This is a genomic window from Winogradskyella sp. (assembly GCF_028289625.1).
In the GTDB taxonomy this organism is placed as follows: domain Bacteria; phylum Bacteroidota; class Bacteroidia; order Flavobacteriales; family Flavobacteriaceae; genus Winogradskyella.
This window is the reverse complement of sequence record NZ_JANQOM010000036.1, coordinates 1-52121: the sequence shown is the minus strand read 5'-3', so window position 1 is coordinate 52121 and position 52121 is coordinate 1. Positions and strand designations below refer to the sequence as shown.

Here is a 52121-nt window from a genome sequence, read left to right as displayed (position 1 = left end):
GCATCGGTGACAAGCTTTCTAGGTTTACCGTAAATACCTTTCCAATTCAAATTATGTCCAAGACAAGATGCAACCGAATGACAATCAGAAACATATTTACTTATTTCTTCGTCACTTAATTCCAGTATACTAGCTGTTATAATTTGTACCATAGCATTATCTTTCCAAAATCCTGGTAAGTTTTGAGTAGTACGAACTATTACTTTAACTTCATTTCCTTGAATTAGAAGCTGATTAACTAAATACCTTCCTGTCGCACCGCTTGCACCCACTACTAAGACTTTCATTTCTTGTTTATGTATTTCTTTTAATTATCTTAACGATGCGGTTAATTATAATTTCGGATAAGTTCCATTCATATCCATTAAAATCAGTTGTATTAATGAATTGAACAACAACCGTGTCTATATCCTTATGGTATTCTGCAAGGCTCTGATAACCAATAACTAAACCTCCATGGTCGTAGACGTAAGGATAGATTTGCTGTTCTCCTTCATCAAATACAGAACCATCATTTAAGGCGCGCAAAAATATTCCGACATCTTCTGCTGTTGCTAACATTCCGTACTCATTAGCTTTAAAATCTTCATCATATCCAACATAATATCCACTCATTACATCATCTAAATCAACTTCGTTAAGCGAAAAAAAAGTATTTTTCAGCTCAAGTGGTATCAATATTTTCTCTTTGATATACTCATGGTGGTTATATCCTAATACATTATCCATAATCCTGCGAAGCAACAAATAATTCGTGTTTGAATATTCATATCCTTTATCAGGTTTAAAACTAGCTGGTAAATCGAGGGCAAATTCAAGAGCATCTTTACCATTTTCCTGTTCGTTTTCCCAAAAAGCAGGATTATCTGTAAAATTGGGGATTCCAGACCGATGTTGAACCATCATCTTCAAGGTGATTCTTTCTGCATTTTCTATTCTCCCTTCAAGTTCTGGAAAGTAATCGGCAAGCGTTTCGTCTAAAGATAAACGCTTTTCTTTGACCATTTTGGTGATGGAAACAGCTGTATATAACTTACTAATGCTGGCAATTTTGAATAATGATTTTGAATCAGCTTGTATTTTATTTTCGCGATCTTTCCAACCACCTGTATAAAACGCTGGTGGTTTTCCTTCTTCGTCAACATAAACAATCATGCCATCAAATCCATAACCAATGGCTTCATCTACCTGTTCTTGAACATTATCCGGTAGCGGTAAAATCCAAGCTTTTACCAAAATCCAAGGCACGAAAAACATGGATATTGCTGTTCCAACGAACAACAAAATTCGTACAATCCACTTGGCTTTTTTGTTTTTTATCATTTTCTTTTTAGTCTACGATTGTTATGTCTATTTCTTCTATAATGACATGCCCTAGTTCTGTTAATTGATTATACTGGTTAATCATCGTATCGAATTGCCACGCTGCCAAACTAATAACATTTCTATAAGCTGGTTTGGCCGTATATTCAATAAATGCTTTGTCATATTCGGACTGAGGGGTGGCTTTTGTGGCTAATGAATCTAATGACATAAATGCAGAAGCCAAGATTAGTGACCTGTCGAATTGCGTATCGAGGTAATTCTCTTGGTGAACCGTATATTGATTATAACTCCTTTCATTTTCAGCAATGATATCGACTAAACCGTGATATTTAGCCAAAAGTGAATCGAGTTTGGTGTTGTTTATCTTACCATAATATTCAGAATTTTTCAAAGACTCATAACCATCTGAATTTGGTTTGAAATAGAAATCGACAAAAGCAGAACCACTTATCTTGAACAAAAAAAGATTGTCATTTTCGGTCTTATTTAAGATGCTATGACGTGCTTTTTTACAGAGGTCTGCAATTTGTTTTCTTCCTTTTGATAATTCTTCTAATTGTTCTATATCTTCTACCGTATGCGATTTAATTTTAATCAAATATTCATTCAAAGCATTTTTATCTTTTATGGACTGATTCCAATTATTTATTTGTAATGCAATCAAAATTCCGATGACTACCAGTATGATTTCTCCAAATGCATATTTGAGGTATTGAATTTTTTTATTATCCAAAATTAGTTGATGCCTTATTCTTCTAAAGAACTTCATAGTGTGGTTCTAAATTACTTATTGCGTGTTAGTCTATGGTTTGCTGCGTTATCACTAATATAGCAAATAGGAGTGAACCCCATGTTTAGAAGCAGAAGAAATTCTGATTAGGACACGAGCGTAGTAAACTGGCGTTAGCAATTTCCGTAAGGATTTTCAGAAGTCAGTCCACAGTGACTAGTATTGACCTTGTCAAAAGAAATCGAAGGGTAGGTGAGAACGGCGCCATTACTTATAGCTATTGTCGACAGTAGTCTTTAATTTAATCGCTTGTTAAATATTTTTTGTTCTTTGTTTATTTTAAACCCGATTCTTTCATAAAATTTATGACTTTTCGTTCTTGCCACATTACATCTGACTCTAACTTTTTCGCAATTTTTCAATTCAGTCCATCCAATTACCTTATCCACTAATTTTTTCCCAATTCCGTTTTTTCGAAAATTATCATTGACAACTAAACCTCCTATCTCTACACAAAAGTCCGATTCTACTCGCATTGAATAAAACCCATGAATCCAACCAACTACTTTTCCGCTTTCGGTTGCAACGTAAATACAATTTTCTCGATGCTCTAAAATCCTTTTCAATCGATTTTGAATATCTGTATGTAGTGTCTTATAGCCTAATTGATTGGAAAGCTCTGTTATTGATTCTGAATCGCTTATTTCTGCATTCCTGATTTTAATTTCCACTTCGTCTTTTTTCAAATTACCGCCAACGGTTTTGTATAAAATTCAGTTACAACTAAGTTAGCAATTATTTTCGGTTTTAAAGGTGGATTCAGACCAGGTCCTTAGGCTTGATCGAAGGGTAGTTGAATCCGCTACATGGGCGAAGCTAACAGGCAGTAGCAACTATAGCCATTGCTAGCGGTAGTTATCTATATATTTTACCACTAATGAATCCGTTTTTTTAATCAAACCATTATCAAAAAGTGTATTTCGATTCATAAAAATTGCGATGGTAAGCGGTTTATTCAAATATCTTTTGGTCCAAGTATTAGTTCCAAACCAACCTCCAGTATGCGAAGCAGCAGTATCGGTTACACCCCAGCCCATTGCATAGTACCTTGTATCAGATTGAGTTGTATTAATTTTAGAACTTGGTTTAAAGATAATTTCATGGGTTTCTTTAGAGAAGATGGAATTGTTCCTTAGGGCAAGGTCATATTCGAAATAATCATTTACACTGGTGTAAACACCACCGGCTCCTAAAAGCCCATTTAAAAAATGACCGTCCACTTTATTCCAATTATCTAAACTATCTTTTTCATAACAAAATGCTCTTTCTTCAATATTAATTGGCTTTGCTAAGTTGAAAAAATTTGTTTTTTCCATCCCTGCTTTTTTAAACACATTCTCCTTAGCAAATTCAGCAAAATCTTTCCCACTTATCTTTTCTACTAGGCTTGGGATGAATTCATATATACCATTGTTGTATTGATATTTCTCCCCAGGGTTTATGAGTGTTCTATTCTTACTTGAATACCAATTTAAAACATCTTTGTTCTCTGCAATTTTTGTTGAATCCCATTCTGTAAAAAATGCTTCCTCGGCATCAGCTTTTCCAGAAGTATGATTTATTAACTGCTCAATTGTGGTACCATCCTTAAATGTTTCGAATGGAAATATTGTATAAACCGAATCATTTAAAGATATTTTGCCCTCATCAACAAGTTTAAGAATAGTTAAAGCAGTAAATTGTTTGCTCACGGAACCCATTCTCAAATTTGTACTTTTTGTAATTGGTTTTTTTCCTTCTAAATCTCTTAAACCATAACCTTTTCCAATCATCATTTGCCCATCATAAGCTACAAGTATGGCTGCTCCCGGTTCATTTTCCCCAATATGAGAATTGAAAAGTGAATCAATACTTATTCGCAATTGTTCTAATTCAATAGCACTATTTTCATTTTTTTTGTCAGAAGGTGACTTACATGAAACAAAAATGATTAAGAGTAGTATTAATGCGTTTTTCATATAGTTTGGTTTTAATTATTGCTTACAGCTTCGGCTATGAGTAGTTGCATTGAAAATTCTAGCGGAATTTTCGGCCGTTGAAATCAAGCCGTTTAAAGTTAAACTAATTTTGGGGTTTGCCATAGCAAGGCAATAAAATATAACGGTTGTTGTGGTTAGTGTTTTTCGTTCGGTAATGTTTTTTTATTTTAATTCTATTTCCGCTATTTTTATATTTCCATAATAAAGAGTGGCATTTTCTGTACTTTTTAGCATTGGAAAATACAAGTTTACATTTCTCTTTCTTAAAGCTTTAGGCTCAAAATATGATTCGTGGCATTCCTTATCAGGATTTTTAAAGCTTATTTTGTATTTGTCATATGCCTCATAGCATATCGGCATGGTTAAATTATTAATTCCCTCAAATTCATAATCCAAAAACGTGTCTTTTATATCTGGTTTATATCTTTTTTCCAAAGATTTGTATTTGGGTTTATTCTTAATTAATTTGATAAAATGCCATTTATCTGTTAAATTAGTATAGGCTACATCAATTGGCCGTAACCTTATACTGTCTTGGTAATCTACAAGTGAAAATTTGTTAGCGTCAAAAGGTCTTTTCTTATTATCAAGCATCTCAACTCTAATTTTTATATTGTATTGAACGACTTCTTTTGATTTTGTTCTAACATTAGTTACCATCCCTATAGATTGACTCGCTTTTTTAGCTTTTACATACTCAATAGTCAAATTGTCCTCTTGAATTTTAACTTGAGAATAAAATATTTGCATGAATAGAAAAATCAGTATTGTAAGTCTTGTGTTCATAATAATTTATTTAATAGGGATTTCGTTCGTTTATCTTATTTATCAAAAGTTTAAGGTTGTAAATTCAGTTCTGTTCATTTCGCCACATTAACCTGTTCGTGTATGGTGAGTATCCCAAAGGTATGCACAATAGCCTTATTACCATACGTTTTATTCTTTTATTAATTCCTTAAGCATTTTTTGAGAGGTTTTACTCAATAAGTTTGGTGTCTTAGGTCCACTTTGATTAGTTATAATAGATATTCCCAAATTATATTTTGGATAAATGAATAACCAATTTTGAGTACCACTTGTTCCTCCGTGATGATTGTATGAAGTTCCATATTTGTCTTTCCAAACTCGCCAGAAATAAGCTATTTTTAATGGATAACGCACCTCATAAAGTGCTTTGTGAGATTCTGAAACTATTGTATTTTTCTCATCGAGTTGTAATTCAATATAGCGCATTACATCTGTAATTGTCATTTTAATTCCACCAGCAGTTCCCCAAAGCGGGTTTACATTATTAGGCGCAGGTGTTGTACTATTCATCCAATATCCTTGAACTAGATTTTTAGTTTGCATTGAATCCAACTTAATCCCCATGGTTGACAAATTGTATTTATCAGCTATATTTTCTTGTAATAACTCATCAATACTTTTTTGATAAACTGTTTCTAAAATATATCCGATTAATTCTGCACCAGCATTGGAATACAAATAATTGACACCAGGTTCTGTTGTTATGGATACACCCTTTAAATCATTCAAGAATTTTTCTTTATCGTATGATTTTTCTAGTTTAAAATATTCGTCTGGTACTTCTTTAGTTAGTTTTTCATATAATCCGTTCATTTCTGAAGGAAGAAATGTTGGTAATCCGCTTGTGTGAGTAATTAAGTTCCTTACTGTTATTGCTTTGCTGTTATATTCTAAGTTTGAATAGTCTCCTTCTAAATAAATTCTAATGTCATCTTCTAGTTTAATTTTTTGTTCTAAAACTGCTTTCGCAACAAGATAACCAGTAATGGTTTTTGATACAGAACCAACTTCATAAACAGTCTTATTATTAGGTGGGTTGCCCTTTCCTTTTATTATTTCCCCAAAGTGTCCTGTGTAAACTTGACCGTCTTTATAGATTCCTATTGAAACAGAATTTATGTTCTTACTCTTTAAGAATTTCTGCCCGTTTTTTTGGATAATTCTTGAAATAATATCGTCTGAATTATTCTCCTGAGAAAATGATGTTCCAAATGAAACAATTAAAAAAAGAGAGATAAGGCGTAAAGAGTATTTCATATTATTTTTCGGATATTTAGTTCAATAATTAAACCATACTTTGCTTAATACTTAATTCGTTTGTCAAGTGTTTTACAACGGTTTTGGCTATGGTTTACTTCGTCATTTCGAGACCTTCAGTCTCTCGTGTCGTTACGGAATGGTACGCGAGTATCATTCCGCTGTAACCATAAATTTAGTAAAAAGGTTCGAAATTCCGACTGCGAACAACGAAGCCTTGGCGTAGGTTTGGAATTTCAGCCGCAATGAGCTATAGCCGTTGTTGCAAAAAGTACTTTTGTTTTAGTTACAGTTATTGTTGAAATATCCTTCAATATCATTATTTATAGCATTTACTGAAAAAAAGACATTGCCACCAATATTGTTACTCAAGATTAAGTCTTTAATTGCACAATAGTCATTTGTGTAAAGTGTACTTTGTCCCATATACAAGTCATTGCTTATATAGTTTAGATTCTCTAAGCCGTTCAAAGTTGTTAAGTTCATATTATCGCCAATATCAAGATTTTCTAAAGTAGTTATATTTTGAAATATTGACAGATTAGGCAAGTTTGTACTATAAATTCTAAGGTTTGCGCCGATAGATTGTAGATTACTAAAACCTGAAATAGAACTAAATGAAGTTCCATTATTACCATACAAGTCAAAACTACCACCAATCGAATTTAAATCATTAAAGCTATCCATATTTTCAATTCGACCACTTATATTTAAATCAGTCTCAATTGAATTAATATTGTTAAGAATATCAAGGTTAATTAAATTAACATTATAAAGTATATTTACTTTTGACACATTTCCTATAATATTATTTAAGCCAGTTAAGCTTTGAAATAATCCATTTTCAACAATAGAAACTTCACCTCCTACATTTGTTAGATTATCTAATTCTTCGATTGAATTTAAACCATAATTATTAGCAATAATTAAGCTTCCATTAATAGACTGCAATTCCGTCAAAGTATTTAAATTCACAATTGGGTCATCTGAACTATTAGTCTGAATCAATAAGTTATTTATACTTTCATAATCATCTAAATCGAAATTGTTTACCTCCGTTTGATTTCGGAATATAACATCTCCGTTGATAATTGGGTTGTCTTCCTGACTATTATTGCCAGATTCATTACTGCATGAAAAACTAAATATTAAAACTGTTAAGATGTAAATTGTTTTTTTCATATGGATTGTGTTTGTATTGTTTGCAACGGTCTCGTATAACCGCTAGTTACGGGTTTATTTCTTTAATATTTGGCTGGCACAGGTCGTAGCAATTCCGAGTGGATTCTAGCTTGCCCTGAGCTTGTCGAAGGGTAGTCGAATCCGCCGACACGAGCGGAGCGAACTGGCGGCAGCAAATTGCGGTTATACATTGTTGTAATGCGTTTTTATTTTTCATTAAATTCTTTTATCTCTCCAGTAAACATATTCATTCCGAAATGATAGTCAATTTCAGGAAAACAACTTGGTACAGCAATACTACCAGGACTTACAATAGTTTTTGGAATCCAAAATAGAGAGTTTGTTTTCTCATCGTATTCTATGGCAACGATTAGTTTGTCATTTGATACTTTTCTTTTTACGAGAATTGAGTTAACTGAATCTATTGGGATTATTTTTTTATTAACTGCATAATTTTCAAAATTCGGATACTGAAAATCTTTTATGATTTTTCCATTTTTATCCATTACTAAATTCACAGCCAACTTTTTAATTCCGATTTCAGGAATTTCGATATTAAATGCTGTAGTATAAACAGGATATGTGTATGTACTATCACAAACTTCTGGCTTTTCCCAATAATCAAATAGCAAACTGTCAATTTTAGAATTTTTGTTTGATGACTTTATTGGTTTGTCCGAATCTATATATCCAAAATCGAATTTTAGTTTTTTGAAATAGGGTTCTCCAATTCTTTTTCGGTAATAATTTTCAATAGAGTCTTTTATATTTTGTGGAAACACATTAAAATCATTCGTCTCAATAAAATAGCAACTTTCTATATGTTCATATGTTCCAGTTTTAACAACAGCAAGTTTTGGATATTCTTCAATTGAATAATTCTTACAGGAAATGAGAATAAGAAGAAATATTATTATTTTAATCAGATTTCTCATTTTTTGGTCAAATGTTTTACAACGATTTTGGCTATGGTTTACTTCGTCATTTCGAGACCTTCAGTCTCTCGTGTCGTTACGGAATGGTACGCTAGTATCATTCCGCTGTAACCATAAATTTAGTAAAAAGGCTCGAAATTCCGACTGCGAACAACGAAGCCTTGGCGTAGGTTTGGAATTTCAGCCGCAATGAACTATAGCTTGTGCTGTAAGCTGACTTTATTTCCGGTATCATTTAATTTAATCTTTTATTATAGTCAACCAAACTCTTTGTTACTAAACTGTCAATAATATTTTCAGGAATTTCGTGCTCTATTTTTTCACTACGTTTACTGGAAAACCAATACCTATATTTTTGATTACCCATATACAACAGAGAGTCTCTATAAAATAATGCTGAAACCAGTTCATATTCCACTTTAGAAATATTATCACCTATGTCTTGATATGTAGATGTTCCCCAAACACCACTAATATCAAGATTTTTCTCTATTGTGTATTCTATATTAAATGAAAGTAATAAATGATATTTTTTGCTCGTATAACTTTTTGGCAAGAGTTTTTTATCCAATAAGTTTTTTCGCTTTAGGCTCTTACAGCTTGTGTTCCATTCATCATTTAGACCTTGATAATATTGTATGTTTTTCCATCTACTATTTAGAGATTTCTCGAGTGATTTTTTTATAGTAGTTAAATCAAAAATAATATCTCCATCTGTATTGGTAACACTAAGAGTATCCTTATTTCTTTTTTTACAAATTCTGATTTCGTTTAATTGAATTGAGTCAATTTTTTGATATTGCTTTTTGTGATAAGTCAAATTTCGTCCTTTTTCCGAATATGAATTGTTGTACAACTCATAGTGTTGAAAAAGAAAACTTTTACAACCAAATAATAGCAGAACTACGAATAGGCATAATAATATTTTTATCTGATTAGACTTCATTAGTAGATTTTTAGGTAGGGTTTTGTTCAGCTTGCGTACAACGTTCTCGGCTATGAGTAGTTGCGTGGGTTAGCGATTAACTTTGCAAGTACGCACCGAGTTGGAAATTCCGCAGGAATTTCCAAAGTAGGCGAGTAGAAGCAATTACTTATAGCCATTGTTAGCCTTTCGTTTTTTTATTCAGTTTTAGATTCCGCTTTTAATTCAGTCAGTTTTTTATATCTCATAAAGCCTAATATTCCTAAAATCGCTAAAAGTATCGCTGTAGTATTTAAATCCAGCTGAAAGTCAGTCGAATTCACACTACCATCGGATTCAGAGCGCAGAATAAGTCCATATCGGAAATTTTCGAAAATCAATTCAGTTCCAAACATTTGAATTCCGTAGAAGATTATTGTTCCAATGTATCCATAAACATTGTTTTTGAACAGTAGAATTAAAAGTCCAATTGAAATAATCGTTCCGCCAATTATGTAGATATTATTATTCAGTCCCATATCGTACACAAAAAAGCAGAAAATCATAAAGAGAATATTTATGATGCTAATAATTGTAATTGCAATTCCGTAAATGTTTTTTTTCATTGAGTTCAGTTTGGTTAAATGAAGGCTAACGGTTAGGCTATGAGTAGTTGCGTGGCTTAGCACTTAACTTTGCAAGTACGCACCAAACTGAAAATCCGTGAGGATTTTCAGAAGTAGGCGAGAACAAGCAATTACTTATAGCCATTGTTGTACAACGTTTTTATTTATTTTTTAATATCTGTTCAACATATTTTCTGTGATTGTCAAATCCGTTATTTTCGGGATTTTCCAAGTCAATCATTCCATCAATTCCAGAGTCGTAAATCTGCCAATTATACTTTTTCGATAATTCAATCAAGGCATAAACTGCATTTTCTCAGTATAGTGAAAGCATAAAATTGCTTGAATGCTCGTTGTCGGCAAAAAAGTCAATTGTAAAATCAGTTCCGATTATTTCTCTGTGATTTCCGTCCTTTTTTAATTGGTCAAATGATTTTTCTAATATTCCGCTAAAATCAGTTGGTTCGAGTTGGTTTTCGTCCAGTTCAGCAACCGATTCTATTTTCTGTTTTGAATTAAAAAGTACAACATCCCAACTCATTCCTGTGCTTTTTTTAATAATTGTTCCAAACCAGCATTTTCCTTTTCCAACGCTTCAATCTCATCTCCGAGAATTCGATTATCATCTCTTAATTTACTATTCGTAATTCCTTGATAAATATTCCAAATCAGAGACAATCCAGCGATTCCAACACCAACCCATTTTACATAATCCATTTTTGGGTTTAAAGACTTTTTGTAAGCAAACCAATCTTTATGGTTATTCGCAATTTCAAGTCCAATTTCTGAAAATTTAATTGCGTGGTCAGTATGTTTTTCAAATCCAATTTTTAGTGGATAGTAACTTTCTCCAAAGCTCTTTTCACAAAATTCGCTTTGTCCGTAAGTCAAAATTGGTAGAATTGCTAATAATAAAAATGTTGTTCTTTTCATTCGTTGATTTGGTTTTAATGTTGCCTAACGGTTTTGTGTATGGCTCGTTGCGTATAAATTAGCGATTATTTTCGGTTTAAGCACAAGCCAGATTTTTAAATTTTACTATTTATCTTTTTTGTTGGAAATCGTCAAATTTAAAAATTTGGCGACTTTCCAAATACGCTATAACTTCGGCTAAGCGACTGAATAGCAATGAGCTATACGCGTTGTTAGGCACAGTTATTTTTCCATTTTTATTTTTCGAACAAATAAGTTTATGTAATTCACAAACATATCTTCTTGGTCATCTTGTTCTTCACTAATTCCTGAAATCAAATAATCATTCTCGCTTTTTTTGATAGAATGTAAAACGTAATAATGATTAGTGTATTTGTTGTTAAACTTAAAATATCTTTTATCTAAATTGTCCACGCTCCAATTAATTCCGTTGTTCAAACCCAAATTTAAAATCAAAGGTTTTCCATATGAATTTCCGACTATCAACAAATTGTGAGAACTTAAAAATTCAAAATCATTAATGTCGTATGAAGTAATATACTTTTTATCGAATTCTTCTTTTGTTGGTGGTGTGGTAGCCCAATATAGTATGGCTTTTTCGTAATCATAATTTCTCGGTAGTTCAAATTCTGAAACATTTGATAAGGATAAGTTTTCTTCAATTTTCCCAAAACCTATTTTGTCTTTAAGACTATTTAGATGACCTAAAGCAAATAAGGAATTATCGAATGGTTTTAATCTCTTTATTTTGAAGTAAAACCAGCTATCAGCTCGTTTCTTACCATTAAGATTTGAAGAATAAATAAACGAATTTGATTTAGTATAATGGTGAGCAAGAATATAGATTTTTTCATTAAAGACAACTATTTGTTTAGGTGGCAAAAATGAAAACTCATAATCTACTTTTTGTTTGAATTTAGTTTTCCAAAGAACACCTCCATTTTTATCTATACCAAGCTGACAAATAAATTTTGAATGAAAAAAATGACCAGCGACATATAAGTTTTCGTTGTCCGATGTAATGGCATCAAAGGTCAAATATTTTTTGCTGAATATATCTGAATAGTCTTTATTCCAAATTATTTGTCCGTTAGTGTCAAATTTGGTTATTTCAGTTCCGCAACTCAAAATAATATCATTGTTTGAGTCTATTATTACTCTTTGTTGAGCGCAAGTCTCAATTTCTTTTTTCCAGATTATTGTTCCGCTATTTTTAAATCTTGCTAAACTTCCATTTTGGGATAAAACAACAAAATCTCCATTCGAGAATTTGGCTGTTTCTATTGGTGGGAATTTGGAAGCATAGTTTGAGGAATTATGAGTGTAGCTGTCAATATCCAAATTCCAAGATTCTGAAATTTGACCTTGAACACAAAAAGTCAATAGTAGAATCAATATGTTCAGGGTGATTTTCATAATTGTGCCTAACGTCTCCGGCTATGAGTAGTTGCGTGGTTTAGCACTTAACTTTGCAAGTACACACCAAGCTGAAAATTCCCGCGGGAATTTTCAGAATAAGCCTGTAATAGCAATTGTTTATAGCCATTGTTGTGAGTAGTTTTTTAATAGTCAACAAAATCATTGTCGTTGACATAAAATTCAAATTCAGTTAATTCGGTGCTGTTAGTTGCTGGCATATCAAAAATCACATGTTGTGCTTGTCCTTCGGATGTCGTTCTTGTTAATTCAACTTGCCAACTCGAATTTTTGTCAACATAATACAAGCGAACGTTCTCAACTCCTGTTTCAGTCAAATTATTTGTCGCTCGGTAATATGGTTCTCGAATTCTGATTGGTAAAAATTGAACGTCAGAATCAAGTGTAATTTTAAGACTTACAGGAAATACAAAAAGTACCTCGTAATTTATTTCTGTGTCTTCTCCTAAATTTTCTAATTCAGTATGATATTCTTGATTTAATAATCCAAAGAAATTTCCATCATTGGTGGCGTAAGTATCAAAGTCAAAATCGACCTCTAATTGATATCTGTCGCCTTGTCCGCTTGTAGTAAAAACAAAATCAAAAAAACCAGATGAATCTGTAGTTGTCGAATCAACATATTGAATGAAGTCAATATTCGGTGCTGAACCAAATCCAGGTACTAGATTGTATTCGCCTATTCTCAACTTATGGTTTGTTAAGGATAAGCCATTTTGGCTATCATACATTCGCCCGAAAACTCTTGTTTCTATTCCGCTTGGTTCAAATGTATCTTCACAAGAAGTTGGCAATAACATCAAAAATAGTATTAATGAGTACTCAAATTTTATTTTCATAGTATGCTTTTTCTCAATAGATGTCAATTGTTCTGAACAGTTGCGTTAAATTACCCACAACGGTAAAGTGTATGATTTCGTTGCGTGTTTCAGCACTAAAGTTAGCAAATAATCACATATAGAAAATTCCGCTGGAATTTTCGTAAGTAGGTTTTAACTAGCAATGAATTATACACATTGTTCTACGCAGTTTTTATTCGGTCAATTTCATTTGCTTTAATTACAATCGTATTTATTTTTAATCGTTCGTATGTTTTTTCCGCTTTGTATTTACATCTGTCGTCATTCGTTACAAAATAGTCGCAATGTGCTCCGTAAAACGTATGTAAAGAATCATCGAACATATTATTAAAATTCCCATCAGATTTATATCCTTTTAGGTCGTATTTATAAAACGTTTCTATCAGTTTTGAATAATTGTCGTTTTCGCTTGTTTTAGATTTTGGTCCATATAAATCCGAAATCTCAAAAATGTCTAAATGTTTGGGTAAATCCTTGAAGTTTTGTTTTACAGCTTTGAGCATTTCCTTGTTATTCTTTAGCTTATTCATACTTCGCATTAAATTTGCTTTAAATGACTTGTAAAGGCTATAGTCCGATTTCAGGCGACTTTGAAAGTTGAAAATATCTTCCATTAATGCATACATATTGTTTTCGGTTTTCGATTTTGGATACATTATTCCAAACATTGGGTCTTGTCGATAACCTAATTTCCATTCTTTTGGTAGTGGAATCATTTTGTAAAGCAATAATGGATTTGGAATTCCTAAATCCGAATCGAAAAGTTCGCCAAATGAATTGGGTTCAAATTCCCATTCAGAGTTCTTCTCATTAAAAAACTCTCTAATTTCTCGGAAATGCCAAACTGCATTTTTATTTCCCCAATATTGACAAATACAAAGATTTTTTGTCAGCCGTTCAATATTGTCTAAATGTCCATCTATATAGTTAGGGTTTTTCTGAAATCCACGAAATAAGTCATTCAGATGTGCATTTGAATAAGGAACAACTATTTGACCTGATAAAACTAAATTCTCCCATTTCGTATATAAATCCCGTTCATTTTCTTTGAGAGTTTCTTTCTTCTCAATTCGGTCGAAAATGTTCAAGTCAAAATATATGTTCATTGGTTAGGTCAAATTGCGTAGAACGGTCTCGGCTATGATTTCGTTGCGTTGAAAATTCCAGCGGAATTTTCGACCGTAGAAATCCAGCCGTTTAAAGTTAAACTAATTTTTGGGATAGGCGAGTAGTAGCAATGAATTATAGCCATTGTTGTGGTGCGTATTTATTTTTTCCGATATGCAGTCATTTCCATTGGTGCAGTCGGAATAGCATACATTGTTATTAATTCAGGCGTAACCTCTTTAATCGGAATTGAACTTCTCCTTTTTCCATCAAAATATGACACAATAAAGAAAGTTGAGTCTATTTGTTGAATCATTTTTTTCTCGCCCTCTTTTCGTTTCATTCGTTTGAGTGTTTCTTTGTCCCAAAGTTCTTTATTAAATTCAAATTCCGTCTCTCGTCCGTTTTCGGTCAGAACGAATGTCATTTTTTCAATATCTTCTTTTTTCAGCTTTGTGATTGTCGGTTCAAGCCGATAGAAGTCACACTCAAAAATGGCGTCTTTGTCATTAGATTTTCCATTTACAAACCATTTCAGATTATTTTTATTAATGACTTTGTATGTCGAAGTTTTCTCTTTTTTTAAGTTCAACAAATCACCATTGTCCATTATTAAAGTGGATGCTTTTTCTTTAAGTGAAAAATCCGTGTAAATATGAACACTATCGTTTTCAATTTCGAGCAGTTGAAATCCAGGATAACCTTTTTTTCCATTTCCAGGGTCAATGTCTTTCAATAACCATTTTCCATTTAAATTTTGTCCAGAAACTGAATTAAAAGTCATTGTCATTAATATTAGAAATACTGTTTGCTTCATATGCACTACAACGGTCTCGGCTATAAGTAGTTGCGTGGGTTAGCACTAAACTTTGCAAGTACGCACCAAGTTGAAAATTCCTTCGAAATTTCCAAAGTAGGCGAGAACAAGCAATTACTTATAGCCATTGTTGTGTGCAGTTTTTTTTAATAATTTTCCATATCAATTGCCTCTAAATCAACATCAGGAAAATTGAAGTTTTTAATTAATTCGCTCTTAGTAAAGATTTTACTTTTTGGGTCTAGAACTTTGCAAAGTAGTTCGTCTATCTCCTTTAATTCTTTTAAATCGATATCATTTAAAAGTTTTTGAGTTTTATTTATTGAATATCTAAAAATCAACGAACCTGCTTCTAAAACTCCACTGTTGAATTTAAGAATATTTCTCATTTCTTCTGAAAACCTCATAAAATTTTGAATTAACATTTCAAACCACCTGACGCTTTTTGCTCTTTCTATTTCAGATTGATATCTTTCTTTTTCATATTTATCATTAAGGGCATATTTTTCAATATCTTTTATAATAGGCTCAAAATCAGACAATGTTCTTCTTTCAAGAAATTTCCTGTTCTGAAAATCCTGTAGTAAGTCTGTTCCTATGTCAAATGCTTGAATTAAAGATTCCAATTCTTTTAGACGATATAGTCTTGGTTCGTTATATTTTAAGCTTTTATGATTCCAATTTCTATAATCTGGAACCATAGCTTTGAATTCATAGTATTTGTCGAGGAAATTTTTAACAGTATATTCTGTTTGTTTGATGATGTTGTCTCCTATATAAACACCAAACAATTTGTCATATTCGTGCCACCAAGAAACTACTAACTTTCGTTCAGGGTAGAAATAATAATGAGTTCCATTGCTTTTTTCAATAGCTTGAGGTTTGCCAAATTTTCGCACTATTCTTCTTGGACTGGTCAATTTTAAGTCCGTTAGAAATTCACCACGAAGAAGAAATTCAACAATTACAGACTTTCTCTCACTGTCAGCTCTATAACTTGCTTCAGAGTTAGATGAAATCCACAAAGAGCCATATTGAAATCCGTTTTCTTTGTCTGTTGGTATTTCTTCGACTGAATCGCCTAGTTTTAATCCAAAAAGGCAAAGATTTTCAGGGCTTAAATCTTTATCCAGTACTATCTTTTTATCGTTCGATATTTCCATTTAGTTAAGAGGGTCGAAATTGCACACAACGGTCAAGGCTATGAGTAGTTGCGTGAGTTAGCACTTAACTTGGCAAGTACACACCAAGCAGAAAATCCGCGAGGATTTTCATAAGTAGGCGAGAACAAGCAATTACTTATAGCCATTGTTAGCGGTAGTATTTTTATAATTTAATTAATTTGTCTCTTGATTCATCATAAATCAGAGTTTGTTGTTTTGGTTGCCAACCTTCTTCATCTGAATGATAGGTAAAGTAAATAGAATACTTGTATCCTCCAAGATGTTCTAATCTATATGGGCGATAATTTAATTCAGCATTTTCAATAGTCCATTTTTTAGATATTACTTCTGGTCTTCTCCCATAAGTTTTTTTTAATGTAAGAAAGTCAGAGACTGAAGTGAAAATAAAAATACAATTCCCAACACGTTTAAAATCATATATTTTATCAAATTCTTTTACGGTAGTTTCCTTACCATAAACATCTCGTTCAAAAACTATGTATTTGTCATTATGCCAATAGTATGTATATCCAAATTTGAATTCCGCATCAGGTCTTTCTATTTTAGAGGACATTACTGTACTCACAATACTACTCCTATTGTCACGAATTTTATTTTTTATTTTTGAAACATCTATCGTTTTGATTCTCCATTGACAATAGTTTTTATTGTAATCAATATAATCTTGATTGGATTTAATTTCAGATAGGTTTTGTATTGCATATTCTGAAAGTTTTAATGTAGTTTCAGCGTCAAACTTATTTGCAACTTGTCTGATTACGATTGTATTGTTATCAAAAATCGGTTTTTGATTAGTTGCTCCGTTCCAAGTATATTTTATTGCTCCTTTATCGAATGAAATAAAATAATCTGGCTCACAATCTCCAGTATAATGATGATTGAAATCGAGAAAAATTTGTTTTTTATAACCTAATTCAGATGCTAATTTCTCCACTAATTGTCCATATATAAATGCCTTATTAATTTCTTCATATTGAAATCCTGTTTTAATTCTTACTTTGACATTCCCATAATCTTTAATCATCCAAAAATCTTGATGAGCAAAAGCGCTTTTTGCATAAAAAGTTATTATTAGAAGTAATATTAATTTTTTCATTATTTGGATATTGAATTTTTACGAAACTAAATTAAGTTCCTTTTAAAGAAAATGCATATTGAGTGAAATGGTCATTTGAATTAGTAAGGTTGTTTTTGTATTACCGCTAACGTGTTTGTGTATGTTTCAGTTGCGTGGTTTAAGCACTAAAATAGCAAATAATTACTGAATGGAAAATCCGCGAGGATTTTCCAAAGTAGGCAAGAAGCTAGCAATTGAATATACACGTTGTTGGCATTAGTTAATAAACTTATGTCTCATAATCAACAGCACTTATAATTCCTTCTTCTACTAACTTTAAAATAGGATAAATACCGATTTGTCCTAATTCTATATAAGGAATATCAATTTGTGTCATTAGGATAGGTTTTAATAAAGAGACATATGAAACATCTTCTTCGTTAATATTTCTCGCAGGTAAACTAGAGCATATAAGTCCACATAAAAAACCTCTTTCATTAAAAACTGGACCACCACTCATACCACCATCATATCTTGAATTTGTCATAAAGCAAGGGAAGTTTAATCTGGAACTATCTCTTTTCTCAGGATATACTTCAATTATTTCACCAACTGATGTTGAAGCTTCATATGTTAGATTATTAAGACTCTTCTCTTTTATATATTTAGAATTCCCATAACCAAAAGCAGAAACTCTTTCACCTACTTTAACGGTCTTAAAATCAAGTGTTATTTTTTTCCATTTATAATCCAAAGCTAATTGGGATGCTGGTGTAAGCCTAAGAAAATAAATGTCTGTACTTGCACAAGGCCACATTCTTGTAATAGACCAAATAGATTTGTCTTTTTCGCCACCTAATGTCTGGAATGCAGTTAATGAAAATGTGCCTTTTATTTCGCCTGTTTTATTTTTTAAGGTTTTTTTGTCTTTGTTGTCATACTTGTTAAAAAAATCTTCAATTATGTGTTTTGCAGTTATAGCTAGGTAAGGTGCAATTATTACAGCAGAACCTGAAGAATAATAAAATCCATTTTTCTCACTGACTAGAGCTAATGTCAATTCCGTAATAACATCTGATTGTTTGGTTTTTTTAAATGATGATTTTTTTGAGAATTTTTTTCGATAATAACTATTTTTTCTTCGAAATAATTCAATTGAAGAATATTTCTTTTTAGAACGATGAACACCAAAAGACTTTGAAAACCTTTTTCCTTTTTTAGTTTTCTTGTCACCTTTTCCCATTTTCGAATAATTAATGCCAACGGTCTCGTATAACTGTCAGTTACATGTTAAATTAGCGATTATTTTCGAGTTAAAAACAGGCGTTAGCAATTCCGAGTGGATTTGCCAACGGTCCAATCCGCCGACACGAGCGAAGTGAACTGGCGGCAGCAAATTGCGATTATACATTGTTATACGCAGTTTTTTTATTTCTATTTGGTTTAATTATGTAAATCAGATAAGCAATTACAAAAATCAAAAGCGGTATCTGAAAAGTCAAATAATTAAATTTTTCTATTGGTATTTCAGTCATTCGTCTCACGATTGGTAGAATCATAAGAACAAAACTTAATATTTTTCCGAGTGTCGGTTTCCCATACTTTGTGAAATTTATAATGATTCCGATTAGTCCGCTAATTGCAAAAATCTGGTCACTATTTCCAAAATCAAAACTTGTAAAAATCAGCCATAAAATAAATGGAAGTCCAATCATTTGTCCCATAAGAATTATGAGTGAGTATGAAGTCAGAGAAATAATTTTCAGTTTATTATCCATTTATTTTTTCAACTCAGTTGCGATTTGGTCAAATTGCGTACAACGGTCTCGGCTGTGATTTCGTTCTAGATTAAAGATAATTAATACGATTTAATTTTCAATAAATTTTGGATAATAAAAAAGAGGGCAGAAGCCCTCTCCAATTAATCATATTGTAAACTCTATTCTGTGGCTTCTTCCATTGTGTGGTAAACGTTCTGTACATCGTCATCTTCCTCCAACTTTTCGAGCAGTTTTTCGACGTCTTCCATTTGTTCTGAAGTTAATTTTTTGGTTACCTGTGGAATGCGTTCAAAACCAGAAGAAATAATCTCAATAGTGCTTTCCTCTAAATAAGATTGTATACTGCCAAAGCTTTCAAACGGTGCGTATATCATGACGCTGGTCTGTTCGTTACCATCGGCATCTTCGTCGGTATCTTCAAAGATTTCCTCTACACCAAAATCAATCAACTCCAATTCCAATTCTTCCAAATCCAGTCCATCTCCATTAATCTTAAAGTTACAAGTATGGTCAAACATAAAAACTACAGAGCCTTGTGTACCTAAGCTACCATCACATTTGTTAAAATAGCTGCGTACATTGGCAACCGTGCGAGTATTATTGTCCGTAGCGGTTTCTATGAGTACTGCAATGCCGTGCTGTGCGTAACCCTCAAAGAGGACTTCCTTATAATCCCCTTGGTTCTTGTCAGTGGCACGTTTAATAGCGCGCTCAATGTTATCCTTGGGCATGTTTACAGACTTGGCATTCTGTATAACGGCTCGTAAACGCGAATTACTATCGGGATCGGGACCACCTTCCTTTACGGCTATTACAATATCTTTACCAATACGTGTAAAGGCCTTGCTCATAGCGGACCAACGTTTCATTTTCCTTGCCTTTCTAAACTCAAAAGCTCTTCCCATCTATTATTTATTTTAACTGTTGTGGCGTAATGCTGACAAATTTAAATAATTCTACTAATCGTTTGGTATATGCTTATCTAAAAACTTTTGGTTGACGATATTAAGACTATTAATAATCGATTCGCGCCTTTTGTTGAGATCTACATTGGTCTTATTGTACTGTTTAACGGCTTTGTTAAAATCCTTCACCATAGCATTGTAACTATCTATTTGTTCTTTAGTGCGTTTGCGTTGAGGCGTTTTTTCTAATGTGGCTTGGGCTTTTTCTAGGTCTTCATTTAGGACTAAAAAATCGGTAAGGATATTAACTTTATTATCGGCCTCATCAATAAAAAACTCAAAGGCTTTTTTTGTGGCCATCATAACGGATTTATCGTTTTTGTAATTTTCAACGGCATTTAGTATCTCCAGACCTTCCTTTGCACTTTCGCTAAGGGCATTGGCATTTTGTTGTATCGCATTAATATCTTTGTTATTAAGCGCGTCCATAAGATAGACTTCATTGATATAAACCTTAAAATAAATCAGATACATCTTTTTGTAATACCCGAAGACCTCATTGGATATGGCCATTTTCTTTCCAAGATCACTTTCACTCTCTATAATATTAATATTATGCTTAGCAGCAAAGGCATAATAATTGGCTTCGTATTCCTCTTGTATTTCCTCCATTTTTTTATCAGCCAACTCTTGCGCTAACATGTAGGCCTCCATAGCATCATAAGATTGCTCAGCTACGGCTTTCATGTCAATTATTTTGGCGTATTCATTATTAAGAAGATCTTTGTTGAATTGTAAGCGCTTCAGAAGCTGATCCTTAAACACGTTATCTTGATAACCCGAAGCTTTTCTAATTTTTGAAATGGCGCGGTCTAAGGTTTTTAGCAAGCTTTTTCTTTTGCTTTCTACATTTCTGTCACTCCTGCCATGAGCAATAGCCTTGGTATACCGCCACATTTTTTTCGTTATACCTTCTTGCTGCTCGGCCACAAAGTCCAAGTAGCTTATGGCTGAATCAAAATTTTGAGAGTACGTGCTTGTGGCTATTAGAAAAATCAAAAGGATGGTAATTTTTTTCATAAAGGATTTAAATTAAAGATTTATGATATCATTGATTATTAAATAGGCTTCTTGAATGTAAGGGTCTTGGCCCAAACCTTTCCGAAGCTTTTCATTTGCGATTTTATCATCTTCGTTATATTCTAAAATGGCTTTGGTCGAAGCATTATTAAGAACATTTAATTTAGGAAGACTCTGTTCTAGTGCTTTATTGTAGTCGTTGAATGCTGTTTTATAAGTAGCATTATCATTGAAGATATATTTTAGTGTCAACGGATAAGCACCTTCCTTATACACATAATCGTTTACAAAGATTGTGTTAAATGTCTTTATGGCACTAAAGGCGGAACTACCGTTAACACGGTCTTCGCTCTTGCTTTTTATGGTGCTTAGATCCATTTTTGGTTTGGCGCTATGCTTTAAAGTTACATTTACTGTACTGTTAGGTAAAGTATGCGATTTAAAAACTTCCTGCGATTTATAGTTATCATATATACTTGGTAATATTATATCTGGGATGACACCTGTTTCTTGATGGCTTTCACCAGTAACCCTGTAAAACTGCCCCATAGTTAACTTTATGAAATTGGTATTTTGATATTCGTTAACAGGTAGTATACTTTGGGATGTTGCTTTACCATGGGTTGTGGAACCTATGAGAACGGCTCTATTATAGTCTTGTAGTGCACCAGCAAAAAACTCGGATGCAGATGCGCTAAACTGATTGATTAAGATAACCATGGGCTTATTAAAAATGGTGCCTCGATTTGGGTCTCTTATGGTATAATTATCGTAATTTCTCATGCTCGATATGGCAACAGGCCCTTTGTCAACAAACATACCTGTTAATTCGGTAGCTTCTTTCATAGAGCCACCTCCATTAAACCTAAGGTCTACAACAAGACCTTCAATGCCTTCGCGTTGAAGCTTATAGAGTTGTTTTGCAACATCATTAGCTACTCCAAGACCATGTAATGATTCCAAATCGGTATAAAAACTATCAATGTTGATATATCCGATTTTAAGTGTGCCATCTATAACATATCCAGTAATAGAATTACTTTCTACTGAGACGGATGTTTTTTTAAGTCTAATGGATTTTATATCTCCATTTTGCTTTTTAACCTTAAATAACACGCTATTATTTTTAGAATCATTAATGTATTCTGTAATGGTTTGGTTAGAGATACAATAAGTCTCTAGGGTTTTATTATTGGCTTTTAATTCTAAGATGATATCATTGACTTCGAGCTCACTTTGCTTAGACGCAGTACTCCCTGGTGCAATATAGGATATGACGATGTCTCCATTTTTTTGCTTTTGGGTTGTTATGCCAAAAGTCTCTTGGGAATTGGCAATAGAGGTTTCGTATAAATTCTTTTCCGAAGCACTAAAATAGGCAGAATTTGGATCCTGATATTTTAGGAAAGCGTCTAAAAAAGCACTTTCAACCAAGCTTAAGACCGAACCCTTAGATTTTAAAAGCTCGTTCAGCAAGCAAATCTCATTATCTATGATTTTTAGCTTAACCGCACTTTCTAATACTTTAAAGTTGTTTTCTATTTGGACGAGGTCGCTGTCGTTTTCTACAAGTTTCCTTAGGATTTTATACCGCAGCTTTTTGTTCCAAAACCTAGCGATGGCTTTGTCATCCTTAAAATACAATCGGTCGTCATTAGACCTATAATAAAGACTGTCTTTTCCTGAATAGTCGAGGTTTGAATCCTTTAAAGACTCTAATATGGCTTTTGAATTGTTAATCCTCTTTTCTAAAATTTGAGCATATCGTGTTATAAAACCACAATCTTTATTCCTTATGTAATCGTCGAGTTGATATTGGTCTTTACTGAAGTCTAGAATGTCCTTGGAGGTAAAAAAACTCTGGCTTTCATCCATGCTTTTTAAAAATAACTTGTAGACACCAATCGACAAGCTGTCATTTAAGGGCTTGGGCTTATAATGAGAGGTTTCGACAATTTTTGCGATAGACACTAATTCTGAACAGAAGGTTGCTTCTTGACAAAAAGATGAAAACGCAGAACATATACATAAAAAAGAGGCAAGAGTCTTAATCATAGATTTGCCTATTCCTCAGCTTCAACTATAGCTTCAATAGCTTCCGCTAAATCAAAGTCCTTTTGTGTTACGCCACCAGCATCGTGAGTAGAAAGTGATATTCTTAACACGTTGTAAACATTGCTCCAATCTGGATGGTGATTTTGCGCTTCGCACTCAAAGGCAATACGGCTCATAGCGCTAAAGCAATCCTTAAAATTATCAAACTCTAATTCTACATGAATGGCATTGTCATAATACTCCCATTCTGGGAAATGCAGTAGTTTTTTTTCAATGGTAGATTCGTCTAATTTCATATAATTATTGAATAAAAATGTGTCACTTCGAGTGATTTCAATTTATTGAAATTGTATCGAGAAGTATTTAATATTTGAATTAGTTCTCGATAAATCACGCTAGGAGCGTGACACTCGAACCGACGATTTGTTTTGTTACTGAAAATTACAAAATATTAATTGACTTCAAAAGAAATTTAGCAACGAGAATATAGATATTATTAACTATTTCTGAAGTTCTTCCAAAACTTTATCGCTGGTAATTTGAAGATGCTTTGGTAATTTATTAAACTTAGGTAAAACAGCTAAATAACGGTCTTCGTTGGTTGTATACACATGCTTTAGCAAGACTTTCTTTTCAGTAATGATATCTAAAATATGTTTAACAAACTCATCATGATGAACAAGATCCGTACTGCCTAAGTGAAAAATGCCATATTTATTTCTATTAATAATGTAATGAACTTGCTGGGTTACCTTCTTATCGAGCGTAACATTCATTATTAAATTCGGAAAAATCTCTACGGAAGCATCGTCTGCTATCAACTGTTTTATTTCCTGAATTCTGGGGCAATTTGTACCAAAAACCATGGGCAACCGTAGTATGGCTACTTGAGTTTTGGGTAAGCGCAAGAGCATGTTTTCGATCTTAATCTTAAAGTGACCATAGATACTATGGCTTAAGGTCTTATCCAATTCGTAACTTGGGTATTTACTGTAAGCATCAAAGGCATTAGCAGAGGACAAGAAGATAATTTTAGATCCAGAATCAAGAGCATATTCAGCTACATGCTGGTGGGCAATAGTCTGCGCATGGAAATCCCCACGTAATGTAGAAATAATAATTGACGGTCTTGTAGCTTCAAGAATTTCGTAAACGTCATCTTCTTCGAGATTGTACTGAAAGAACTGTTTATTATTCTCAAATTCCTTCTTTGGAGTTCTATACGTACCAAAGGTTTTAAAATAAGGGCCTAATTCTTTGTAAATGGCATTTCCAATAAAACCACTGGCACCAAGGATAAGTACTTTATGTTTGCTTAAATTCTTCTTCATCTATCAAATCGACATTCAAAAACAGTGGTTAGCTTTTGTAAAAGGGCAATTTTATAACAGTTGCAGGTATGGCTTTCTTCCTTACTTGAATATTGATTTTGCTATCCACTTTAGAAAACACTTTTGGCACATAGCCTAAGCCAATTCCTATTCCTAAACTTGGGCTCATTGTCCCAGAAGTTACATTGCCAATGGTTTTTCCGCTATGATCTACAATATCGTAGCCTTGACGTGGAATACCTCTTTCATTCAATTTAAAAGCTACTAATTTACGTTCTGGTGTACGCTCTTTTTCGGCTTGTAATGCTTCACTGTTGGTAAATTCCTTATTGAATTTACAAATCCAACTCAACCCAGCTTCAATAGGAGAGGTGGTGTCATCAATATCATTTCCGTATAAACAATACCCCATTTCTAAACGAAGCGTATCCCTGGCTGCTAAGCCAATTGGTTTTATACCAAAATCTGCTCCAGCTTCTAATACCTTATGCCAGATTTGTTTTACTTCGGAATTTTTACAGTAGATTTCAAACCCACCACTGCCAGTATAACCAGTTGCGGAAATAATGACATGCTCTATACCTGCAAAATCACCAACAACAAAATTATAGAACTTTATCTCAGATAAATCATGACTAGACAAAGATTGCATGGCTTCTACCGCTTTAGGACCTTGTATGGCTAATAGCGAATAGTCCTCACTTAAATCGCGCATATCAGCTCCTACATTATTTTTTGATGAAATCCAGTTCCAGTCTTTTTCAATATTACTGGCATTAACAACCAACAAATAGGTTTCATCTTTTACTTTATATATTATGAGGTCATCCACAATGCCACCATCATCGTTTGGCAAACAACTATATTGCGCTTTTCCTATTTCGAGTTTTGCAGCATCATTACTTGATACTTTCTGAATTAATTCCAGGGCATGTGGCCCTTCAATCAAAAATTCGCCCATATGGGACACATCAAAAACACCAACAGCTTTTCTAACTGTTTCGTGTTCAATAGTTACACCTTCGTATTGTACAGGCATGTTATAACCAGCAAAGGGTACCATTTTGGCTCCTAATGCTATATGTGTTTCCGTTAAGGCTGTGTTTTTCATTATAAATTCATTCAAAATTAAGATGTGCAAAATTAAGTAAATTTTATGGCATAATTCAACCGCTTTTTAAGCGAGAAATATATTTTTATTATGTCTTTTGACTTTTGCTGTTGCTAAGAGTTTTGTGCTAAATGCCATTATGGACTCAATAAAAAAACCACCTTCATTAAGGTGGTTTTTGCTTAATTCTTTTTATGTTAGAATTGGTATCTTACACCTAAGGCAATATCAAAGCCAAGGTCATCCCTAAAATCCCCAAAGCCTAATTCTGGTCTAAAGTCTAAAGATAAAATGAGTGGAATATCAAAATTATACTCAATACCAATATCGCCAGCAATAAATAAGAAGGTGTCGTCATCGCCATCATCGACATCAAATGAACCCAAACCACCACCAGCACCAGCGTACCAGTTAAAATTGCCATCGAGCTCCCAAACCCATTGATAAAGCCCTGTAATTTTAAAGCCATCAAAACCATCACCGCTTCTCCAACCTAAGTTGGCTTCTAGTCGGTTATTATCACCAAGGGCACGCTGGTAAGAGATTTCGGTACCAAATCCGTCATCATCACCAATCCGCAATCCTATGGCATTATCAGCTATTTCTTGTGCATTAACAAACAATAGGCCAGTAAAAATTGCAACAGTCGTTAAAATTAGTTTTTTCATAATTATATCGTTTTTTATTGATTTCATTTATTTAAACAAAAATAACGCCAAAATTGTATTTATATTTGATTTCTTTGATTTTGTTTCCCTGCTTAAATTAGAGGGTTAAATCATAAAATCCACATATATCATAAACCCTATGGATACGCTTAAAGATTCATTTTTAGAGATTTTACGATCAGAACAATTGTTAACAGGTGCATCGTTAAAGGACCGTTATCACCATATTTGGCACATGGATCAACCATTAAATGTTAAAGCATTATTACTACCAGAATCTACAGAACAGGTAGCTGCTATTATGAAAATATGTCATACAAATGATCAACCAGTCATCGTTTTTGGTGGATTAACAAATTTAGTAGGTAGTACGGAGACCTATGGAGATGAAGTAGTAATTTCTATGGAACGAATGAACGGAATTGAAAAAGCCGATATTCAAAGTAGAACCATAACTGTTGAAGCTGGCGCAATTTTAGAACATGTTCAGCAAGCTGCGCTAGAGCGCAATTTACTTTTTCCACTTAACTATGGTGCCAAAGGTTCTGCTCAGATTGGTGGTGCTATTTCCACAAATGCTGGTGGGCTGCAAGTAATTCGCTATGGTATGACCAGGCAATTGGTTCTTGGGTTGGAAACGGTTTTAGCAGATGGTACTGTAATATCATCATTAAAGAAGATTATTAAAGACAATTCGGCCTATGATATAAAACAGCTATTCATTGGCTCTGAAGGAACATTGGGTATTGTTACTAAAGCTGTTTTAAAATTGGTGGAGTTACCTCAAAGTAGGGTTAGTGCATTTGTTGGAATTAACGACTTTGACAAAGTTGTATCGTTTATGCGCTACATGGATCAAGGTTTGGCAGGGACCCTAAGTAGTTATGAGTTAATCTGGAAAGATTCTTACATAACATTAACAAAAGACCCTTCTGTAGATCGTTCACCATTACCTGATACTTATAATTATTACGTTTTGTTGGAAGGCTTAGGGAGCCATCAGAACCAAGATGAAGATCGATTGGAAAACCTTTTAGAAAATGCTTTGAATGAAGGTTTAATTCTGGATGCAGCTCCTGCCTATTCGAAAACGGAATTGAATAGGTTTTGGCATATCCGCGAGAATGTGGATGCACTTGTAGCTGTTTGTAAATTTGATCAACATTTTGACATAAGCTTACCTATTTACGCCGTTGGTGAAACTATAGCGTCGATATCTGAATCTTTAGCTAAGATAAAAGGTGTTACCCACGTTTTTCCTTTTGGGCATATTGGTGATGGAAATATACACTTTATGATTGGAAAAGAAAATGATAGTGATGAATTGAAAATAGCAATAAATGATATCGTTTATAAGCCAATAAAAATGTTAGGTGGATCGGTCTCAGCAGAACATGGTATAGGATTACACAAAAAAGAATATCTACGGTTGAGTAGAACAGATGAAGAAATTGCGCTAATGAAACAATTAAAAAGAACTCTAGATCCCAAAAACATATTGAATCGAGGAAAGGTCTTAGATTTATAATAACAAATAGGTACTTTTTAAGGTAGCTTATTCTTTAACTTTATTTTTTGGTGGCTCAACGATAGTAATTGCAGCAATAAGATCTTTGACATCCATTTCCTTAAGCTCTTCGTCCGCAAAGAATGGGGAGAGCTTGTCATTACCGTAGTTGTAAATCTTCCAACGCTTAAATTGATACTCTAAAGCTGTAAAATTTTCAACCCAATCTCCTGAATTCAGGTAGGTTGTTTTTCCATTCTTGTTTTCCTTTACCAGCATTTTTGGTTGATGGATATGCCCACAAACTACATAGTCATATTCATTTTCTATAGCCAAATCCGTGGCAACGCTTTCAAAATCGCTAATGTACTTTACAGCGCCTTTTACACTGTTCTTAATTTTTTTTGAAAGTGAATAACGTTCTTTCCCCATCTTTTCCAAACACCAGTTTACAAAGCGATTTAAAAGAATGAGTATGTCATAACCCCAACTACCAAGTTTCGCTAACCATTTTGCATTTTGAATAGAAATATCAAACACATCACCGTGGAAGAACCATGCCTTTTTGCCGTCTAAATCTAAAACTAACTTATTTACTATTGAAATGTTTCCTATCTCAGTATCAGTAAACTTTCGCAGCATTTCATCATGGTTTCCTGTAATATAGATAACTTCTGTACCATTAGAGGCAAAATCCATTATCTTTTTAATGACACTCAAATGGGACTTAGGGAAGTATCGCTTTTTAAACTGCCATATATCGACAATATCACCATTAAGAATAAGTTTCTTTGGCTCAATACTATTTAAATAGGTCAGTAGTTGCTTTGCATGACATCCGAACGTGCCAAGGTGAACGTCGGATATGACTGCTATTTCAACTTTTCGTTTTAGATTCAAGACAAACTATTAATAACTGCAAATAACTTACTAATGTATTAATTGATTGTAATGCTAGAATTAATAATCCATAAGGAAAATGTTACTATAATGTTATTAAAGTTCACTAATCCCGAGGGTGGTTAACATTGCTGTAACATACTAAAAAAAGAGAGAGTATTTTTGTTTCTGTGATATTAGATTTACATTAGCACAAAATAAGATTTAATGGCAGGAAATTCCTTCGGAAAATTATTTAGGCTCACCACTTTTGGTGAATCACATGGCGTAGCCATAGGTGGAATTATAGATGGTTGTCCTTCAGGTTTAGAATTGGATTTCGATGCGATTCAGAATGAATTAGATCGACGACGACCAGGCCAATCTAAAATTGTAACACAACGTAAGGAACCAGACACTGTTGAATTTTTATCAGGTATTTTTGAAAATGTTACCACAGGCACTCCAATAGGGTTTGTGATAAAGAATAAGAACCAAAAATCCAAAGATTATTCGCATATAAGGGATGTTTACAGACCTAGTCATGCCGATTACACCTATGACAAAAAATATGGTGTACGAGATTATAGAGGAGGAGGGAGGAGCTCAGCGCGCGAAACCGCATGCCGCGTTGTTGCAGGTGCTATCGCCAAGCAATTGTTGAGTACGGTGCAAATATATGCCTATACATCTTCAGTAGGAGACATATTTATCAACAAATCATATCAGGAACTGGATTTTACAAAGATTGAATCGAACGATATTCGTTGTCCAGACGAAGCTTCTGCTGAGCGTATGATAAAAAAAATAAAGGACATAAGAAAACAAGGGGATACTATAGGTGGAACGATTACTTGTGTTATACAGAATGTTCCTATTGGGCTTGGTGAACCCGTTTTTGATAAATTACATGCCGAACTTGGTAAAGCCATGCTGTCCATTAATGCAGTAAAAGGATTTGAGTATGGAAGTGGTTTTGATGGGGCAAAAATGAGAGGAAGCGTTCATAATGATAAGTTTAATGAAGACGGAACCACACAAACCAATTTATCTGGTGGAGTACAAGGAGGCATTAGTAATGGCATGGATATTTATTTTAACGTTGCTTTTAAACCTGTCGCGACAACACTTCAGAAACAAGAAACGATAAATAGTTCTGGAGAGACTGTAGAGATGCAAGGAAAGGGCAGACACGATCCTTGTGTTGTTCCTAGAGCAGTACCTATTGTTGAGGCTATGGCTGCTTTAGTTTTGGCAGATTATTTGTTAATGGATAGAGTAAGTAGACTATAGATTGTCATTCCTGAGACTATGTTCGCTAACGCTATAGTGTTGGTGCAAAGCAGGAATCTCATGATAGGTGAATCAATTTGTAATAAAAACATTACCGCTTTTGCGGCAAAAAAACATGAAAAAACTCGCACTACATTGGAAAATTATTATCGGAATGATTGTTGGGATTATTTTCGGATTTATAATGAATTCAGTAAATGGTCAGCAATTTGTAACTGATTGGATTTCACCATTTGGTACCATATTCATTAATCTATTGAAGTTGATTGCCGTTCCTTTAATATTAGCCTCTTTGATTAAAGGTATTTCTGATTTAAAGGATATTTCAAAAATTAGAGATATGGGGTTGCGTACAATAGCTATTTATATTAGTACAACGTTAGTAGCTATTATTATTGGTTTATCTATCGTAAACTTCGTTAAACCAGGAACCGGTATGTCCGAAGATACCTTGACAAAGATAGAAATGAAGTATAAAAATGATGCAGGTGTCACCGATAAATTAGCAAAAGCAAGTGCGCAAAAGGATGCTGGTCCACTACAAGCCTTAGTGGATATATTTCCCAGTAATATATTTCAGGCCATGGGTGAAGCTAAGATGCTTCAGGTTATTTTCTTTGCCTTATTTATCGGCATTTGTTTGTTGCTTATCCCAGAAGATAAGGCCAAACCCATAATCGACCTCTTTGATTCCCTCAATGAAATCGTTATGAAAATGGTAGATCTCATAATGCTGTTTGCACCTTATGCCGTTTTTGCATTGATGGCTAATGTAATTATTGCGTTTGATGATACTGAAATACTTCTAAAACTTCTACAGTATGCGCTTTGTGTTGTAGGTGGCTTATTGTTAATGATAGGATTCTACTTAGTGCTTGTAAAAGTGTTTACAAAAAAATCACCTATGTGGTTTCTCAATAAAATAAGTCCTGCACAATTATTAGCCTTTTCCACCAGTAGTAGCGCTGCAACTTTACCAGTAACCATGGAGCGGGTCGAAGAGCATATAGGTGTAGATAAGGAAGTTTCTGGGTTTGTGCTGCCTGTTGGTGCTACAGTAAATATGGATGGTACCAGTTTATATCAGGGTATTGCAGCCGTTTTTATTATGCAAGTCATTTGGCCAGAAGGTCTAACCTTCACTAATCAATTGGTCATTATCCTTACAGCGCTTTTAGCATCTATTGGAAGTGCAGCTGTACCAAGTGCAGGTATGGTAATGTTAGTAATCGTTTTAGAATCTATAGGATTCCCTGCTGAGCTATTGCCTATTGGGTTAGCACTAATATTTGCGGTAGATCGACCATTGGATATGTGCAGAACGGTAGTTAACGTTACTGGTGATGCTACAGTTTCAATGATGGTTGCCAAATCTTTAGGCAAACTACATGACGATCCAAAGCCTAAAGAATGGAACGATAACTATGAAGCTGTAAAATAATTTTTCATAATATTTAAATTCATTATTTTTAAACAAGTCATTTAATCAACCAAAATTATATTGAGATGAATGTTTGCTTTATTATGTATCCTTGGGAAAACATCGACCCAGAAAATGATACCAGTTTGGCTTTAATAAAAGAATGTGCAAAACGTGGACACGGAGTGGCCATGTGTACACCTGCCAATCTTACGATAAGGGATAGTGTTACCAATGCGTTTTGTAATGTTTTAGGACGAATGGACAAAGTGCCTTCGACTTTAAAATCATTTTATAATAAGGTAAAGTTAAGAGAAGAGATGTTACCATTAGCCGGATTTGATGCAATCTTCTTCAGGGCAAATCCACCCTTGGATCCGTTGATGCTTAACTTCTTGGATTCTGTGAAGGACGATGTGTTTATTGTTAATTCTTTGCAAGGTATGCGCGAAGCAAATAATAAGCTCTACACAGCCGCATTTGGAGATGCGCACAGTAATATTATACCAAATACGCATGTATCTAAAAATAAAAAATATTTGATTCAACAGATCAAGGAGTCAAAATCGGATAAGATGATACTTAAACCTTTAAATGGGTTTGGTGGTTCTGGTGTAATTTTAATTGAGAAGTCTGCCATGAGTAATATCAATTCCCTGTTGGATTTTTATATTACGAATTCGGATGGCACCTCTAATTATGTCATTCTGCAAGATTATATAGAAGGTGCAGATCAAGGGGATGTTAGAATATTATTGTTAAATGGCGAACCTGTAGGTGCCATGAAGCGCGTACCAGGTTCTGATGATCATCGATCAAATGTCTCTGCTGGTGGTAGTGTTCAGAAACATAATTTGACTAAGGCAGAAAAAGCACTTTGTAAACAGATTGGTCCAAAATTGGTAAAAGATGGTTTATACTTTGTTGGCATTGATGTTATTGGTGGAAAATTAGTTGAGGTTAACGTCATGTCTCCTGGTGGAATTACCTATATAAACAAAGTCTACAAAGCGAAAATAAAGGTCGAAGAAAAAGTAATTGACTTTTTAGAAAGTAAGGTTATGGATCAATTACAAGCGTTTGACCGACGTACACGTCTGCGTAAAGCGGTAGATGAAGCCTAAACTATAACTATATTTCTTCGCATAATAATGAAACACACATTATTTCTTTATAATCACAAAGAGAACTATTAATATGGGTGTTCCATGTGACAATTAAAAAATATATATGTGCACATGAAAACAATTGATTGGACTAGGGATGAGCTTGTAGCTTATATTTTATTGTTTGCAGCCCATGCTGATTTCAAAGAAAATAATCGCGAACGCGATGTGATTATTTCTAAAGTAGATTTGAATACCTTTCAGGAAATTCATAATGAATTTGATAATGATAATGATTATCAGGGGATTCAGAAAATCATAACCAGCTTAAGACAGCACAATTATGATAAAGACGATGTTGAAATTCTTTTGGCTGATATTAAGACTCTATTCTTTTCGGATGGAGAATTCGACATTAACGAACGTAACATGCTAAAGTCCTTAGGACGGTTATTTAAATCTTTATGATGCAGCGACTTTCAATAGAATCGATTATTTCTAAAATCGAAAATGAAGAAATTTTCCATGCGGTTTCAGAGGATTATTCGTTTACCTTGAAAATCGATGACTATGTACCCTATATATGCGGTGCTGTGCATGACGGCCATCAATTCAGAAAGGATTTATGGGATAATTGTTTGCATACAGCCTATGAGCGCTGGTATGAAGAAGACCCAGAAACTAAAAATATGGTGATTTCGCACCCTATTCTTATTGCTGGTTGCGATTCGCGTTTTGAATACGATTTAAATCGACCACCAGAAGAAGCCGTGTTCGATACTGCTTGGGGAAAACAACTTTGGAAAAATCCTTTGTCAGAGGCAGAAAAGCAAAAGAGCCTTCAAAAACATTCGAATTTTTACAAAGTTGTACATGCCTTAGTTTCTAAATTAGAAAAGAAATTTGGAATTTGTGTTGTTTATGACATGCATAGTTATAATTGGCAACGTTGGGATAGGGAAGTACCAACTTGGAATTTGGGGACTTCTAACATCGATAACGATCGTTTTGGAGACGAGGTAGAGTCGTGGCGACAAATGTTGGCTAGTATAGAACTACCAAACGACATCAAACAAACTGCAAAAATCAATAACACTTTTTACGGCAATGGGTATTTCTTAAAGTATATTACCAAGAACTTTAAAAACACTTTAGTTTTGGCGACCGAAATAGCCAAGGTGTATTGCGATGAATATAAGCAAATTATTTACCCAGAAGTTGTCGCTGCCGTAGCGCAACAATTACAATCACTCCTTCCAAAACATGCTAATGAATTTTATAACAGGTTTAAGAATTAATGGCTCAAATTAGAACAACAGCAGAATTTCAAGACCTATTCGATATTGATGCCAATCTTAATCGATTGGTAAAAAATATTGAACTCCTCAATTATATCAATCCACTTAACATAGCTGCAGAAAAGAAAAAGTTCTTTTCGGCGAAGTACAACTATGAGCCAGAATTTAAGTATCCCAAAATGCGATTTAATGGCTATAAATTGCACCGTTTATTTTTTTCCCAACGTTTGGAGCGCATTGAAGATGAAGACATAAGACAATTATATGAAGATATAATCTATGAGTATTCCGGATTGATTGAGTGTATTGAGATGATTGGGCAAGGCCGAAAGTTCTTCTTTAATAGCCTAAAAAGCTTTGGCACACCAACAGAAAAAGATATAGAAAATGCCAAGTTCATCCTTCGTTTTGACAATTCAGGGTTTGATGAAGAAATGCTTCCGATGTATAATGCTACCGAAGCTAAAGACTATTTTATAGCATTTTCAAAACGTTATGATTTTAAGTATAACATAAAAATTTCCAATAATCTCTCTGCGGCAGCCATGGTTTTGAACAATACTCAAACTTTGGTGCTTAGAAGAAGCCATAAGTATAGTTTAAATCAACTTAAGGTCTTAACTAACCATGAGATCGGTGTTCATATGGTTACGACATTTAATGGTTTGGATCAACCGCTTAAGATTTTTTCTAATGGGTTTCCTAATAATGTTGAAACCCAAGAAGGTTTGGCTGTATATTCTGAGTTCATGAGCGGTTGTCTTACTATAGAACGGTTAAAAGAATTAGCTTTTAGAGTCATTGCCGTAAATAGTTTAAACAAAGGATATAGTTTTTCTGACACGTTTCATCTATTGCACAACCAACATAAGCTTAATAGGGATAAAGCATTTGCCATTACGCTTCGTGTGCATAGAGGAGGAGGTTTTACCAAAGACCACTTATACCTTAAGGGGATTAGAAATATCTATAAATATGCAAAGACTAAAAATGATCTAGGTATTTTGTTAACAGGTAAGGTAAGTCAGGAGTATATACCAACCATGGAAAAGCTCATGGAGTTGGGATTGGCATTGAAACCCAAATACATCACTGATTCTTATATAGTGAACGATAATACCAATCCGAATTTAGATTTTATTTTGAGTAGTTTGAAGTAAAAAGGGCTATTATGTTGGTTAGGTGTGTTTTTGTTTTCCTATGTTTTTTTAATTTAAGTTACACACAAGATATTTCTGGTCTATGGGTGCATGATGTTGATGGAACAAATCCGACTGGTTTTGATGCCATCTATGCTATTATGTATTTACGTATGGATGAATCTGGGAAGGTAATAGGTTACACTTATGATTATCACGCTGGTGGAACTTGTAATTTTTATTTAGAAGGCGAATATGACATCGAAAAAAACCGGTTGATAGCAGCTAATACGAAAAAAATTAATAAAGCATTTTTTCATGCACGTTCCAGGTTTAAATTGTTTTATGAGGAAATTGGCGATGAAGCGTTTTTAGTTGGAAAAGCAAGACAAAAAGGCGTTCATGGTCTTGTCTTTTCGTTCGGTGGATTATTTAGCATACCTCTTAGTTATAGAAAAATAAAGTCGGAAGATTTTGAAGCCATAAAAGGTTATGATGTATTAAAACCATACATTGACGCTTTAGAGATTGATCTTAAAGAAGAAAAAGAAGCAGGCCCTACATTGGAAGAGCGTCCTATTACTGAAGTAACTCAACCAGATGAGGACATTGAATTTAAAGAACATACAATCCTAGAAGTAGAAGAAACGTTGACTGAACTAGTTGAGACTAACGATAAGAAAAAAGAGATTGAGGCTTTTACAAAAAGTAAGGACAATAGAAAAAATGAGTTGATAATTTCTCATAATGTTACATCTAGAAAAATAATCCTTGAGATTTTTGACAATAGCAGGCAAGATGAAGACAGGATTAGTATCTATGTCAACGATAGTTTGGTTACGTATAATCTGGAGGTAACAAAAGACCCAAAAATGATTGCATTGAGCCTATCTGAAGACAAAAACACACATCAAGTTTTATTTGTCGCTAATAATATGGGTAGCGTTCCACCCAATACAGCCACAATCAAGTATACCGTGGATGGGATTACTTATGAGGAAGAATTATTTACAAACTTAAGACTGAGTAAATATTTAGAATTCATCATTGATTAAGTTTATATTCACAAAAAGGTTAATCTGAAAATTTACTTTTTTAAGATATAAATAGAGTAAAACCTCAAAGTCAAATGTATCCGTCTATCATTATCACTGACACCATAAAAGAGTTAGACATGTTCCTTTATGGAATTCGACTCGTTCCTAACTAACAGAAGTTAGGGTCGAACCAACACCATTCTACTTTGAGGTTTGTTGAATTACCAAGCTTAAAAACCATTAACAAAAAAATAAGCTCATATTCAAAAGTAGATAAGGCACTTTAACCAAACAACCAATACTAGGTGTATTGGTTGTTTTGGTGAGTAAATGTGGTTTTTGAACGAGTTTACAGGTTAATACGTTTTCCTTTAGGATATTTAATGGCATAGGAGTGATTTACTTTATCGGTCTCACCAGGTCTTAAATCAATAGTCCATTTTAATATGCCTTTTTCTTTGTCGTAGTCAGAAGTTCCAGTATCAATGTCGTCAAGCTTTATAGCCCTGTTTTGGGTTATTGGTATTCGGTCTAAAAGTGTCAATTGAATTTCTAGGGTTTTATTATTTCTTACTTCTATTTCAAAAGCTTTATACACCACTTTATTACTGCCAATAAATGTGGTTTTTTTAAAATCATTTCGCTGTGTTCGCTTTACAATAATGTTTGGGTCAACACCTAAGGAAATAGTTAGACTATCAGTAGTAGCACTAGGATTGATATTGGTCTTCCCGGAATAACTACCTTCAAAATAGACATTGGCTTCTGCAGGCAATAGATTGTAGCGTTCCCAGTTCCCAATTTTGGCAGTTAAAAATACATTTTCGTTGAGAAGAGGTGCAGCAAAATAATCGTACTTAGCAGGGACATCGAAGCGATCTATTTCTATGACCGTTATATCACCATCTGATGGAATGGAGTAGGTTTTGTCGATTTCAAAACGTATGTTAGTGATTCCTGTATCTATTCTTACGCCTAAGTCATTAACTTTTTTTGTTGAATGATTCTTGGTGTTAATTATAACAACTCCATTAGATGCTCTGCTACCATAAATTGATGTTGCCTCATTATCTTTAAGTATTTCTATTGATTCTACACTATCTGGGTCAATATTTTTCACGGCTTTTTCCTTTACGGGAATACCATCTACAATAAATAGTAAATTGTTTTTACTTGGAAGAGAGCTTGCTCCTCTAATGCGAATACCAGATACACTTCCATAAAGTCCATTTACTAAGTCTTTGGAAGCAATAGATGAAGTAGTATAAGACCCGGAACTTCCAGGAGAAGAACTATAACCCATTACCACAACTTCATCAAGTTGGGCACCTTCATTTAAAGTTACATTCATTATACTTGAATGTATAGGCAATTCCTCCGTATCAAAACCTATATAAGAATACACCAACTTATTACCCGTTGTTGTTTTTAAAGAATACCTACCATCAAAATCAGTTTGCACACCATTTGAAGTGCCTTTTTCAATAACATTAGCTCCTGGTAAAGGCAAACCATCTGAGTTGCTTGTTACTACACCTGAAACCGTTTTCACTGAAGGGTTGTATTTATAATTATAACTTTTAGTGGCGCGTTGCGACGTGTAATTGCTATATGGACTTATAAAGTTGAGGTACTTAGGATTCACTATTGGTCTTTCATTATTTGTATTTGGATCGCTAGTGGATAAAACCAATTTTACATCTGTCCAATCACATCCAGAATTTTGATAAACATGTGCCTTATACTCAAGATTTATAGGACTATTGATTTTTTCAGCTTTTAGGTCATACATAGGAAACCATCCTGCATCTTTGATATTATATGTGATTATTAAATCTAACTTTTCAGATTTCACCGTGTTTAGCTTAAGTTTTATTTCACCGGTTTGCACCTTTTCATCCACATTAAACTCTGCTAATTGTCTTGAAACATCTAATTTAGAGGATTCATAATCTTTTATTTTTTGATTGGATACATCGATATCGGACTTTAAGTCAGTGATTCTTTCCCTGTAGTAGCTTGCAAAGGATTTCAATTGCTCTAGATTAACAACCTCATTTTCATTTCCTAAACGTTTATTACTTTGAATCAAGCTGATTTCTTCATTATACCCAGCGATTAGGTTATAATGCGCTCGAATTTTTTTATCCATGTCTTCTAATTCATTTTGCAAAGCTGTAATAGAATCCTTTTGCTTTTGTTTGGATAAATAGTTAATGCCATAATTTATTGATAGAATAGATGCGCCTTTAAGTCCAGAAATTTGAATGCTACTTTCTTCAATATCTGGTGATAGGTTATTAAAGATAATTTCGGTAGTACCTGATTTTAGATTTACAGTAGCCTTACGGTTAATTTCCGCACCATCAAGATAAACAGTAACTGCTGTTATAGTACTCGATTCTTGGCTATATAAAATTGAAGTAAATAAAAAAATGAGTAAAATTTGAGAGATAGTTTTCATACGAGTTGGTATTTTGTTTATCTCAAAATTATTACTGGTGGATTACTCCCAAAAGATGAATTGAGCAAGAAGATTATTACAATTAGTAAAATCTTAACTAAAATTAGTTAAGGGGTAGTTTGCACCTCATAGACATTATTTACATTTTTAACATTTAAAACAATTAAAATGGACTTATATCGAGTTTTTTCATTCTTGATATAAGCGTTATGTTATTTTTGATTAAGCAAAATAAATGCTATTAAGCAATTCAGTATTCCCTCATAGTGAATTGAATTTTGTTTAGGTTAAATTAGTTTTAAGTAAGTTGTTAATTTAGAAAGGCCTTTTAGAGTGTTACTAAAAGGCTTTTTTACGCCATGAATTTTGCCTGTAGTTCTGGTGTGGGAATCATGCAACTATCCTTTCTTCCAAACCATTTGTAGCGGTTTCTGGCCACAAAATCATAAACCAAATTTCTTAAGAATGTTGGTATGATAAAAAACACTACTAATAAATTAGTGGGAAAACCAAGTAACTTGGCTATACGCAATGCTGCAGATGATTTATGATAGATCTTACGCTCTTTAGGATTAAAAAGAATTATGGAATCTGTTTCTTCTGTGTCAATATTAAACGCATTGATTATTTCCGTTCCAATTTTGCTTTGTAAAGGGGCAAACAAAAATGTATTGCTTTTATCTCTCCTTATAACGTATAGCACACTACTATTACAGAGGTTGCATACACCATCAAATAGGATAAGCTGCTTGTTTTTTGGAATGTCTTTTATCACATTGCAAAGATATTGAATAGAATTAAAAATGATTCTTTGGTTTTTATTCAGATAATTTATAGCTTTATTCAAAACACATATTATGAATACATTAGAAGATTTCAAACAATTTGAATTACTAAAACCTATTACTATTGTTGGTGGTGATAATAACTCCTCCGATCCCGAAGTTGATGAAAGAAAAACAAATAAGCATCAGATAAAACTTTGACAAGTAACTTAACTTATAAGTAAACTATAAAGTATTTAAAAATTGCGTTAAATCGTCTTCTTTATTAAGTGCTAGCTTCTTCTTTAATCGATATTTAGATTTTAGAACACTATCGGGTAATACATTTAACATAGAGGCAATTTCTTTGGTGGATAAGTTCATTCTCAAAAAGGAAGCCAATCGAATTTCTTTTTCGGTAATGTCTTTAGCTATGGCCTTGATTTTGTTGTCGAAATTGTTATGCACTTCGGAGAAATACGATTTAAACACCTCCCAGTCTTTATCTTCAGCACTTTCTTTCTTTAGCAACATAACTAAGCGTCTAAACTCAACTTTGAATAATTCTGGTGATTTTTTAATCTTTTCTAAATTCTCTTTCAACTCTTGAATAAATGTGTTTTTCTGAACGAGATGAAGTGTTTGAGAGGCTAATTCTTTCTTTTTAAAGGCAATTTCTTGTTTGTAAATTTCTTCTTGCTTCTCGCGTTCTACTTTATTCTTCTTAAGACGCTGTCTAAATCCAAAATAGAATAGGCCAGCTATCGCTATGAATGAAAACATTCCTATTCCATATAGTGTTTTGGTAAGTTTATCATTTTCAGCTTGTGCATTTAATGTTTTTATTTCTTCATTTTGCAAAGCAATTTCTGTTTCCTTTTTTTGGGTGTCAAATTGTACTTGTAATTCATCAAATCGTATTGATTTTTCTTGATTGTAAAGACTGTCAGATAATTCTTTATACAAAATATGCTGGTTTAACGCAGACTTGAAATTACCCATAGTCTTATAAATCTCATAAAGTTGTTCGTGAGATGCAAGTTGGCCAGCTAGTAGACCTATATCCTTCTTTAATTTTAGTGCCTTATATGTGTGTCGCAATGCTAAATCGTAATTCCCATCATTCAATTCTATGTTGCCTTGTGCTAATTTAATTCTGGATAAGCTATAATTATCATTTAAACGACTTGTAATTTTAGAACTCTTATAAAATATACGTTTTGCATTATTATAATTTTCAACTTTAACTAAATATTCACCGTACTCGTTTAATGCTTGCATTTGTAGTAGTGGGATATCAATTTTATTAGCGAGATTTATTGCGGTTTTTAAATAGAATTCTGCGCTATCTTTTTCTATTGGAACTAAGTCAGCATATAATTCACCAATAGACCTGGTAGTTTGGCACTCGTAATAGGTATCCTCTAAAGACTTATATATTGTTAAGCTTTCCTTTAAATAGCTTATAGCTTCTTTATTATTATTTAGGGCTCGGTTATTATCGCCAACGATTGCTAAGTTATCTGCATATTGTATGCTATCATTAATCATTTTTGATAAACGTGTAGCTTCTATAGCATTATCTAATGACAATAGATACTTGCCTTGTTCAACATAAATTTGAGCCTTAATACTATTATAATTAATTAAAAGTAAGGAATCGTCTATACAGCAGCTTGCTTCTAAATCCATATATTTCTTGGATTTTTCCATGTAATGCAGAGCACTGTCGTATTTAGAATTATCCTTGAAATTAATAGCTTGGTTCATTAGTAATCCACTTACAAAACGAGGCTTGTTCGCTTTCTTATGTAATTCTATAGCTTTTAAGTACGCAATATTAGACTTATCATATTTAGAAATATTTGAATAAGCAATTCCTAGGCGCTCATATGCTCTAGCTAGTTTAGTATCTAGCTTTTCTCTTTCAGCAATTTCAATGGCTTCTTCAGCATAATTAATGGCATTTTTGGCATCATCATAGACTGTTATCTTCCAAAGCTCCTCTAAAATATTGAGTTGATGTAATGGGTCGCTACTTTTTTTAAACTCAATTTCTAAAGTATTTAATCTTTCTGCTTCTTGAGAAATAATTGATAAAGGATATAGTAATACTGATATTAAAATAATACGATAAGTCATGATTAATTTATGAATTAATTGATGTTAACGAAGTTAAATAATTTTGATATGCTCTTGACGGATTAATGTAAAGTTGTCTAACGCTAAGTAGTAACCTGTCCATCTAATGTCCATAAAAATTATTGATTTTATTTAACACAAATACTTGATATACAAACACATATGTCTTTTAGATTTTATCTCAATTTAGTTTAGATATATACTTTTTTTCTTCTCTTGTCCATACTTTGTCCATGTCCAAAATTAGATTTCGCAGCTATTCATAGATAGATTTGAACTGTCGATTAGCGACAAAACAATTTTGTGGTGTCTTATTTTGGATAAGGCTGCAGACTTACCAATTTAAGATTACTACAAAAACAAAAACCACAAAATCTTTAATACAATGAAAACACATTTAATTTATCTATTGTGCCTTTGTTTTGGAGCTACATTTCTTCTAGGATGTAGTTCTGAAGACGATGGTGATTCTAATAATAATCCTAATGATGCTATTATTACGGTTAATATTGCTGAGTACCCTAACAGTGGTAATTTAATTACTACTATTAACTCTAGCTTAGGCGGAGAGCTATCTTATACCATTACTTCGCAAACTGTTTCACAAGCGGCAATTATTAGCGGGAATGAACTACGAGTAGGTGACTGGTTAGCCTTTGACTTTGAAACTAATGAAAACTTATTTGTTACCGTAAATGTCAGTAATCAGAATGAAACAGAAACTCTAGACTATAAAATTGCAATTCAAAATGTAGACGACATTTGGGCATTTTTAAATACATCTAGATCAGACTATGAAAGTGCTAATGATGGAGATTGGATACAAATTACCGAAAGTGAATATAATGACCTTTATAATTACCTGTCTGAAACAACAAAAACAGGTGCTTCTGATAGCCAAATTTTTAACAATACGGCGATAGAGAATTACTCAGGCAATCGAACTATATCAAATAATAATAGTAGTACTATGCCATTAAACAGTTACCTATTTGCCTTTAAATACTACTCTTGGATCAATAATGTATCCTCAAACAAAGTAAAACTGTCTCTAGAGGATGCTAGTGGTCCATATATGGATTTTGGCAACACTTTGCCTACTCATAACGATGAGTATAATCATTTTGTGTTAAAAGGATCTAATACGCCCACAAGTTCCGAAGGATATATTGGGATGTATACTGCAGGAGCAATCGGCGTTAAGGATAGTAATGGAAATAGCTATAAATGGAGGAATGGAGATGTCGAAAACTTAGATAATACAGCCTCAGGGATCGTCTTTCTTCATCAAAGTTTAAGTACAACTTTAAAACAATGGGATTAACATTCAACCAAAATCAAAAGATTATGAAATTTTCAACACAAGATAATAGACTCCAACTTTTAAAAGCATTGCTTTGTATCATTTTAATAACAGTATTTTGCTGTAGTGAGAATGAAGATTTTAATGAGCCAATCAACCCTGATGCTGAAAGTATTAATGAATACATTTTTGGATTAAATTATGACCCTGAGGCTATGCTCAACGTTCAGGATACAGGCGGAAGTGCTACACAACGTACATTGAATGGGCAAACCAATAGCAATAATGCATCTCAAGGTATTATAACGGGTTGTGTAATAAAGGATTATACTTTAGAATCCAATTTTGATGATGTTGCCATTTTAAGGCCTGTTGCTGGTGTTATTTACCCAGGTGCTTTATTGGTTGGCAATCAGGATATGTTAGATGGCTCTCCAAATCCCTTGGCAATAGATAGAGCACCTGTTATACTAACAGTAGATTTGCCGGGTATAGGATCTAACGGCGTAATTGAAATCGATAATCCAAACAATGCTACGGTACAAGTAGGAATTGATGAAGCTTTGGATTGGTGGAATAATAATGCTTACCAGGACGGTTATGTTAATGCTTCTAACTCTTCATATCAAGCAGCGATGTCTTATTCATCTACACAACTGAGTATGGATATTGGTTTAAATACAGCCTGGGCAACAGGTTCTATAGCGTCTCAAATGGAACTTGAAACAAATTCAGAACGTCGTGTAGCGTCTATGGTTTTTAAGCAAGTGTTCTACACAGTTACAATGAATACACCAGAGAGTATTAATCCAGCAGGTGTATTTGGGCCTAATGTAAGCTTGGAAAACATACAGACAGTTATAAACGAAAATAATCCAGCGGCTTATGTGAGTTCGGTAAATTATGGTCGCATCATTATGCTGCGTATGGAAACCACTAACATGAATACCGAAATAAACTTAGAAGCAGTAATGCAATATACTACAGGTGTGAATGAAACAGATGTAGATATCAATTCACAATTTGAGGAAGTCTTAGAAGAATCAATTATAAACATAATAACTATTGGTGGTAACGCTGAAGTCAGCTCAAGCGCAGTAGATGCAGCCAACATGGCTGAAGGACCAGGAGCGCTAAATTATATAATTACTGGAGAAAACGCCGTTTACAGCGCTAACAACCCTGGGGTCCCCATTGCATATACTATTAGATATCTAGATGACAACTCTATAGCAAGAATGGGGTATACAACGGATTATACAGTTGAAGAGTGCGGCAGTAATCCTTATGAGCATGCTTCTATAAAAGTAATTAATGATTTTGAGGTAAGGAATATGAGAGTTAGATTGTCTTACAAGTATAGAGATGACACAGACAGTATTGTTCAATTTCAAAGTGATTGGGTTACCGTTACTGATGAAGATCAAGATTTCTTTAATGCACCTGATGGCTCTTGGAACGTGGAAATTGAAATAGAATACTTCACAACATTTGGAGGGTTTTGGGAACCCCTGGTATCAGAAACGATTGGATATATCTCATCACAAAGGTGTTACAGGGGTTACAATCCAGCCGGATTTGAAAATATAGCTTGGGATAATAGCTGTAATTAATTCTTTAATCATAAAAATCAAACATCATGAAAACAATAAAGTATATTATAAATAGACTAGCGATAATTACACTATTAATGAGTTCAACTGTATTTTTAGGTTGTAGCAAGGATGATGAAGTAGAAGAACCACCAATAGATCAAACGATTAGCTTTAAGGTAGATTTAATAAAGTTAACGGGTATAGCTACATCTGGTGATGGTAACAGCGAACTAGAAGTATATGGAAATATAAGTACTCGATTAAATGTGGGGTCTCTTTATAATGAAGAAACATTATGGAATAAAGAACAACAAGACTATGTAAGTATTACGGAGGCCGACTTTCCTATTTCTACATCCAAAACATTTAATGTCCTAGAGAGTCAACTTTCTGAAGTTTCAATTGATTTAACAGCAAACCTAATGGAATATGATAGTAATGTCAATAATGAAGATGATCCCATAGGTAATGAAACTTTAACGACATTGTTAAGCGGTCTTAGTTCTACAACTACTTATGAAATCCTATTGGACGACACTGAAAATCAAGAAGTTCAAGTAACATATTCTATTACGAGACTTTAATTAGCCTTACTATAGATTTAGCAGCCTTAACGATAAATTAAGGCTGTTATTTTTTAGCTTCCACCAACTCCAATAAGTCTAAATTAATGTTAGTCGTGAAGATGCCGTAGTTTACTGTAGCTTTTCCTTTTTCTATCTCATCAATACTTCCGACGGCTTTTCCGTCGTGCATACGTACACGATCACCTATTTTTAAAATAGGCTTTGGTTTTTCAACAACAACTTCTTTTTGTTTTGCTGCTTTTTTCTTCTTACGTATGGCTTCGACTTTTTTCTCAGCTTCCTGTTTTATTTGTTTTTCTTTAGCTTTTTCTGCTCGTTTTTGTTTGGCTGATACTTTTTTGCGCTTAGCATTTTCAATTTGCACCAATCTAAAAAGTTCAGCCATTAGCTCTCGCTTACGTTTATTATCAAAATATTTTTCGGCAAGATCATTAACTTTTTGTCCCAAATAAATTAAGCGTTGGTTACTGTCATAAAGCTCTTGGAAGCTTTCTAACTTTTTCTGAATTTTAGCATTGGTTTCTTCGAGTTTTTCGGCCTCGGACAATTTTTTCTTTTCATTGGCTTTCAAAGATCGCTCTGTTCGCTCTAGTTTACTGCGTTCTTTTTGTAGTTTGGCTATAGTAGCATCAAATCGTACTTTACCACGTTCGATTTTTTTCTTCGATTTATTAATAAGACTATAAGGGATGCCATTTTTCTGAGCAACTTCAAAAGTAAATGAGCTTCCAGCTTGTCCAGTTACCAATTTGTACATAGGCTCTAGACTCTTTTCATTGAAGAGCATATTTGCATTTTGCATATAGGGCAACTCATTGGCAAGTAATTTTAAATTAGAGTAGTGGGTGGTTATAATTCCGAATGCTTCTCGTTCATAAAAAACTTCAAGAAATGTTTCTGCCAACGCTCCTCCTAATTCAGGATCACTACCTGTACCAAATTCGTCAATGAGAAAAAGGGTCTTGTTATTGACTTTCTTTAAGAAGTAATTCATCTGTTTCAGACGATAACTGTAAGTACTGAGATGGTTTTCTATAGATTGATTATCGCCAATATCGCTCACTATACGGTCAAATAAACAAACAGTACTGCGCTCGTGTACTGGTATTAGTATTGCACTTTGCAGCATTACTTGTAATAAGCCTACGGTTTTCAGAGTAATACTTTTTCCGCCAGCATTTGGACCAGAAATAACTATAATTCTATTATCATTGCTTAACTCTATGGTTTGTGGAAATGTTTTCTCTCCTTTTTCATTATTATTTAAATAGAGTAGAGGGTGATAGGCATCTCTAATATATAATTTTCGGTCGTTGGTCAATTCTGGCAAAATAGCATTGATACTTCTAGCGTACTTTGCTTTTGCCGAAATAACATCCATTTTGGTTAAAAAAGCTTGGTAATCAGTTAACAACGGAAGGAAAAGGCGTATGTAATCCGTTAGTTCCTTAAGGATTCTAATTATTTCCTCTTTTTCTTCATATTGAAGATTGTTAAGTTCTCTAGTATACTGTAATGTGGTTTCAGGTTCTATATATACAATACTTCCTGTTTTGCTGCCACCCATTATAGCACCTTTTACTTTTCTTCGGTACATAGCTTTTACAGCCAGTACGCGCCTATTATCAACAACGGATTCCCTAATATCATCTAGATAATCAAGCCCAAGGTATCGGTTTAGGGCTGAAGCAAAACTACTGTTGATTTTCCCTTTGAGCTTATTAATATCTTGGCGTAATTCTGCCAATTGTGGTGAAGCATCATCCTTTATATCTCCAAAACGGTCTATGACGGCATCTACTTGTTCTATTATTGCAGATGTTACTTCTATATGTTGACTGTATTGACATAGCTTTGGATAATACTCCTTAAAATTTTCCAAGAACTTTACTATGCTGTTAGAAGTAAGCGAAATGCTAACAAGTTTTTGTAAACTGGTAACTTCTAGATACGTGTTTTCAATACTGAGAAGCTTTAGTTCTTTTGATATGGTATCAAAGCCATGATTAGGAATCCTATTGTCGTTATCGAATGATGAAAGGTACTCATTAACATAATCTAATTCACGAATTAATTGAGCCTCAACCGCAATAGGATGTATAGCCATAACAGCTTCTTTTCCTAAAGCTGTAAGTGTATGTTCTCCAATTTGTTGTAAAACCGTAAAAAACTCTAAGTCTTTTAGGGTTTTTTCATGAATTCGTATCATGTTTAGTGTGAATTATAGAACTGCAAATTTAGTTTAAATGTTGTGACAAGCCTAACGTCTCTAGTTACGTTCCTTATTCTTATTTTTGAATAAATTTTTATTTATGAATGTAGACATTCATCCAAGTTGGCAATCCCATTTACAACCAGAGTTTAATAAGCCGTATTTTAAGGATCTGGTAGACTTTGTAAAAGCTGAATATAGCACTCATAAATGCTTTCCTAAAGGTTCAGAAATTTTTAATGCTTTTAATCATTGTACATTTGAAGATGTTAAGGTAGTTATAATTGGTCAAGACCCTTATCATGGTATCGGACAAGCTAATGGCCTTTGTTTTTCGGTGAATAAGGGCATTCCTCATCCACCTTCTTTAATAAACATTTTTAGGGAAATAGAACAAGATTTGGGTTTTCCCTATCCTAAGACAGGTAATTTAATGCCATGGGCAGAGCAAGGGGTCCTATTATTAAATGCTACACTTACGGTTCGGGCTCATCAAGCTGGAAGCCACCAGAATAAAGGCTGGGAGCAGTTTACCAATGCAGTAATTCAACTCATAAGCGAAAGAAAGCAAAATATAGTGTTTTTACTTTGGGGTGGATTTGCAAAAAAGAAAAAACAAATAATTAACACTGCTTCTAATTCTGTTTTAGAAACAGGACACCCATCACCACTAAGTGCAAACAGAGGTTATTGGTTTGGAAATAAGCACTTCAGTAAAACTAACTACCTGTTGCAGCAAGCCGGTTTGCCGGCAATTGATTGGAAACTAGAGTAGGTGTAGGCTTTTCAGTGCGAATAATACGTGGTTTATTGCTTTCCTTTTTCTTAGGTGTTTTATTACAACTAAATATCAATAGTAGAAAGTTAACAGCAACTAAAAAAGATAGAATCAGAGTAATTGTTAAAATCATATTAGTCTTTTTCTGATGGTAATAGCATCGATTTGGTTTAAACAAAAGTAACTAAAAATTTGAAATACCGAAAGTTATCAACAAAAAATGTAGGATTTAACTTAAAAATATTTAACAGAATTTAACGTCTTTTATCGATGTTTACTGATGTTTAAGCGATTTTTAGAAATCAAAAAAATAATTTAAAAAAGACCCTAAAAATCCTTTTAAACGCCATATTTTTAATAGAATAGACGCCTAAAGCTTAAGAATTAAGTCCGAATAGTCAACAATCTTAGGTATAATATCTAGCTGGTGAAGTTGTTTTTGAACGTTATGTATGGTCTTTTCATCAATCAAATCTTGAGACCATTCAGTTAATGAAAGCCATTCTTGCACATCTTTTAGTTCTTGTTCATAACGATTGGCAATGGTTCTATCAATACTTGGAATGGATTTAAATTCTGAAGTAGTTGTATTAATAATATCTAATATTATTTTTAAATCCTTGTGGTGATTCTCAATGAACTCGTTTCTAACCGCAATAACAAAGCAGGGCCAAGGTGAGGGGCAATCACCTATTCTTCTAAAGACTCCATCATCAACTAAAGGTTTAGTAGTAAACTTTTCCCACATAAAATAATCAGCCTCACCATTTGTTAGGCCTTCAATGGCGCCATTTAAGTCATTTACGACTTCAAAATGAAGATCGGTATCTAAATCCCATTCATTATTGGTCGCATTGACATAAGCCATTAAATGTGATCCTGATCCATATCGGCTTATGGCTGCTTTAGTCCCTTTGATGTCATCAATAGTTTCAAGTTTAGATGCATCAGCCACATGGATTCCCCAAATTAAAGGGGTTCTGACAAAGGTTTGAACTATCTTTGAAGGATTACCGTCTATAATATCCTTAATAATCCCTTCGGTAAGAATAACAGCAATATCAATATCTCCTGAGCGTAGACCTTTGCACATGGCTCCAGTACCACCAAAATAATCGTGCCACCTCAGATTAATGCCTTCTGCTTTATATTCACCATTTTTTAAAGTTAAGTACCAAGCTAAATTAAAATGTTCAGGAACACCTCCTATATTTACTTTTCTCATTTTCTGTGCACTAATCTCAGTATTTGCTAAATATTAACAATACGCTCTAAGGCGTATAGAATTAATTCTTCAACGGTTTTCTTTGGGTCTTTACTGAATCCACCAGTAGCTCTATTGGCGATAATGGCATTTAACGAAAGAGCTTCGTGACCTAACAATTTAGATAAACCATAAATCACAGAGGTTTCCATTTCAAAATTAGTAATCCGATAAGCCTTATAGTTAAAACTATCAAGTTTCGAATTTAGATTCGCATCGTGCAAGGGCAATCGTAAGACCCGACCTTGAGGACCATAGAATCCTCCAGCAGTACCTGTCATGCCTTGAAAGATATGGTCACTTTCAAAATATTTTTGCAGATACTTACTGTTATTTATAATGATAGGTCGTGCTTTATTTTTATCCCAATTGGTATGTTGAATGAAGGCATCTTCTACTTCCGGATTACTGATACCATCGATTTGGTAAAAATGAAGCATCCCATTGACATCCAAACCATGAGTACTCATCACAAAGGCATCTACTGGGATGTCAGCTTGAAGAGAACCTGAGGTACCAATTCTTATAATATTTAGACTTGTTAATTCTGTTTTGGGTTGACGAGTATTTAGGTCAATATTAACCAAGGCATCAAGCTCATTGAGAACAATATCGATATTATCTGGGCCAATTCCTGTTGAAATAACAGTTATTCTTCGGTCTTTATAGTAGCCCGTTTGAGTTTTAAACTCTCGTTTCTGCGTACTAAATTCAATGCTTTCAAAGTGTTTGGTAATTTTCTCAACACGGTCTTGATCACCAACAAAAATAATCGTATCCGAGATGTCCTCGGGTTTTAAGTTAAGATGATAGACACTACCATCAGGATTTAAAATGAGCTCAGAATTTTTAATCGACATGGAGCACTGTTTTTATAAGTTTGTTTTGCTCTACACTAAACTGAAACCCTAAGCGCTCAACACCACCATAAACCATATCATTATTGATCTCTGAGGCAAAATTATACGTTCTAACTAGGGCTTCGTGTCCCTTTCTGTTAAGCTTTAGGCTATCTTCATCTTCATCAAAAAAGATACTCAGTTTTTCTATGAGTCTTCTGTGTTGGGTATCCCCAAAGCCATAATAACCTTGGTAGTTAAGGCTATAGCCCAATAGATGGTGTTTTGATTTTATTTCATTGTCTCTAACAAGTCTTAGTATATTATCTTCAAGAACACTCAAACCACTCTTTTGATGAGGAAAACGCTTAAGATGGGCCTTTAAGCAATTACTCATATACTTAAAGCTAGATTCTGTTACAATATAAGGTTTAAGAATATTATGATCTTTGCCACAATAGGTGCGCCATAAGGTAATGGTTAATTCCTTGTCTTCATTAGTAAGTAAAACACGATTGTTGTAATGATCAATTAGCTGCTCTGGTGTCAATTCACCCAAGCCTTTGAGGCTTTTTTCACCTTCAACACGTCCACTGCAAATGAAATAAAGTGGTTTGTCAATTTCTTTTTGGTGTAGTAAATTGATAATACCAAGTAGGTTGATGTGGCAAAAGAGATCGTATTCAAACCATAAATGAATTTCATCATAGTTTTCAACATTATCTAGTTTAGAAAGCTCTGCTTTGAGCTCATTAGTATCTACTTCGATATCGTAATATTCCTTTAAAAATCGACTTCGTATTTCGAAAAATTCATCAGATGCTATAGCTGGAATTGTCGGACCTTCACATAGCATTTCTTGCCATGTTAAAATATCGTCTTTAAAATCGAGCTCTCTTAAATAATCAGTTAGTGCATTACCATTGGTAATATGAAGAATCTGTTTTGTCATAAATTAGCCTCCGACACGTTTTACATTAAAACCTTTATCTCTGAGTATTGTCATAATTTTATCACGATAATCGCCCTGAATAATAATTTTATCATCTTTAAAGCTACCACCAACACTGAGCTTGGTTTTCAGTTCTTTTGTTAGTTTTTTGAAATCGCCCATAGCACCATTATAGCCTTCTAAAATGGTAATCGGTTTGCCTTTACGTTTTTCGTATTTGCAAATAATGGGTTCATCCTGAAGCCAGATATCACCTTTTGCATCTTGAGAATCATCAGTAGGTTCATCAGATACATGGTCTGGAAATAATTTCTTTAGTTGATCTTGTAAATCCATCTATTTTTTTACCAATCCCAGTTCAACCAAACGTTCATTTAAAAATTCCCCAGCTGTGATATCTTCAAATTGCTTTGGGTTATCCTTGTCAACGCAACTATCTAGGACATCTAATTTCATTTCGCTTATAGGATGCATAAAGAAAGGAATAGAGTAGCGGGAAGTTCCCCAAAGCTCGCGAGGTGGATTAACAACACGGTGTATTGTAGACTTTAGTTTATTGTTTGTATGTCTCGATAACATATCGCCAACATTAATCATTAACTCATCGGGTTCTGCAATGGCATCCAACCATTCCCCATCATGGCGTTGAACCTGTAAACCACGCCCTTGTGCTCCCATTAATAAAGTTATAAGGTTAATATCACCATGAGCAGCGGCACGCACTGCATTTTTTGGTTCTTCTTTTATTGGCGGATAGTGAATTGGTCTTAAAATTGAATTGCCATTATGGATATAGGCATCAAAATAAGTCTCTTCCAAATCCAAGTGTAATGCCAAAGCTCTTAACACATATTTTGCTGTTTTTTCTAGCATTTGATAAGCCTCTTTTCCTACATTGTTGAATTCAGGAAGTTCCTCGACTTCTACATTAGCGGGATATTCCTTTTTTCGTTCCTCATCATCTTCTACATATTGTCCAAAATGCCAAAACTCTTTAAGGTCACCTTCCTTTTTGCCTTTGGCACTTTCTTTGCCAAAAGACACATAGCCACGCTGACCACCAATGCCCGGAATTTCATAACTTTCTTTTGTCTCTATTGGTAAATCGAAAAAATTCTTTACCTCACCATATAATCGGTCTACTAATTCATCTTCTAGAAAGTGCCCTTTTAATGCCACAAAGCCAATCTCCTGATAAGCCTTGCCAATTTCATCTATAAATTTTTGCTTTCGTTTTGGGTCGTCAGATAAGAAATCTTTTAAATCGACACTTGGTATTCTATCCATTGTGAAGTGTACTTTAAATTTTTGTCAATATACAAATCTAACGAAAATAGTGTTAAAAAATTGAATTTGTAGTTGAGACAATTTACCACTCAATTCTACAATATTGACGCATTTTAGTTACAT

Annotated in this window: 52 protein-coding genes; 13 read left to right on the top strand and 39 right to left on the bottom strand. The window is 33.6% G+C overall.

All coding sequences use genetic code 11. From position 1 onward, the window contains the following. The 29 genes from Q0992_RS07550 to Q0992_RS07410 form a co-directional block, all read right to left on the bottom strand. Positions 1–287: NAD(P)H-binding protein (locus tag Q0992_RS07550; RefSeq protein ID WP_299521884.1), on the bottom strand; the 287-nt coding region annotated here is incomplete at its 3' end. 7 nt (positions 288–294) lie between these two features. Next, positions 295–1323, bottom strand: coding sequence for a serine hydrolase (locus Q0992_RS07545; RefSeq protein ID WP_299521881.1), 1029 nt, complete (start codon positions 1321–1323; stop codon positions 295–297). Positions 1324–1330: 7 nt separating this feature from the next. Further along, positions 1331–2095 carry a DUF6090 family protein gene (locus Q0992_RS07540; protein ID WP_299521877.1) on the bottom strand — a complete coding sequence of 255 codons (765 nt, stop codon included), beginning with the start codon at positions 2093–2095 and terminating at the stop codon, positions 1331–1333. Between the two features lie 257 nt (positions 2096–2352). Further along, entirely contained in the window at positions 2353–2802 is a 450-nt protein-coding gene (locus tag Q0992_RS07535; protein WP_299521875.1) for a GNAT family N-acetyltransferase, read from the bottom strand. A gap of 159 nt (positions 2803–2961) precedes the next feature. Then, complete coding sequence (locus Q0992_RS07530) at positions 2962–4074, bottom strand: serine hydrolase (RefSeq protein WP_299521872.1); 1113 nt, start codon at positions 4072–4074, stop codon at positions 2962–2964. Positions 4075–4257: 183 nt separating this feature from the next. Next, a complete protein-coding gene (locus Q0992_RS07525) occupies positions 4258–4881 on the bottom strand; it encodes a hypothetical protein (RefSeq protein WP_299521869.1) in 624 nt (207 codons plus the stop codon). Between the two features lie 150 nt (positions 4882–5031). Beyond that, complete coding sequence (locus Q0992_RS07520; protein ID WP_299521866.1) at positions 5032–6159, bottom strand: serine hydrolase; 1128 nt, start codon at positions 6157–6159, stop codon at positions 5032–5034. Positions 6160–6441: 282 nt separating this feature from the next. Further along, positions 6442–7341 (bottom strand): hypothetical protein, encoded by a 900-nt coding sequence (locus Q0992_RS07515; RefSeq protein WP_299521863.1) that lies wholly within the window; start codon positions 7339–7341, stop codon positions 6442–6444. Positions 7342–7547: 206 nt separating this feature from the next. Next, positions 7548–8276 (bottom strand): hypothetical protein, encoded by a 729-nt coding sequence (locus tag Q0992_RS07510; RefSeq protein WP_299521860.1) that lies wholly within the window; start codon positions 8274–8276, stop codon positions 7548–7550. A gap of 235 nt (positions 8277–8511) precedes the next feature. After that, positions 8512–9096: a hypothetical protein gene (locus tag Q0992_RS07505; protein WP_299521857.1), complete on the bottom strand. Its 585-nt coding sequence runs from the start codon at positions 9094–9096 to the stop codon at positions 8512–8514. A gap of 302 nt (positions 9097–9398) precedes the next feature. Further along, on the bottom strand, positions 9399–9806 hold the full coding sequence (locus Q0992_RS07500) for a hypothetical protein (protein WP_299521854.1): 408 nt from the start codon (positions 9804–9806) through the stop codon (positions 9399–9401). Positions 9807–9966: 160 nt separating this feature from the next. Then, positions 9967–10104 (bottom strand): hypothetical protein, encoded by a 138-nt coding sequence (locus Q0992_RS07495; protein WP_299521851.1) that lies wholly within the window; start codon positions 10102–10104, stop codon positions 9967–9969. 18 nt (positions 10105–10122) lie between these two features. After that, entirely contained in the window at positions 10123–10347 is a 225-nt protein-coding gene (locus Q0992_RS07490; protein ID WP_299521848.1) for a hypothetical protein, read from the bottom strand. Further along, positions 10344–10739, bottom strand: coding sequence for a hypothetical protein (locus tag Q0992_RS07485; RefSeq protein ID WP_299521845.1), 396 nt, complete (start codon positions 10737–10739; stop codon positions 10344–10346). The genes Q0992_RS07490 and Q0992_RS07485 overlap by 4 nt, the downstream gene beginning before the upstream one ends. A gap of 222 nt (positions 10740–10961) precedes the next feature. Then, positions 10962–12155 (bottom strand): hypothetical protein, encoded by a 1194-nt coding sequence (locus Q0992_RS07480; RefSeq protein ID WP_299521842.1) that lies wholly within the window; start codon positions 12153–12155, stop codon positions 10962–10964. A gap of 146 nt (positions 12156–12301) precedes the next feature. Continuing rightward, the gene (locus tag Q0992_RS07475) at positions 12302–13015 is read right to left on the bottom strand and encodes a hypothetical protein (RefSeq protein ID WP_299521839.1); all 714 of its coding nucleotides are present in this window, start codon (positions 13013–13015) and stop codon (positions 12302–12304) included. A 182-nt stretch (positions 13016–13197) separates the two neighbouring features. Next, the gene (locus tag Q0992_RS07470; protein ID WP_299521836.1) at positions 13198–14142 is read right to left on the bottom strand and encodes a hypothetical protein; all 945 of its coding nucleotides are present in this window, start codon (positions 14140–14142) and stop codon (positions 13198–13200) included. A 161-nt stretch (positions 14143–14303) separates the two neighbouring features. Then, the gene (locus Q0992_RS07465) at positions 14304–14960 is read right to left on the bottom strand and encodes a hypothetical protein (RefSeq protein WP_299521833.1); all 657 of its coding nucleotides are present in this window, start codon (positions 14958–14960) and stop codon (positions 14304–14306) included. 146 nt (positions 14961–15106) lie between these two features. Then, a complete protein-coding gene (locus Q0992_RS07460; RefSeq protein WP_299521830.1) occupies positions 15107–16123 on the bottom strand; it encodes a hypothetical protein in 1017 nt (338 codons plus the stop codon). Positions 16124–16286: 163 nt separating this feature from the next. Beyond that, the gene (locus Q0992_RS07455) at positions 16287–17240 is read right to left on the bottom strand and encodes a hypothetical protein (protein WP_299521827.1); all 954 of its coding nucleotides are present in this window, start codon (positions 17238–17240) and stop codon (positions 16287–16289) included. A gap of 250 nt (positions 17241–17490) precedes the next feature. Beyond that, positions 17491–18444: a 30S ribosomal protein THX gene (locus Q0992_RS07450; RefSeq protein ID WP_299521825.1), complete on the bottom strand. Its 954-nt coding sequence runs from the start codon at positions 18442–18444 to the stop codon at positions 17491–17493. A gap of 160 nt (positions 18445–18604) precedes the next feature. Continuing rightward, positions 18605–18979: a hypothetical protein gene (locus Q0992_RS07445; RefSeq protein ID WP_299521822.1), complete on the bottom strand. Its 375-nt coding sequence runs from the start codon at positions 18977–18979 to the stop codon at positions 18605–18607. Between the two features lie 161 nt (positions 18980–19140). Next, positions 19141–19887 (bottom strand): YebC/PmpR family DNA-binding transcriptional regulator, encoded by a 747-nt coding sequence (locus tag Q0992_RS07440; RefSeq protein WP_299521819.1) that lies wholly within the window; start codon positions 19885–19887, stop codon positions 19141–19143. 54 nt (positions 19888–19941) lie between these two features. Next, positions 19942–20967 carry a hypothetical protein gene (locus tag Q0992_RS07435; protein ID WP_299521816.1) on the bottom strand — a complete coding sequence of 342 codons (1026 nt, stop codon included), beginning with the start codon at positions 20965–20967 and terminating at the stop codon, positions 19942–19944. A 12-nt stretch (positions 20968–20979) separates the two neighbouring features. Next, on the bottom strand, positions 20980–23022 hold the full coding sequence (locus tag Q0992_RS07430) for a S41 family peptidase (protein ID WP_299521813.1): 2043 nt from the start codon (positions 23020–23022) through the stop codon (positions 20980–20982). A gap of 8 nt (positions 23023–23030) precedes the next feature. Further along, positions 23031–23318 carry a 4a-hydroxytetrahydrobiopterin dehydratase gene (locus tag Q0992_RS07425; protein WP_299521810.1) on the bottom strand — a complete coding sequence of 96 codons (288 nt, stop codon included), beginning with the start codon at positions 23316–23318 and terminating at the stop codon, positions 23031–23033. Between the two features lie 204 nt (positions 23319–23522). After that, on the bottom strand, positions 23523–24353 hold the full coding sequence (locus Q0992_RS07420; protein WP_299521807.1) for a sugar nucleotide-binding protein: 831 nt from the start codon (positions 24351–24353) through the stop codon (positions 23523–23525). A gap of 28 nt (positions 24354–24381) precedes the next feature. Further along, complete coding sequence (gene gcvT, locus Q0992_RS07415; protein ID WP_299521804.1) at positions 24382–25464, bottom strand: glycine cleavage system aminomethyltransferase GcvT; 1083 nt, start codon at positions 25462–25464, stop codon at positions 24382–24384. Between the two features lie 197 nt (positions 25465–25661). Beyond that, positions 25662–26132: a hypothetical protein gene (locus tag Q0992_RS07410; protein WP_299521801.1), complete on the bottom strand. Its 471-nt coding sequence runs from the start codon at positions 26130–26132 to the stop codon at positions 25662–25664. A gap of 139 nt (positions 26133–26271) precedes the next feature. Between Q0992_RS07410 and Q0992_RS07405 the strand changes: the two genes are divergently transcribed. Next, positions 26272–27660 carry an FAD-binding oxidoreductase gene (locus Q0992_RS07405; RefSeq protein ID WP_299521798.1) on the top strand — a complete coding sequence of 463 codons (1389 nt, stop codon included), beginning with the start codon at positions 26272–26274 and terminating at the stop codon, positions 27658–27660. A gap of 27 nt (positions 27661–27687) precedes the next feature. Here the strand turns inward: Q0992_RS07405 and Q0992_RS07400 are convergent, their stop codons facing one another. After that, entirely contained in the window at positions 27688–28539 is an 852-nt protein-coding gene (locus Q0992_RS07400) for a UDP-2,3-diacylglucosamine diphosphatase (RefSeq protein ID WP_299521795.1), read from the bottom strand. 207 nt (positions 28540–28746) lie between these two features. Between Q0992_RS07400 and aroC the strand changes: the two genes are divergently transcribed. The 7 genes from aroC to Q0992_RS07365 all read left to right on the top strand — a co-directional run bounded on the left by aroC (position 28747) and on the right by Q0992_RS07365 (position 35829). Then, entirely contained in the window at positions 28747–29811 is a 1065-nt protein-coding gene (gene aroC / locus Q0992_RS07395) for a chorismate synthase (RefSeq protein WP_299521792.1), read from the top strand. Between the two features lie 115 nt (positions 29812–29926). Beyond that, positions 29927–31252 (top strand): dicarboxylate/amino acid:cation symporter, encoded by a 1326-nt coding sequence (locus Q0992_RS07390; RefSeq protein WP_299521789.1) that lies wholly within the window; start codon positions 29927–29929, stop codon positions 31250–31252. A 65-nt stretch (positions 31253–31317) separates the two neighbouring features. After that, on the top strand, positions 31318–32355 hold the full coding sequence (gene gshB, locus Q0992_RS07385) for a glutathione synthase (protein ID WP_299521786.1): 1038 nt from the start codon (positions 31318–31320) through the stop codon (positions 32353–32355). Between the two features lie 114 nt (positions 32356–32469). Further along, positions 32470–32805 (top strand): hypothetical protein, encoded by a 336-nt coding sequence (locus tag Q0992_RS07380; protein WP_299521783.1) that lies wholly within the window; start codon positions 32470–32472, stop codon positions 32803–32805. Continuing rightward, a complete protein-coding gene (locus tag Q0992_RS07375) occupies positions 32805–33635 on the top strand; it encodes an N-formylglutamate amidohydrolase (RefSeq protein WP_299521780.1) in 831 nt (276 codons plus the stop codon). The genes Q0992_RS07380 and Q0992_RS07375 overlap by 1 nt, the downstream gene beginning before the upstream one ends. Then, the gene (locus Q0992_RS07370) at positions 33635–34795 is read left to right on the top strand and encodes a flavohemoglobin expression-modulating QEGLA motif protein (protein WP_299521778.1); all 1161 of its coding nucleotides are present in this window, start codon (positions 33635–33637) and stop codon (positions 34793–34795) included. The genes Q0992_RS07375 and Q0992_RS07370 overlap by 1 nt, the downstream gene beginning before the upstream one ends. Before the next feature lie 11 nt (positions 34796–34806). Beyond that, the gene (locus Q0992_RS07365; RefSeq protein ID WP_299521775.1) at positions 34807–35829 is read left to right on the top strand and encodes a hypothetical protein; all 1023 of its coding nucleotides are present in this window, start codon (positions 34807–34809) and stop codon (positions 35827–35829) included. A gap of 331 nt (positions 35830–36160) precedes the next feature. Here the strand turns inward: Q0992_RS07365 and Q0992_RS07360 are convergent, their stop codons facing one another. Together Q0992_RS07360 and Q0992_RS07355 are read right to left on the bottom strand one after the other, a co-directional pair. Then, a complete protein-coding gene (locus tag Q0992_RS07360) occupies positions 36161–38275 on the bottom strand; it encodes a DUF4139 domain-containing protein (RefSeq protein ID WP_299521772.1) in 2115 nt (704 codons plus the stop codon). Between the two features lie 352 nt (positions 38276–38627). Beyond that, complete coding sequence (locus Q0992_RS07355; RefSeq protein ID WP_299521769.1) at positions 38628–39050, bottom strand: thiol-disulfide oxidoreductase DCC family protein; 423 nt, start codon at positions 39048–39050, stop codon at positions 38628–38630. An 82-nt stretch (positions 39051–39132) separates the two neighbouring features. On the opposite strand from Q0992_RS07355, the gene Q0992_RS07350 reads away from it, so the two are divergent. Continuing rightward, the gene (locus tag Q0992_RS07350) at positions 39133–39261 is read left to right on the top strand and encodes a hypothetical protein (RefSeq protein ID WP_299521766.1); all 129 of its coding nucleotides are present in this window, start codon (positions 39133–39135) and stop codon (positions 39259–39261) included. A gap of 24 nt (positions 39262–39285) precedes the next feature. Here the strand turns inward: Q0992_RS07350 and Q0992_RS07345 are convergent, their stop codons facing one another. After that, positions 39286–41181 (bottom strand): hypothetical protein, encoded by a 1896-nt coding sequence (locus tag Q0992_RS07345; RefSeq protein WP_299521763.1) that lies wholly within the window; start codon positions 41179–41181, stop codon positions 39286–39288. Positions 41182–41566: 385 nt separating this feature from the next. Here Q0992_RS07345 and Q0992_RS07340 point away from each other — a divergent pair, with 385 nt between their 5' ends. Genes Q0992_RS07340 through Q0992_RS07330 form a run of 3 tightly spaced genes read left to right on the top strand, consistent with a single transcriptional unit; the run spans position 41567 to position 44663 of the window. Then, complete coding sequence (locus tag Q0992_RS07340; RefSeq protein WP_299521760.1) at positions 41567–42505, top strand: hypothetical protein; 939 nt, start codon at positions 41567–41569, stop codon at positions 42503–42505. Between the two features lie 23 nt (positions 42506–42528). Beyond that, positions 42529–44097 (top strand): thiol-activated cytolysin family protein, encoded by a 1569-nt coding sequence (locus Q0992_RS07335; protein ID WP_299521757.1) that lies wholly within the window; start codon positions 42529–42531, stop codon positions 44095–44097. A gap of 26 nt (positions 44098–44123) precedes the next feature. Then, on the top strand, positions 44124–44663 hold the full coding sequence (locus Q0992_RS07330; protein WP_299521754.1) for a hypothetical protein: 540 nt from the start codon (positions 44124–44126) through the stop codon (positions 44661–44663). Positions 44664–44709: 46 nt separating this feature from the next. On the opposite strand, the gene Q0992_RS07325 is transcribed toward Q0992_RS07330, so the two are convergent. Then, complete coding sequence (locus Q0992_RS07325) at positions 44710–46875, bottom strand: DNA mismatch repair protein MutS (protein WP_299521751.1); 2166 nt, start codon at positions 46873–46875, stop codon at positions 44710–44712. A 103-nt stretch (positions 46876–46978) separates the two neighbouring features. Between Q0992_RS07325 and Q0992_RS07320 the strand changes: the two genes are divergently transcribed. Then, complete coding sequence (locus tag Q0992_RS07320) at positions 46979–47653, top strand: uracil-DNA glycosylase (RefSeq protein ID WP_299521748.1); 675 nt, start codon at positions 46979–46981, stop codon at positions 47651–47653. Between the two features lie 373 nt (positions 47654–48026). Here the strand turns inward: Q0992_RS07320 and Q0992_RS07315 are convergent, their stop codons facing one another. Genes Q0992_RS07315 through Q0992_RS07295 form a run of 5 tightly spaced genes read right to left on the bottom strand, consistent with a single transcriptional unit; the run spans position 48027 to position 51998 of the window. Then, positions 48027–48881 carry a substrate-binding domain-containing protein gene (locus tag Q0992_RS07315; protein WP_299521745.1) on the bottom strand — a complete coding sequence of 285 codons (855 nt, stop codon included), beginning with the start codon at positions 48879–48881 and terminating at the stop codon, positions 48027–48029. 26 nt (positions 48882–48907) lie between these two features. After that, positions 48908–49780: a nucleoside phosphorylase gene (locus tag Q0992_RS07310; protein WP_299521742.1), complete on the bottom strand. Its 873-nt coding sequence runs from the start codon at positions 49778–49780 to the stop codon at positions 48908–48910. Next, positions 49770–50711, bottom strand: a complete 942-nt coding sequence (locus Q0992_RS07305; protein ID WP_299521739.1) for a DUF1835 domain-containing protein — start codon at positions 50709–50711, stop codon at positions 49770–49772. The genes Q0992_RS07310 and Q0992_RS07305 overlap by 11 nt, the downstream gene beginning before the upstream one ends. Before the next feature lie 3 nt (positions 50712–50714). Further along, a complete protein-coding gene (locus Q0992_RS07300; RefSeq protein ID WP_299521736.1) occupies positions 50715–51047 on the bottom strand; it encodes a translation initiation factor in 333 nt (110 codons plus the stop codon). Continuing rightward, positions 51048–51998 (bottom strand): 2-oxoglutarate and iron-dependent oxygenase domain-containing protein, encoded by a 951-nt coding sequence (locus tag Q0992_RS07295; protein ID WP_299521734.1) that lies wholly within the window; start codon positions 51996–51998, stop codon positions 51048–51050. It lies immediately after the preceding gene. Positions 51999–52121 lie beyond the last annotated feature (123 nt).

Excerpts from the sequence above, each read along its gene's own strand:
- Q0992_RS07540 (WP_299521877.1), bottom strand. The coding sequence starts at position 2,095 with ATGAAGTTCTTTAGAAGAATAAGGCATCAACTAATTTTGGATAATAAA.
- Q0992_RS07520 (WP_299521866.1), bottom strand. The coding sequence starts at position 6,159 with ATGAAATACTCTTTACGCCTTATCTCTCTTTTTTTAATTGTTTCATTT.
- Q0992_RS07435 (WP_299521816.1), bottom strand. The coding sequence starts at position 20,967 with ATGAAAAAAATTACCATCCTTTTGATTTTTCTAATAGCCACAAGCACG.
- gshB (WP_299521786.1), top strand. The coding sequence starts at position 31,318 with ATGAATGTTTGCTTTATTATGTATCCTTGGGAAAACATCGACCCAGAA.
- Q0992_RS07545 (WP_299521881.1), bottom strand. The coding sequence starts at position 1,323 with ATGATAAAAAACAAAAAAGCCAAGTGGATTGTACGAATTTTGTTGTTC.
- Q0992_RS07485 (WP_299521845.1), bottom strand. The coding sequence starts at position 10,739 with ATGAAAAGAACAACATTTTTATTATTAGCAATTCTACCAATTTTGACT.
- Q0992_RS07445 (WP_299521822.1), bottom strand. The coding sequence starts at position 18,979 with ATGGATAATAAACTGAAAATTATTTCTCTGACTTCATACTCACTCATA.
- aroC (WP_299521792.1), top strand. The coding sequence starts at position 28,747 with ATGGCAGGAAATTCCTTCGGAAAATTATTTAGGCTCACCACTTTTGGT.
- Q0992_RS07525 (WP_299521869.1), bottom strand. The coding sequence starts at position 4,881 with ATGAACACAAGACTTACAATACTGATTTTTCTATTCATGCAAATATTT.
- Q0992_RS07480 (WP_299521842.1), bottom strand. The coding sequence starts at position 12,155 with ATGAAAATCACCCTGAACATATTGATTCTACTATTGACTTTTTGTGTT.
- Q0992_RS07440 (WP_299521819.1), bottom strand. The coding sequence starts at position 19,887 with ATGGGAAGAGCTTTTGAGTTTAGAAAGGCAAGGAAAATGAAACGTTGG.
- Q0992_RS07325 (WP_299521751.1), bottom strand. The coding sequence starts at position 46,875 with ATGATACGAATTCATGAAAAAACCCTAAAAGACTTAGAGTTTTTTACG.
- Q0992_RS07300 (WP_299521736.1), bottom strand. The coding sequence starts at position 51,047 with ATGGATTTACAAGATCAACTAAAGAAATTATTTCCAGACCATGTATCT.
- gcvT (WP_299521804.1), bottom strand. The coding sequence starts at position 25,464 with ATGAAAAACACAGCCTTAACGGAAACACATATAGCATTAGGAGCCAAA.
- Q0992_RS07335 (WP_299521757.1), top strand. The coding sequence starts at position 42,529 with ATGAAATTTTCAACACAAGATAATAGACTCCAACTTTTAAAAGCATTG.
- Q0992_RS07345 (WP_299521763.1), bottom strand. The coding sequence starts at position 41,181 with ATGACTTATCGTATTATTTTAATATCAGTATTACTATATCCTTTATCA.
- Q0992_RS07455 (WP_299521827.1), bottom strand. The coding sequence starts at position 17,240 with ATGAAAAAATTAATATTACTTCTAATAATAACTTTTTATGCAAAAAGC.
- Q0992_RS07420 (WP_299521807.1), bottom strand. The coding sequence starts at position 24,353 with ATGAAGAAGAATTTAAGCAAACATAAAGTACTTATCCTTGGTGCCAGT.
- Q0992_RS07375 (WP_299521780.1), top strand. The coding sequence starts at position 32,805 with ATGCAGCGACTTTCAATAGAATCGATTATTTCTAAAATCGAAAATGAA.
- Q0992_RS07430 (WP_299521813.1), bottom strand. The coding sequence starts at position 23,022 with ATGATTAAGACTCTTGCCTCTTTTTTATGTATATGTTCTGCGTTTTCA.
- Q0992_RS07365 (WP_299521775.1), top strand. The coding sequence starts at position 34,807 with ATGTTGGTTAGGTGTGTTTTTGTTTTCCTATGTTTTTTTAATTTAAGT.
- Q0992_RS07490 (WP_299521848.1), bottom strand. The coding sequence starts at position 10,347 with ATGAGTTGGGATGTTGTACTTTTTAATTCAAAACAGAAAATAGAATCG.
- Q0992_RS07475 (WP_299521839.1), bottom strand. The coding sequence starts at position 13,015 with ATGAAAATAAAATTTGAGTACTCATTAATACTATTTTTGATGTTATTG.
- Q0992_RS07425 (WP_299521810.1), bottom strand. The coding sequence starts at position 23,318 with ATGAAATTAGACGAATCTACCATTGAAAAAAAACTACTGCATTTCCCA.
- Q0992_RS07465 (WP_299521833.1), bottom strand. The coding sequence starts at position 14,960 with ATGAAGCAAACAGTATTTCTAATATTAATGACAATGACTTTTAATTCA.
- Q0992_RS07410 (WP_299521801.1), bottom strand. The coding sequence starts at position 26,132 with ATGAAAAAACTAATTTTAACGACTGTTGCAATTTTTACTGGCCTATTG.
- Q0992_RS07350 (WP_299521766.1), top strand. The coding sequence starts at position 39,133 with ATGAATACATTAGAAGATTTCAAACAATTTGAATTACTAAAACCTATT.
- Q0992_RS07500 (WP_299521854.1), bottom strand. The coding sequence starts at position 9,806 with ATGAAAAAAAACATTTACGGAATTGCAATTACAATTATTAGCATCATA.
- Q0992_RS07405 (WP_299521798.1), top strand. The coding sequence starts at position 26,272 with ATGGATACGCTTAAAGATTCATTTTTAGAGATTTTACGATCAGAACAA.
- Q0992_RS07320 (WP_299521748.1), top strand. The coding sequence starts at position 46,979 with ATGAATGTAGACATTCATCCAAGTTGGCAATCCCATTTACAACCAGAG.
- Q0992_RS07450 (WP_299521825.1), bottom strand. The coding sequence starts at position 18,444 with ATGGGAAAAGGTGACAAGAAAACTAAAAAAGGAAAAAGGTTTTCAAAG.
- Q0992_RS07530 (WP_299521872.1), bottom strand. The coding sequence starts at position 4,074 with ATGAAAAACGCATTAATACTACTCTTAATCATTTTTGTTTCATGTAAG.
- Q0992_RS07360 (WP_299521772.1), bottom strand. The coding sequence starts at position 38,275 with ATGAAAACTATCTCTCAAATTTTACTCATTTTTTTATTTACTTCAATT.
- Q0992_RS07340 (WP_299521760.1), top strand. The coding sequence starts at position 41,567 with ATGAAAACACATTTAATTTATCTATTGTGCCTTTGTTTTGGAGCTACA.
- Q0992_RS07370 (WP_299521778.1), top strand. The coding sequence starts at position 33,635 with ATGGCTCAAATTAGAACAACAGCAGAATTTCAAGACCTATTCGATATT.
- Q0992_RS07390 (WP_299521789.1), top strand. The coding sequence starts at position 29,927 with ATGAAAAAACTCGCACTACATTGGAAAATTATTATCGGAATGATTGTT.
- Q0992_RS07295 (WP_299521734.1), bottom strand. The coding sequence starts at position 51,998 with ATGGATAGAATACCAAGTGTCGATTTAAAAGATTTCTTATCTGACGAC.
- Q0992_RS07380 (WP_299521783.1), top strand. The coding sequence starts at position 32,470 with ATGAAAACAATTGATTGGACTAGGGATGAGCTTGTAGCTTATATTTTA.
- Q0992_RS07470 (WP_299521836.1), bottom strand. The coding sequence starts at position 14,142 with ATGAACATATATTTTGACTTGAACATTTTCGACCGAATTGAGAAGAAA.
- Q0992_RS07460 (WP_299521830.1), bottom strand. The coding sequence starts at position 16,123 with ATGGAAATATCGAACGATAAAAAGATAGTACTGGATAAAGATTTAAGC.
- Q0992_RS07510 (WP_299521860.1), bottom strand. The coding sequence starts at position 8,276 with ATGAGAAATCTGATTAAAATAATAATATTTCTTCTTATTCTCATTTCC.
- Q0992_RS07515 (WP_299521863.1), bottom strand. The coding sequence starts at position 7,341 with ATGAAAAAAACAATTTACATCTTAACAGTTTTAATATTTAGTTTTTCA.
- Q0992_RS07310 (WP_299521742.1), bottom strand. The coding sequence starts at position 49,780 with ATGTCGATTAAAAATTCTGAGCTCATTTTAAATCCTGATGGTAGTGTC.
- Q0992_RS07305 (WP_299521739.1), bottom strand. The coding sequence starts at position 50,711 with ATGACAAAACAGATTCTTCATATTACCAATGGTAATGCACTAACTGAT.
- Q0992_RS07330 (WP_299521754.1), top strand. The coding sequence starts at position 44,124 with ATGAAAACAATAAAGTATATTATAAATAGACTAGCGATAATTACACTA.
- Q0992_RS07315 (WP_299521745.1), bottom strand. The coding sequence starts at position 48,881 with ATGAGAAAAGTAAATATAGGAGGTGTTCCTGAACATTTTAATTTAGCT.